Origin of the sequence: Arthrobacter zhaoguopingii, assembly GCF_009828595.1 — a bacterium.
GTDB lineage: Bacteria > Actinomycetota > Actinomycetes > Actinomycetales > Micrococcaceae > Arthrobacter_D > Arthrobacter_D zhaoguopingii.
The window spans coordinates 282,214-338,633 of the sequence record NZ_WPNY01000002.1; the positions used below are offsets into that span (position 1 = coordinate 282,214).

The window sequence follows — 56,420 nt, forward strand, 5'->3', positions numbered from 1 at the left end:
GGGTGGCCGCCATCCTCTACAAGAACCAGACAGTCGAGGAGACGGGCGTCGCCGCCGGCGTCCTGAACCATCCCGCAGCCGGGGTGCACTGGCTCGCCAATAAGATCGCCGCCCATGGGGAGGGCATGAGGGCCGGAGACACCATCCTCGCCGGCTCCTTTACCCGGCCGCTCTGGGTCGATCCCGGCGACACGATCCACGCCGACTACGGACCCCTGGGGAGCATCACATGCCGCTTCGAGTAGCACCCGACGCCACCTTCCGGGAGGCTCTGGCCGCCGCGGACCGCCCGCTGGCCGGCATGTGGGTCTGCTCCGGCAGCCCCCTGGTCGCCGAGATCTGCGCCGGGTCCGGCCTCGACTGGCTCCTGGTGGACGCCGAACACAGCCCCAACGGCCTCGAATCCATCCTCGCCCAGCTTCAGGCCGTCGACGGGTATCCGGTCACCACCCTGGTCCGCCCGCCGGTCAACGACACGGTGCTCATCAAGCAGTACCTTGACCTCGGCGTGCAGAACCTGCTCGTGCCGATGGTGAACACCGCCGCCGAGGCCGCCGCGGCCGTTGCCGCGACCCGCTACCCCCCGCACGGTGTGCGCGGGGTGGGCTCCGCCCTGGCCCGGGCCGCCCGGTGGAACCGGATCCCCGGCTACCTGGCGCGCGCGGGCGAAACCATCAGCGTCACCGTCCAGATCGAGTCCACGGCGGCGGTCGACGCCGTCGAGGACATCCTCGCCGTGGACGGGGTCGACGCCATCTTCCTCGGCCCCTCGGACCTCGCCGCGTCGATGGGGCACCTCGGGGAACAGGAACACCCGGACGTGCGCGGCGCCGTCGAGAAGTGCCTGCGCGCCGCCCGCGCCGCCGGCACGCCGGCCGGCGTCAACGCCTTCCGGCCGGAAACGGCCCGCGGCTACCTCGACGCCGGAGCCTCCTTTCTCCTCGTCGGGGCCGACGTCGCCCTCCTGGCCCGCGGTTCCGAGGCCCTGGCCGCCGAGTACACCGCGGGCGGCTCCACCGGCGGTGCGACCGCCGGCTACTGAGGCGGCGGCGGGGATCCTTCCACCCGCGCGCCCCGGTGCTACATTGGCTGCACGCAGCGGGTCACTGGGGATTCCCGCACGGTAAGGGGGAACCGGTGGGGGTAACGGGTGCCGCGCGCGCGGCTCAGGCAGGCGGACCGCCTCCGGGCCTGGTCCGCACCGAACCGCTGATCGGAATCCTTGTCCTGACGGTGGTGACCGGCTGGGAGACCCTCTGGACGCCGGCCCCGCTGACCGCCGGTGTCCTGGCCGCCATCTTCCTCGCGTTCGCGGCCCAGCTCCTCAATGCGACCCTCGACAACCTCCGCACCGCCGGGCCGTCGCGCTCGCGCCGGCCGCCGATGGCTCTCGGTGTGGCGGCTCTCCTCCTGCCCGCCCTGCTGGTCCTGCTCAGCAGCTACTCCCTGATCGTGAGGGACAACCTCTTCTCGCTCACCGGGCTCGCCGTCGGCGTCCTGCTGTGCTGGGCGGGCAGGATCTCCCTCGACGCCCTGCGGAGGGCGGGAAGCCCGGGGCGGACGCTGGTCGAACCGAACGGAGGCTCACGACAAACCTGACGGCGCCGCCCCAAAGAAGGGCTCCACCGGTCTCAGGCCGGGGCGGGGACCGCCTGCCGGGTGCGTTCAGCCAGCTGGAAGGCCGTGGCAACCAGGATTAGGAGAACTCCCACCGCGAGCCCGGGGAGCTCAACCGCCGGGCCCGTCAGTGCGATCCCTTCAACAGCGCCATCCGCGAGCGGCACGAGCAGCCCGAGGGAGTCCGCGACGGTGGTGGCGGCCATGGCCTCGAGGGTTCCGGGGATCAGCGCGGCGAGGATCAGGGCAACCCCGCCGGCGCCCAGGGAGGACGAGACGGCCTTGGCGAAGGGGCGGAATCGAAGGAGGTGGTGGCTGAGCAGTGCGGCCGCGCCACAGACCGCAACGGCCGCTGTACAACGGATTCCCGCCGCCAGCGTCAGCATGGTCAGCGCGCCGATCGGAGGATCCTGCACGGTGATCGACGCGCTTTCATACTCTCCGGCAATGACGAGCGGGGTCTCCTCGGCGAATTCCGGGAAACGACCGTTCACCAGCGGCACCGACCCGGTGAAGTCCCCCTGCCACAGCGAGGCCACCTGCACACCGGTGCCGATCACCACGCCGGCGGCAACCACCAGCGAGACGCAGAGTGCGCCCCAGAGCGTGCCTCGTTCGATCCGTGAAAACTTCCGCACCGCTGATTCCCCCATCGTGCTGGTCGTGGCCGCGCCCTGGCCTGAACGGCGCCTGAAGAGTCTACGTGCCGGCGGGGGCTTTCCCGGGGACCGACCGGCCGGGGGTTCCGGCCGGTCGGATGGCGCCTAGAGGGAGCCGGTGGTGAAGGTCCAGCTTGAGCCGGCCGACGGGTTTCCGGCCAGGTCCCGGATCCCCATGGTGCCTCCGGTGAGCGTGGCGGTGTACCGCGTGTTCGCCGCCAGGGTGACTCCGGGATTGAGGATCCACTGGTTCGTGGCGCCGTTCCGTGTCACGGTCGCCGAGACCGCTGCGCCCGTCGCCGTGTTCTTCAGCCGGAACGTAGTGGTCCCCGCACCCTGGATCGGCTCGCTGAAGGTGGCCCCGATGTTCGCGACGCGCTTGACCCCGACGGCGTTGATGCCCGGGATGCGGGCAGTGACGGTGGGGGCGGGCCCGGCGGTGAAAACCCACGTCGAGGCCGCAAACGGATTGCCGGCGGCGTCCCGGATGGCGGTGATGCCACCGGTGAGTGTCGCCGTGTACTTCCGGTCGGCCACCAGGTTCGAGACCGGATTCAGCACCGCCGTGCGGGTCGTGGCGTTGTAGGACACCGCTGCCGGAACCACGGCCCCCGCGGCGTCCCTCAGCACGAAGGTCCCGGCCGCAACGCCAAGGACGGCCTCACCGAAGGTCACCGAAAGGTTGTTCGCCACCGGAACGCTGACGGCGTTGATGCCCGGGGTGCGCGCGGTGACGGCGGGAGTGACGGCATCGGAGTACAGCAGCCGGTTGGGCGTGCCGGTGGTCGCACCGGTGATGCGCCCGGGGGTTGAACTGCTGATCAACGACGCCGATACCTGGGCGGGGGTGAGTGCGGGGTTCCGTGAAAGCAACAGGGCCGCGGCGCCGGCGGCAAGCGGGGCCGCCATCGAGGTGCCGCTTTTGAAGACGCCTGCGGTCGACGAGCTGTGCGAGGCGGAGAGGATGTCCACCCCCGGTGCGTACAGGTCGACGCAGCTGCCGTAGTTGGAGAAGTACGCCTGGGCGTCCGTACGGTCGCTCGCGGCGATGGTCAGGGCGGCCGGCACCCTCGCCGGCGAGGAGCGGCAGGCGTCCGCCGTAGAGTTCCCGGCGGCGACGACCGCGGTCACGCCGTCGTTGATGACTCCCTGCAGGGCCGCGTCAACGGTCGTGCTGACTCCGCCGCCGAGGCTGAGGTTGGCCACCGCTGGGGTGCCCGCCGGGTGGTGGGCGGCGACCCAGTCAAGCCCCGCCACCACGTCGGAGGTGTAGCCGGAACCGGCACAGTCGAGCACCCGCACCGGGATGATGGTCGCGGCCTTGGCGACACCGTAGGTGGTTCCCGCGACGGTTCCGGCAACATGAGTCCCGTGTCCGTTGCAGTCCCCGTCGCCCGGCCCGTCCGTCACGGCGCTCCAGCCGGGTGCGACGCGGGTGCCGAAGCCGGTGTGCGAACCCAGCACGCCTGTATCGATGACATAGGCGCTCACGCCCGCACCGGTTGCTGAAGCCGAGTACGTTCCGGACAGCGGAAGGGCCCGCTGGTCGATGCGGTCGAGGCCCCACGGGGCGGAGTACTGCGTGGCTGAGATTCCAACCGGTGCGTCCACCTCAACGGCGGCGACCCCGGCCTTCCGCTCGAGTGCGGCGGCCTGGCCCGGGGTCGCGGTCACGACCGCAGCCCGCACCGCGGCCGAGAAGGTCCGTCCGACGCCTATTCCCCGCGAGCGCAGCTCCCGCGCCTGCGCGGCGACATCGGAGCCGGGAGTGAACCGGACAAGGTACCGGGTCGTGGTGCCGTCCCGCTCGGCGCCGGCGGGACCGGGGGGAGCCGGGGCGGGGTCGGCCGGAGCGGCTGGCGGCGGGGGCGCCGGCAGTGCCTGGGCCGGCGCCGTCGATGACAGCAGGACCGGGACCACCAGGGCAGCGGTCAGCACGGACCGAAGGGGGGAAGTGATGAGCAAGGGGTCTCCATGGGGTACCGGTAAGCAGGGCTGGCTGCGCAGGTGTTGGGGTGCCGTTGTCCGGCCGGCTGCCGGGCCGCACCTCGGATGGGCACTGTTGGGTGTCGTTCGAGGCCGGCCTCGGTCGTGGCGGGAGTCGGTCCGGAACCGGCGTGTGGGTACCGGGTTGCAGTGCCACCCCTGTTCCGGGCCATGCTCCGGTGGCTCTGCCGATGTCTCAACTGGCTACAGATTGCTCATGCTTCACATCTGACCCACCTGAGGCTACGGAGCCCCAGACTGGTCTGTCTACTACTTTTTTGCCCCCGGAACCGGGCTGCACGCCCCGGCCGGCGCCCTCGCCTCCGCGGCGGCCGGAGCTCCCGCCGCCCGCCCCGGGCCAAAGTGGCAGACTTGAGGAATGCTCACCTACTCCACGGACCGCCTGACACTGCGGAACTGGACGGAGGAGGACGCCGGCTTTGTCCTCGACCTCTATTCGCGCCATGAGGTCCAGCGCTTCATCGGCCGGACACCGCGTCTCATGGCGGACCCGGCGGAAGCGCGCGATCGCATCGAGGCCTGGGGGCGCCGGGACGACGGGATGCATGGGATCTGGGCGGTGGAGGCGAAGGAAAGCCGGCGGCTGGCCGGGGTGCTCCTGCTCAAGCCGATCCCCCTGTCCGCCGGAGTACTGGACCCGGGCGGCGAGACCGAAATCGGGTGGCACTTCCACCCGGACTCCTGGGGCCGGGGCTACGCAGCCGAGGCGGCATCCACCGTACTGCAGCATGGGTTCGCGCAGGGTCTGCAGCGGGTTGTCGCGGTCACGCATCCCCAGAACCTTCGCTCACAGCGGGTGTGCGGGAGGATCGGAATGCGGCACCTCGGGGTGTCCACGAGATACTACGACACCGCCTGCGAACTCTTCGCTGCCTCCGCCTGACGGATAAGATTGAGGCTTTCATGCCAAAGCAGTCAATGGAAAAGGACCTCATGACAAACCTTGCCAACAGCGTTGAGCCGCTGGACATCCCGATCCCCGACGGAGCCGGTGCGGAAGTGGTGGCCGCCGTGACCGGGCTCTACACGGACGGGATCATCGCCCGGAAGGGCGCTTTCTCCCGGGAGTGGGCGCAGCGGATGGCCGAAGACATCGACGTCGCCTTTCAGGAGGCCCTCTCCCGGCCGGGCGGCGCCGTCGGCCGGGGACCGAACCGCCACTACGTGGAGATCCACCCCGAGCAGATGAAGGGCTGGCTCGAGCTTGTCGACCACCCCTGGGTGCGGATGGTCTGCGAGTCGGTGCTCGGCCCGGATTACCAGTTCGTCGAGCTCGGCTTCGACATCCCCGGCGCCGGCGCCGTCAACCAGCCGTGGCACCGGGACTTCCCCATGCCGGAGGAAACCCGGGTGGGCGGGCGCCTGACCTCGCTCGCCTTCAACCTTACGGCCGTTGACACCGAGCAGGACATGGGGCCTTTCGAGGTGGCCCCCACCACCCAGTGGGATCTGCCGGAGGGGTTCGACCACGAGATGTTCCCCCCGAAGTCGGCCTACGGCCGCTACGAAGCGCTGGCGCAGCGGAAGTACCCGAAGATGGGAGACGTGTCCGCCCGTTCGGCGCTGACCATCCACCGGGGCACCCAGAACTTCTCACAGAAGTCACGGCCGGTCCTGGTGCTCGGGGTCGATGCCCCCGGCGCAGGCAATGCAGAGCACCACGACATGGCCGTCACCCGGAAGTTCTACGACTCGCTCCCCGAGCGCGTCCGGAACCACCTGAGCTGCCCGATCGTGGACGAGCTGACGCCTATCACTCAGAAGCACTCGATCGAAGGCCTGATGATGGGTGATGCCTAGGCGCCGGAGCGCCTGAGCCCGAACCGGCGGCGCGCCGCCCGGGCAGTCGGACATAAGCCCGGCGGGATCGCGAAGCTGCGGATCCCGCCGGGCAGCAGAAGGAGGAGTGCCAGGTGAGAACGGGACGGGAACGGGTGGAGGCCGACGCGGCCGCACGGGGCATCTCCGTCGAATTCGTGGAGCGCACGCACGCCGCCGAGCTCGGGCTCGACCGGGCCGACTTCGTGAAATCGATGCTGGTCAAGCGCCACAACGGCACCTTCCTCTTCGCGCTGGTCCCCCTGGACCGGCAGATCGCCTGGCCGAAGCTTCGGGCGGTGGTGGGCGTCAACAAGCTCCTGCTCCCCGACGCCTCGGTGGCCCTTGCCGTGACCGGGTACGAACGTGGCACCATCACCCCGCTCGGCAGCACTCCGGCGTGGCCGGTGTTCGCCGACGAACGGATCACTGGCCGGCGGATCGGGATGGGCAGCGGCGAACACGGTGTCGGGGCAGTGGTGGACGCCGATCAGCTCATCGCGGGCCTGCAGGCCACGGTCGCCGACATCTCGGCCTGAGGCGGCGCCCCCGGCACACCGGACCCGCCCGCGGCTACAGCAGGTCCAGCGCGTCGCAGCGGATGGACACGGGCTCGGTGGTGCGCCGGGCCGAGAGCACCGCGCGGCGGGTGCGCAGCGCCCCGACCGCCGCGGCGGCTCCCCGGTAGCTGAAGAACAGGAGCAGCCGGCTCGCTCCGTCCCCGGCGAGGTGGCCCGGATCCCGTTCGGCGGCCCGCCAGGGCGGCGGCGGTGCCGGCACCGGTCCGACGGTGCGCAGGAACAGGTCCGGGTCGATTCCCTCCATGAAGGCCGCCAGTGCCTCCCGGCTTCCGGTCAGGGCCGCGTAGCGGACGGCCGGCGGAAGGCCCAGTTCGTGGCGCAGCACCGCCTCGCGGGCCGCCGCTCCCATCGGATCCCACCGCACGAGGTGCCCCGCGGTCGTGTCGTCGTCGGCGGAAACGACCACCAGGCCACCCTTGCCGGCCGGACGGGCCAGCACGGCGGCCGAGAACCAGCGCCGGAGGGTGTCCTCACCGGTCCGCATCGATTCCCTGCTGAGCATTGCCGTGCCGTCGAGCAGGATGACCGCGGCGTAGCCGCCCTCGGCGACCGGCTCGGCCCCGGGGGTGGCGATGACCACCGCCGGGGTGTCCGGCACGGTATCGACGATGTGCTCGCCGGCCGAGGAGACGACGGCGGTTCCGGGGAAGGCCCGGCCCAGCTCCTCGGCGGTGCGGGTGGCGCCGACCACGGTGGCCCGGATCGCGGTGCCCCCGCAGGTGGGGCAGTGCCAGTTCGGGTCGGGGCGCCCGCACCACCGGCAGCCCAGGATGCCTCCGCGGCTCTGCTGGGCCAGCGGGCCGGTGCAGTGCCGGCAGCGGGCAGGCTGACGGCAGGTGGCGCAGGCGGTCGCCGGGGAGAACCCGGTGCGGGCCACCTGGAGCAGCACCGGGCCCCGGGTGAGCCCGTCCTGGGCCGCCCGCCAGGCCGCCGACGGAATCCGTGCCTGCGCGGCGAGGGGGTCCCGTTCGAGCTGGAAGGCGTCGGTGGCGTGCTGGACGCGCGGGACGCGGCGGCGGATCTCGGAGCGTTCGGCGTGGATGGACCGCGCCCACCCCGTCTCGACGAGCCGGTGTGCCTCGGTGCTGCGCGAGACCGAGGCGATCAGCGCCGCCGTCCCCTCCTGTTCGGCACGCAGCAGCAGCACCTCGCGGGCGTGCTGGTAGGGCGCCCGCTGCTCGAAGTGAAGGTCGTCGCCGTCATCCCACAGCACCACCAGGCCGAGGTCCCGCACCGGCGCGTAGGCCGCCGAGCGGGTGCCGACGGCCACCCAGGCCTGCCCGTGCAGCAGGCGCAGGAAACTGCGGTAGCGCGGCGTCGGGCCGTCCTCCGCGGTCATACGGGCCACCGCCTCGTCGCCCAGCCGGCGCACCAGCGCCGCCTCCACGCGGGCAAGGTCTCGCTGGTCGGGAACGACGACGACGGCGCCCCGGCCGCTGGTGACCACCGCGGCCACCGCGTCGGCGATCTCCTCCGGCCAGGACTGCGGTCCGTACCCGCCGACCGTTGTGAGCACCGCACGCGGGGACTCCCCGGCCGCGAGGTGAAGCAGGAACGCCTCCCCGTGCACGTACCGGCTGTAGCTCCCCGAGCCGGCGGAGCGGGCGGAAACCACCGTAGGCAGCTGCACCGGTCCCGCGGCCGGAGCCGGCACGCCGTCGAACTCCTTCTCCACGCGCGCCGCCCGCGGAGGCACCGCCGCCCGCAGGACGTCGCTGACCGACCCGGCGAACCGCGCGGCCACCGCCCGGGCCAGCTCCAGGACGGCTGGGGTCAGGACCGGGTGGGAGGAGACCACCTTCGCCAGGGGAAGCAGCGTGGCCTTCGCCTCAGAGGACGGGATACGGCCGGCGATGTACCCGGTGTGCTCCCGCCCGGCGAACCGGACCTTCACCCGTGCGCCGGGCACCGCCTCGCCGTCGAGTTCCTCCGGAACATAGTAGTCGAAGACCCGGTCGAGGTGCGGCAGCGGGGATTCAAGGATCACCTGCGCCACCGGGTTAATCTTCGCCGCGCCGGGGCTGCCCGGGGGCAGGCGCGGCGCGCCGAAGCCATGGAGCAGTGACAGCTGCCCGCCGTCGGCGCCCGTGCTGGTGGTCATGGGAAAATTATGCCGCCGATCAGGCGTTGAAGTAGCTCCGCAGCTTGTCGACGCGGTCGGTCAGCTCCCAGTTGAACCCTTCGTCCTCGCGGCCGAAGTGCCCGTGGGCCGCGGTCTTCTGGTAGATGGGACGCTTCAGGTCGAGGGCGTTGATGATGCCGAGCGGGCGCAGGTCGAAGATCTCCCGGATCGCCTTGCCGATCGCCAGGGGGTCGACTGTCTCGGTGCCGAAGGTCTCCACGTAGATCCCGACCGGATGCGCCATGCCGATGGCGTAGGCAACCTGGATTTCGGCCCGGCGGGCCAGACCTGCGGCCACGACGTTCTTGGCGACCCAGCGCATGGCGTAGGCGGCAGAGCGGTCGACCTTCGAAGGGTCCTTGCCGCTGAACGCTCCCCCGCCGTGCCGGGCGCTTCCGCCGTAGGTGTCGACGATGATCTTACGGCCGGTCAGGCCGGCGTCCCCGACCGGACCGCCGATGACGAAGGCGCCACCCGGGTTGAGGATGTGCCGCACGGAGGAGGCGTCAAGGTCGGAGGTTTCGAGGACCGGATCGATGACATGGGTGACGAGGTCCGCGCGCAGCTCGTCGAGGGAGACCTCGGCGGCGTGCTGGGAGGAGATGACGACGGAGTCGACCGAGACCGGGGTGTCGCCGTCGTAGCCGATGGTGACCTGGGTCTTGCCGTCGGGCCGCAGGTAGGGAAGCGTGCCGTCCTTACGCACGGCCGTCAGCTGCTCCGAGAGCCGGTGAGCCAGCCAGATCGGTGCGGGCATGAGCACGGGGGTCTCATCGCTGGCGTAGCCGAACATGATCCCCTGATCGCCGGCGCCCTGGGCGTCATAGGGATCGAGGCCCTTGCCTTCGCGCACCTCGAGGGAGTGGAAGACCCCGGAGGCGATCTCCGGGGACTGCTGGCCGATGGAGACCGAGACGCCGCACCGGGCGCCGTCGAACCCGTTGGCCGAGGAGTCGTAGCCGATCCCGAGGATGGTGTTGCGCACGATCTCGGGGATCTCGACATACGCCTCGGTGGTGACCTCGCCGGCGACATGGACCAGGCCGGTGGTGACCAGTGTCTCCACGGCCACCCGGGCGTCAGGGTCCGCCTGGAGCATGGCATCGAGGATGGCGTCGCTGATCTGGTCGCAGATCTTGTCGGGGTGGCCCTCGGTGACCGATTCGGAGCTGAAAAGCCGCAGCGCGGCGGGATTGGGGCTGGCAGGATTCACGTGCTCACTCTACTTGGTTCGGGTTCGTAAGGTGCGGGCGGCGTCATCGGGAACCGCGCGGGTTCAGGCGTTCAGCACCGCCGCGGCGCGGGCGAGGACCGCCTCGGCGACCTCGCGTTTGCTGCCGGAGACCGGCTCCGGTTCGCTGCCGTCCGCCGCCAGGATGAGCGCGGCGCTGGTGTCGGAGCCAAAGACAAGGTCCCGGCCCACGACGTTGAGAACCAGCAGGTCACAGCCCTTGCGTTTGAGCTTCAGCTGGGCGTGCGTCAGCGGGTCCGTGTCCGGGTCGCCCGTCTCGGCGGCGAATCCCACGATCACCGCAGGGCTCCCCGAGTCGGCGCGCCGCAGCACGCTTTCGGCGAGGATGTCGGGATTGCGCACCAGCTGGAGCACGGGCTCGGCGGCGTCGTCGGTCTTCTTGATCTTCGACTCCGCCACCTCCGCCGGGCGGAAGTCGGCGACGGCGGCCGCCATGATGAGCACGTCGGAGTCGGCGAGGGAGGCAAGCACGGCGCCGCGCAGCTCAAGGGCGGTCTCGACGCGCGTCAGGAGCACCCCGGCCGGGGCCGGCACCTCGACGGCGGCGGCGATCAGGTTCACCGACGCGCCGGCGGCCAGCGCCGCCTCGGCCAGGGCCATCCCCTGTTTGCCGGAGGACCGGTTGCCGAGGAAGCGGACCGGGTCGAGCGGCTCGCGGGTTCCGCCCGCGGTGATGGTGACGGTGCGTCCGGCCAGCGGGCCGGCGGCGGCACCCGTGCGGCTGCGGTGGAAGGCGAGGGCGGCGGCGAAGATGTCGGCCGGCTCGGGAAGCCGTCCGGGCCCGGAGTCGGACCCGGTCAGGCGCCCGGTGGCCGGCTCCATCACGTGGACTCCGCGGGAGCGCAGGAGGGCAACGTTCGCGGTGGTCGCGGGGTGCCGCCACATCTCGGTATGCATGGCCGGGGCCATAAACACCGGCCCGGAGGCCATCAGCAGTGTGCCCGTGAGGAGGTCGTTGGCAAGGCCGGCGGCGGCGCGGGCGAGGATGTCCGCGGTGGCCGGGGCGACCACGACCAGGTCGGCCTCGTGCCCGAGCCGGACGTGGTTCACCTTCTCCACGTCGTCGAAGACGCTGTTGCTCACGGAGCGCCCGGAAAGGGCCTCCCAGGTCGCGGCGCCGACGAACTTCGTGGCGTTGTCCGTCGGGATGACTGTGACTTCGTGGCCTGCCTCGGTAAAGAGGCGGAGGAGGGATGCGGCCTTGTACGCCGCGATCCCTCCTCCAACGCCGAGGACTACCCTCACGTTCGGATCCTGCCCGTCGGGGCCGTTACTCGGCCTGCTCCATGGGGGCGGCGACGAGCATTCCCTCGTCGATCTCGCGCAGGGCGATGGACAGCGGCTTCTCGTTCAGCCGGGTGTCGACCAGGGGGCCGACGTACTCGAAGAGGCCCTCGTGGAGCTGGGAGTAGTAGGCGTTGATCTGGCGGGCGCGCTTGGCACCGTAGATAACCAGGGCGTACTTCGAGTCCGATGCCTCAAGGAGCGAATCGATCGGCGGGTTGATGATGCCTTCGGGCTGTGTTGACACGGAATATCTCCAAAAGATAGGCGTTACTTGAGCTGTTACTTATTTCTGGCCTGCGCTTTAGCGCTGCAGGGGGCGCAGTCCCATCAGCGAAACAAGCTCGTCAGCCGCGTGTTCGACACTGTCATTGACCACGGTGTGGTCAAACTCCGGTTCGGCGGCAAGCTCCAGTTTAGCTGTTTCCAGCCGATGCTGCTGTTCCTCGGTGCTTTCGGTGCCCCGGCCGATCAGCCGGCGGACCAATTCCTCCCAGGTGGGTGGGGCCAGGAACACGAAATTTGCCTCGGGCATCGTCTCCTTGACCTGCCGGGCGCCCTGCAGGTCGATCTCCAGGAGCACGCATCGGCCCTCGTCCATGGCCTCCTGCACGGTGCTGCGCAGGGTGCCGTACCGGTTGCGTCCGTGCACCACGGCCCACTCGAGCAGCTGGCCGTCGGCGACCAGGGCGTCGAACTCCTCCGGGGAGACGAAGAAGTAGTGGATCCCGTGGACCTCGCCGGGGCGCGGGGGCCGGGTGGTGGCCGACACCGACAGCCACACGTCGGGATAGTTGTCCCGGATGTAGGTGGAGACGGTTCCCTTGCCCACGGCCGTAGGCCCGGCCAGTACTGTCAGCCGCGGCTTCGACACGTAGTTCCTCACTTCCTGGCGGAGCCAGGGTTCGAATCGTTCAAATGGTCAATGAGCGCTTTGCGCTGGTGGACTCCCAGCCCGCGCACGCGGCGGGTAGGGGCTATGCCGACGGCGCTCATGATGGCCGCCGCCCGTACGTCGCCCACGCCCGGGAGGGCCTTGAGCAGGTCGAGGACCTTCAGCCGCCCCACCGCCTCATCATCGGTGCTGCTCTCGATGACTTCCGCTACTGAGACTTTACCTGCTTTGAGGCTTGACTTTATTTCCGCGCGGGCCGCCCGCGCGGCGGTGGCCTTCTTCCGTGCCTGAGTTCGTTCGACGTCCGTCAAAGGCTTCAGGCTCACAAGTGCTCCCTGCATTGGACGGCCCCGGTGAAATGCCGGTCACCGCTGGTCTTGGAGAATGGGCTGGATCTGAACCTATCTTCTCAATCGGCCCAAAATCAATCCGCTGCAGGGAGCGGATCAAGTTCCCGGCGGGCGGACCGCGCGGCCTCCCGCAGCCGTGCCGGATCCGGCCCCGCCGCGAGGACGGCCCGGCTCGAGGTCGGCAGCACCAGAGGGCGGGCGGCGCCGAAGCTGGCCTCGAGTTCACGGGCGCCCGCGCCCTGGGCCCCGACGCCGGGGGCCAGGATGGGCCCGTTCAGCGCACCGAGGTCAAGGCCCAGGGACGTCACCGCGGCCCCGACGGTCGCCCCGATGACCAGGCCGACGGACCCGGGCGCTCCGACCTCCGCCGCCGCCCGGTTCTCCGCAGCGGCGGCCCGCACGATCCTCAGCGCGACCGATTCCGCGCCGCCGGCGTGCTGCACCGAGGCACCCTCGGGGTTGGAGGTGAGGGCGAGGATGAACACGCCCCGGCCGGTGCCTTCGGCCAGGTCGAGGGCCGGTCGCAGCGATTCGAAACCGAGGTACGGGTTGAGGGTGACGGCGTCCGCGGCGAACGGCGCGCCCTCGGCCAGCCAGGCCTCCGCGTAGGCGGTCATCGTTGAGCCGATGTCGCCCCGTTTGGCATCGGCGATCGTCAGCACGTCCGCCTCCACCGCCCGGGCCAGCAGCGTCTCGAGCACGGCCAGCCCCTTGGAGCCGTGCCGCTCGTACAGGGCCACCTGCGGCTTCAGGGCCGCCGCCTCGGGCCCGAGGACCTCCAGCGCCGCCAGGGAAAACCGCTCAAGGCCCGCCGGGCTGTCCGGCAGGTCCCAGGCCGCCAGCAGGGCCGGGTGCGGGTCGATCCCGATGCACAGGCCGCCGCGGCGCCGCCGCGCGGCCGCCAGGCGCACCCCGAACGGTTCGCGGGGCGCGCCGGCGGGGCGGGTGCCGCTGCTAGGAGGCATGCTGGGCCTCCGTGGAGGCGCGCAGGTTCGCTGCGTGTTCCTGAAGGCTCGTCACCGACCATTCGAAAGAGCGCATGGCCTCGATCGCCTGCACGGCGGCCCCGACCTCGGGGATGGTGGTGACGACGGGAAGCCCGTAGGAGGTCGCCGCCGCCCGGATCTCGTACCCGTCGCCGCGGGCCTGCCCGCCGGAGGGGGTGTTGATGATCATGTCGATGCCGCCGCTGGTGATCAGGTCGACGACGGTGCCGGTGCCGTCGGCCCCGGCGCCCTCGGCGACCTTCCGCACCGTCGTGGCGCTGATGCCGTTGCGCCGGAGCACATCGGCGGTGCCGCCGGTCGAGACGATCTGGAAGCCCAGGTCGACGAGGCGCTTGACCGGCAGGATGATTGAGCGCTTGTCCCGGTTGGCCACGGAGACGAAGACCTTGCCCGAGATCGGCAGGGCCGCGTTCGCCGCGGCCTGGCTCTTGGCGAACGCGGTGTCGAAGTACCGGTCGATGCCCATGACCTCGCCGGTGGAGCGCATCTCCGGGCCGAGCAGCGAGTCGACGACGACGCCCTCGGGGGTCCGGAACCGGCTGAAGGGCAGCACGGCCTCCTTCACCGACACCGGGGCGTCGAAGGGCAGGGACCCGCCGTCGCCCTGCTGCGGCAGCAGGTGGTGAACGCCCCGCAGTTCGGCGATGCTGACGCCGACCCCGATCAGGGCGGCCGCCTTGGCGAGCTGCACGCCGGTGGCCTTGGAGACGAACGGCACGGTGCGGGACGCGCGCGGGTTCGCCTCCAGCACGTAGAGGATGTCGGAGGCCAGGGCGAACTGGATGTTGATCAGCCCGCGCACCCCCACCCCCTCGGCGATGGCCAGCGTCGCCGTCCGGACCCGCTCCAGGACGTCGGCGCCGAGGGTGATCGGCGGCAGCACGCAGGCGGAGTCGCCGGAGTGGATGCCGGCCTCCTCGATGTGCTCCATGATTCCGCCCAGGTACATGTCGGTGCCGTCGTAGAGGGCGTCGACGTCGATCTCGATGGCGTCTTCGAGGAACCGGTCGATCAGCACCGGGTGGTCGGCGGTGATCTCGGTGGCGTTGGCGATGTAGCGCGAGAGGTTCGGCTCGTCGTACACGATCTCCATGCCGCGCCCGCCCAGGACGTAGGAGGGACGCACCAGGACGGGGTAGCCGATCTCGTCGGCGATCTTCTTGGAGTCCTCGAAGGAGACGGCGGTGCCGTTCTTCGGGGCGATCAGCCCGCCGGCGTCGAGCACCCGGCTGAAGGCCCCGCGGTGCTCGGCCAGGTCGATGGCCTCCGGGGAGGTCCCCAGGATGGGGATGCCGGCGTCGGCCAGTTCCTGCGCCAGTTTCAGCGGCGTCTGCCCGCCCAGCTGGACGAAGACCCCCATCACTCCCCCGGTCCGCTGCTCCGCGGCGATCACCTCGAGGACGTCCTCGAGGGTGAGCGGCTCGAAGTAGAGGCGGGTGGAGATGTCGTAGTCCGTCGAGACCGTCTCGGGGTTGCAGTTGATCATCACCGTCTCGTACCCGGCCTGGCGCAGCGCCATGGAGGCGTGCACGCAGGAGTAGTCGAACTCGATGCCCTGGCCGATCCGGTTCGGCCCTGAGCCGAGGATGATCACCGAGGGCCGGGCGTGGTCGGCCACCTCGTCCTCCTCGTCGTAGGAGGAGTAGTGGTACGGGGTGTAGGCGGCGAATTCGGCCGCGCAGGTGTCGACGGTCTTGAAGACCGGGCGCACGCCCAGGGCGTGGCGGACCCCGCGCACCACGGCGTCCGGGATGTGCCGCAGGGCGCCGATCTGTTCGTCGGAGAAGCCGTGGCGCTTGGCGAGGCGGAGGATGTCCTCGCTCAGGTTCGCGGCCGTCCGCACCTGCTCGGCGGTCTCGTTGAGCAGGACCAGCTGGTCAAGGAACCAGGGGTCGATGCCGGTGGCCTCGTGCAGGTCTTCGATGCTCGCCCCGCCCAGCAGGGCGCGCTGGACCTGGGAGAGCCGTTCCGTCGTGGGGCGCTTCGCCGCCTCGATGAGGCCGGGGACCTCCTCGGCGGGCACGGGCGCGAAGGACAGCTGGGAGCCCTTCTGCTCAAGGGAGCGCAGGGCCTTCTGCAGCGCCTCGGTGAAGTTGCGGCCCATGGCCATGGCCTCGCCGACCGACTTCATGGTGGTCGTCAGGGTGGTGTCCGCGGCCGGGAACTTCTCGAAGGCGAAGCGCGGAACCTTCACCACGACGTAGTCGAGCGTCGGCTCGAAGGAGGCCGGCGTCTTCTGCGTGATGTCGTTGGGGATCTCGTCGAGGGTGTAGCCCAGGGAGAGCTTCGTGGCGATCTTCGCGATGGCGAAACCGGTGGCCTTGGAGGCCAGCGCGGAGGAGCGCGAGACGCGGGGGTTCATCTCGATCACGACGACGCGTCCGGTCGAGGGCTCGATGGCGAACTGGATGTTGCACCCGCCGGTGTCCACTCCAACCTCGCGGATGACGGCGATGGAGATGTCGCGCAGCCGCTGGTACTCGCGGTCGGTCAGGGTGAGGGCGGGGGCGACGGTGATGGAGTCGCCGGTGTGGACCCCGACCGGGTCGAAGTTCTCGATGGAGCAGACCACAACGACGTTGTCGTTTCTGTCCCGCATCATCTCGAGCTCGTACTCCTTCCAGCCCAGGATGCTCTCCTCGAGCAGCACCTCGCTGGTGGGGCTGTACTGAAGGCCCTGCCCGACGATCCGGCGCAGGTCGGCCTCGGTGTAGGCGAGGCCGGAGCCGAGGCCGCCCATGGTGAAGGAGGGCCGCACCACCATGGGGTAGCCGAGGTCCCCGGCGGCCGCCAGGGCCTCATCCAGGGTGTGGACGATCACCGAGCGCGCCGATTCGGCGCCGCAGCGTTCGACGACGCCCTTGAACTTCTCCCGGTCCTCGCCGAGCTCGATGGCGGCGATATTGGCGCCGATGAGCTCGACGCCGAATTTCTCCAGGATGCCGTTCTTGTCCAGGGCGATCGCGGTGTTGAGCGCGGTCTGCCCGCCGAGGGTGGGAAGGAGCGCGTCGGGGCGTTCCTTCTCGATGATCTTGGCGACCACCTCGGGGGTGATGGGTTCGACGTAGGTGGCGTCGGCGAACTCGGGGTCGGTCATGATGGTGGCCGGGTTCGAGTTGACGAGGATGACCCGCAGGCCCTCCTCCTTGAGCACGCGCAGCGCCTGGGTGCCCGAGTAGTCGAATTCGGCGGCCTGCCCAATCACGATGGGGCCGGAGCCGATGACCAGGACGCTGCGAAGGTCGGTTCTGCGGGGCATCAGTTCTCTTCCTGGGGGGTGCTCGGGGCGGTGCTGTCGGGGCTGATCTGCTGCGCGCCTTGAGCGGCAGCCATCAGGTCGATGAAGCGGTCGAACAGGTAGGCCGAGTCGTGGGGGCCGGCTGCCGCTTCGGGGTGGTACTGGACGGAGAAGGCGGGAAGGTCGAGGCACGCGAGCCCCTCGACGACCGAGTCGTTGAGGCTGATGTGGCTGACCTCGACGCGGCCGAAGGCGCCGTGCGGTGCCTCGACGGGGCCCTCGAGCGGGGCGTCGACGGCGAACCCGTGGTTCTGGGAGGTGATTTCGACCCGGCCGGTCCGCCGGTCCAGGACGGGCTGGTTGATGCCGCGGTGGCCGTAGCGCAGCTTGTAGGTGCCGAAGCCCAGGGCACGGCCCAGGATCTGGTTGCCGAAGCAGATGCCGAAGAACGGGATCCGCCGCTCCAGGACCCGCCGCAGCAGCTCCACCTGCACGTCGGCCGTCGCCGGGTCCCCGGGACCGTTGGACATGAACACGCCGTCAGGGCCGGCCTCCGTGAGTTCCTCGAAGGAGGTGTCGGCAGGGAAGACGACGGTGCGCACCCCGCGCTGGGCGAAGTGCCGAGGGGTCATGGTCTTGATCCCGAGGTCCAGGGCGGCGACGGTGAACCGGGGCTCGCCGTCCCACCCGTGGTCGGCCGGTTCGACGGTGTACACCGCCGCGGCGCTCACCTCCTCCGCAAGGCGCGCCCCGGCCATCGACTGCTGCGCCTGGACCAGTTCCAGCAGCTGCGCGGCGGGCAGGGCGGCGGCGGCGCCGGAGAAGATGCCGGCCTTCATCGCGCCGCGCTCACGCAGGTGGCGGGTGACGGCGCGGGTGTCCACGCCCTCGATCCCGACGACGCCCTGGTCGCGGAGCTGGGCGTCGAGGCTGAGTTCGGAGCGCCAGTTGGACGGGCGGCGGGCCGCGTCGCGCACGATGTAGCCGGCCACCCAGATGCGCCGAGACTCGGCGTCGTCCGCGTTCACCCCGGTATTGCCGATGTGGGGGGCGGTCTGCACCACGAGCTGGCGGGCGTAGGAGGGGTCGGTGATGGTTTCCTGATAGCCGGTCATGCCGGTGGCGAACACCGCCTCACCGAGGGCGGTGCCCTCGGCGCCGTAGCTGCGGCCGCGGAAGGACCTGCCGTCCTCAAGGACGAGCACCGCCGCTGCCGGGGACGTGGGGGGTTGGTTCACTGGGGGTTCCTGCCTTCGGGATCAATCGGGGAATCGTTCGTGGGGTCGTTCGGGGGTGGGCTGCCTGGGGTGAGGGCTGCGACCGCCGCGAGGAGCTGGGTTTTATCGGTGGCGTGGCGGGTCCGGAACCCGGTGTCGACGCCTTCGCCGTTGAGCCGCCAGGAGAGCACGATCAGGCCGTTCTTTTCAACGAACTTGCCGGTCATGCCCGATTCGAGGCGGACCCCGGTGAGGTCGCTGCGCGGCACATACACGTCCGGGGCGCCCCGGCGGGCCAGCAGGACGCCTTCGGGGTGCACCGTGACGACGGCCTCGGAGCGCACTCCCAGGCCGTGGACGGCGATGCGGTCGAGCCAATCCCCCGCCGTCGTCGTGGCCACGTACTGGCCTTCAGTCCGGTAAAGCTCCCGGCCGGGGTCGGCCGGGACGGCAGGCGGAGCGGGCACCGCGGCCTGCCGGCGCAGCCGGTTGCGCCAGCCCACGGCCATCAGGGCGAAGACGGCGACGACGATCAGGAGGGTGAGGCTGAGCGGGCCTAGCCAGTCCACGCGGTTTCCTTAGCAGCAGGGGTGAGCGGCGCATTGAGGGCGCCGTCGAGGACGGTGGGGTGGCCGCGGTAGAACGTGGCCTGGACCCGGCCGGGGAGCCGGAGCCCGGCGAAGGGGCTGTTGCGCCCCATGGTCGCCATCCGATGCGGGTCGACCGTCCAGCGCGCCGCGGGGTCCACCAGGATGAGGTTGGCCGGTTCACCCTCGGCCAGCGGCCTGCCCTGGTGGGCCAGCCGCCCGATCTCCGCGGGCCGGGTGGAGGTGACGCGGGCGAAGCCCTCCCAGTCCAGCAGGCCGGTCTCCACCATGGCCTGCTGCACCACGGACAGGGCGGTCTCCAGACCGGTCATGCCCATGGCCGCCTGAGCCCACTCGCATTCCTTGTGCTCGCTGGGGTGCGGGGCGTGGTCGGTCCCCACGGCGTCGATGGTGCCGTCGGCGAGGGCCTCACGCAGGGCCTGCACGTCCTCGGCGGTGCGCAGGGGCGGGTTCACCTTGTAGACGGGGTTGTAGCTGCGCACGAGGTCGTCGGTGAGCAGCAGGTGGTGCGGGGTGACCTCGGCAGTGACGCGGATGCCGCGGGCCTTGGCCCAGCGCAGGATCTCGACGGACCCGGCGGTGGAGACATGGCAGACGTGCAGCCGGGAATTCACGTGCTGGGCCAGGAGGACGTCGCGGGCGATGATGCTCTCCTCGGCGACGGCCGGCCAGCCGGTCAGGCCGAGAACGGCGGAGACCTCCCCCTCGTTCATCTGCGCCCCCTCGGTGAGCCGGGGCTCCTGGGCGTGCTGGGCGATCACACCGTCGAAGGCCTTCACGTACTCAAGGGCGCGGCGCATCAGGACGGGGTCGGAGACGCAGATGCCGTCGTCGGAGAAGACCCGCACCCGGGCGCGGGATTCGGCCATGGCGCCGAGTTCGGCCATCCGTTCCCCCGCAAGGCCGACAGTGACGGCGCCGACCGGGCGGACCTCGACCCAGCCCGCGCGCTCCCCCAGGCTGTACACCTGTTCGACGACGCCGGCGGTGTCGGCCACCGGCGAGCTGTTGGCCATGGCGTGAACCGCGGTGAACCCGCCCAGTGCGGCGGCGCGGGATCCGGTTTCAACGGTTTCGGCGTCCTCGCGGCCGGGCTCGCGCAGGTGGGTGTGGAGGTCGACCATGCCGGGAAGGGCGATCAACCCGTCGGCGTCGATCACCTGCGTTCCGGGGTCCGGGGTGGCGCCGGGGCCGACCCGCGCGATGCGTCCGTCCCGGATCAGCAGGTCCCGGCGGGGTCCGCCCAGCGGGGAGGCGCCCCGGATCAGGTACCCGTTTCCGGGTGTCGGTGCTGCACCGGTCATACTGCGGGCTCCTTCGTGGGGGTAAGTGCGGGGTTCTCGCGGACGGTCGGCGCGGCCGGGTCGCCATGGGTGCCGCCGGCAAGCAGCAGGTACAGCGCGGCCATGCGCACCGAGACGCCGTTGCGCACCTGGGCCAGCACGGTGGAGCGGACCGAGTCCGCCGCGGCGGCCGAAATCTCCAGCCCGCGGTTCATGGGTCCGGGGTGCATAATGACCGTGTCGCCGAGGCCCAGGGTGTCGAGCGCCGCGAGGCGGGCGTCGTCGAACCCCCAGCGCCGGGAGTACTCCCGGGTGGAGGGGAAGAAGGCGGCGTTCATCCGTTCGGCCTGCAGCCGGAGCATCATGACAGCGTCGGGCCGGTCGGCGAGCGCCTCGTCCAGGTTGTACCGCACGGTGCAGGGCCAGGTGTCGACCCCCACGGGGAGCAGGGTGGGCGGGCCCACCAGGGTGACGTCCGCGCCGAGGGTCTTCAGGAGCCACACATTGGAGCGGGCGACGCGCGAGTGGAGGATGTCCCCCACGATCAGGACCCGCATGCCGGTGAGGTCGCTGCCGGGAGAGCCGGTGCCGGCCAGCTTCGCCCAGTGGCGGCGGAGCGTGAAGGCGTCGAGCAGCGCCTGGGTGGGGTGCTCGTGGGTCCCGTCGCCGGCGTTGAGGACCGCCGCGTCGATCCAGCCGGACGCGGCCAGGCGGGCAGGGGCGCCGGAGGCGGGGTGGCGGATGACGACGGCGTCGGCGCTCATCGCCTCGAGCGTCTGGGCGGTGTCCTTGAGCGATTCGCCCTTGGAGACCGAGGAGCCCTTGGCGGCGAAGTTGATGACGTCCGCGGAGAGCCGCTTGGCGGCGGCCTCGAAGGAGATCCGGGTCCTCGTCGAGTCCTCGTAGAACAGGTTCACCACGGTGCGCCCGCGCAGGGCGGGCAGCTTCTTGATTTCGCGCTCGCCCACGGCCGCCATCTCCTCGGCGGTGTCGAGCAGGCGCAGCGCGTCGGGCAGGGCCAGGTCATGGGTGGAGAGGAGGTGCTTCATGCGCCGCCCTCGATGACGACTTCGTTCACGGGACGCCCACCGGCAGTGTCGATCTCCTCGAGGTGCACCCGGACCCGCTCAGCCGAGGAGGTCGGAAGGTTCTTGCCGACATGGTCGGCTCGGATCGGAAGCTCCCGGTGCCCGCGGTCCACCAGGACGGCGAGCCGCACGATGCGGGGCCGGCCGAGGTCGGCCAGCGCGTCAAGGGCGGCCCGGATCGTCCGCCCGGAGTACAGGACGTCATCGACGAGCACCACGACCTTCTCGTCGATCCCGGTCGGCGGGAGCTCGGTGGCCCGCGGCGGCCGGGTGGGATTGCGCTGGAGGTCGTCCCGGTACATGGTGACATCGAGCTGGCCGGTGATGGCCCGGGGGTCGACGGAGGGATCGACGGCGCCGATGCGGCGGGCGAGGCGCTGGGCGAGCGGGTAGCCCCGGCGGGGGATGCCGAGGAGCACAAGGTCGGAGGAGCCTTTGTTGGCTTCGAGGATCTCGTGGGCGATGCGGGTGAGCGCGCGGTCTATATCGGCTTCGGCGAGAACAACGCGCGGTGCGGCTCCGGCATGCGGTGCGGGCACGGTCATATCACGCTTCCTCCTTCCCCGCCTCACAGGACGGCATTTAAAGGTTGGCTGCGTTCTCAAAAGTATCACAGGACTCACGGCGAATAGTCTGGGCGTATGTCGCTTTACGATCCGTCCGGCTCGGCCCGCCCCGGCCCCCGGGGGCTTTCCTGGTGGGACGCCTCGACCCAGCACTCGACCCCGCCGGCGCCCCAATGGAACCGGCCCGCTCCCCCGCCTCCGGTGTGGAACCGGCCCGTGAGGCGCGGAGCCGGCGCCCTGAACGTCGTGCTGCTGCTCATCACCGCGCTGGTGCTCGCCGCGCTCGCCTGGTTCCTGTCGCAGTCCCTTGGCACGACCGCGCTGGTGCTGTGTGCGGTGCTGGCACTGGTGCCGCTGGCCATCTGCGCCCTGGGCATCGGCTGGATCGACCGGTGGGATCCGGAGCCCCGCGGGGCGTTGCTGTTCGCCTTCCTGTGGGGTGCGGGGATCTCGGTGGTCGTAACGCTGCTGCTGGGAAACTACGTCCTTGGCCTGCTCAGCGTGGCACTGGCCTCAACCTCGACCGACGTCATCGGCCCGGTCCTGCAGGCCCCGGTCGTCGAGGAATCCGCCAAGGGACTCGGGGTGCTGATCCTTGTCTACTCCCGGCGCAGCCACTTCGATGGGCCGGTGGACGGCATCGTCTATGCCGGCACGATCGCCGCGGGGTTCGCCTTCACCGAAAACATCCTCTACTTCAGTTCGGCCATCCTTGAGTCGGGAACCCTGGGCGCGGTGGTCGGCGTGTTCGTGCTGCGCGGGCTCTTCTCGCCGTTTGCCCACGTGATGTTCACCGCCGCCCTGGGCTTCGTGGTGGGGCGGGCGGTCAGCCGGGGCGGCGGACCGGCCCGGGTGCTGCCGGCCTTCCTCCTGGGCCTGATTCCCGCCATCGCCGGGCACATGCTCTGGAACGGCGGGACGGTGCTGCTGTTCGACGATTTCTTCTCCTTCTACCTGCTCGTCCAGGTCCCGCTGTTCTGCGTGGCGATCGTCGCGGTGGTGCTGATCCGGCGGGCGGAGCGCCGGCTGACCGAATCCCGGCTCGGTGACTATGTCGACGCCGGCTGGTTCACCCCCCAGGAGGTGTCGATGCTCGCCACCGGTCCGGGGCGGGCCCAGGCCCTCACCTGGGCGGGGTCGTTCGGCGCCCGCAGCGAGATGAAGGCGTTCATCCGGGCCGCCACCCGGCTCGCCTTCACCCGTCAGCGGATGGTCAACGGCCGGCCGGGGGCCGCTCATGCCGCCGAGGAACGGGCACTCCTTGACTCGGCGACCCACCACCGGTCGCGGCTCTTCACGCTGGCCTCGCCACGCCCGTAAGCCCTGCCGGGACCGGCCCCGGACAGGACCGGTCCTTTCGGCCCTAGTGCGGTGCTGTGCGGGTGGTTAGCATGCTGAACATGCGTTCAGCCGGCGCTTTCGTTCAAGCTGACCGCCCGGAGGACCGGACGGCCAGGGCACGTCTCCGGGACGCCGCGGTCCGGCTGTTCGGGCGCGACGGCTTCCGGGTGGGACTGCGCGCCATCGCCCGGGAGACCGGGGTGAGCCCGGCCCTGGTCCTTCACCACTTCGGCTCCAAGGACGGGCTCCGGGAAGCCTGCGACGGCTACGTCCTCGAGCAGATCCGTTCCTACAAGAGCCAGGCGACGGGCGGGCCGGCGGCGGTTGAGGGCCTGCTGGGCCTGGCCAGCGTCGAGGAATCCGCCCACCTCCTCGCCTACGCCATCCGCTGCCTCCAGGAGGGCGGATCCGCCGCCGGGTCCTTCCTCGACCATTTCGCCGAGGAGGTGGAGGGGTGGCTTGCCGAAGGAGTCGCAGCCGGCACCATCCGCCCCTCCCGGGACGAAAAGGCCCGTGCCCGCTGCCTGGCCCTGCAGGGGTTCGGTTCGGTGCTGCTCGATCTCAGCGTGCACCCGCCGCAGGACCCCCACGACTTTCCCTCGATCCTGCGCGGCTACCTCGAACGCCACGCACTGCCGACCCTCGAACTCTTTTCCCAGGGGCTCACCACCGACCGGTCGATGCTCGACACCTACCTCATGTACGTTCCGGACCCTCCGCAGGAAGAATCCCCCCGCTAACCCCAGCCCTTCTTCCACCAGGAGCATCCCGTGAACCCTGTCATTGACGTGCAGAAACTGAGCAAGAACTTCGGTGCCGTCCGGGCACTCGACGAACTGGACCTGCGGCTTGAGGCCGGCGAGGTCCACGGCTTCCTCGGCCCCAACGGAGCCGGCAAGTCCACCACCATCCGGGTCCTCCTCGGTGCAGCGAAGGCCGATTCCGGGACCGTGAGGCTCTTCGGGGAGGACCCGTGGACGGAGGCGGTGCGGCTCCACCGCAGGCTCTCCTACGTTCCCGGGGATGTGAACCTGTGGCCCAAGATCACCGGCGGCGAAGCGATCGACCTCCTCGTGAGCCTGCGCGGCGGCGCCGACGGCAGGCGCCGCGCCGAACTCCTCGAGCGTTTCGATCTCGACCCAAGCAAGAAGACCCGGACCTACTCCAAGGGAAACCGGCAGAAGGTCGCACTCGTCGCGGCGCTTGCGAGCGACGTCGAACTGCTCGTGCTCGACGAACCCACCTCCGGCCTCGATCCCCTGATGGAGCGGGTCTTCCAGGACTGCGTCCGGGAGGCCAAGGCAGCCGGACGCACCGTGCTGCTCTCAAGCCACCTCCTTGCCGAGGTCGAAACCCTCTGCGACCGGGTGACAATCATCCGGCAGGGGCGGACCGTTCGGTCGGGCGCGCTCAGTGAGCTGCGGCACCTGGCCCGTGCGGCGGTGTCCGTGGTGTGCGGGAAGGATCCGTCGGGTGTCGCCCTGCTGCCCGGGGTCCACGACGTCCGCCGGGACGGCGAGCGCCTGCTCTTCAGTGTCGAGGACGGCGCGATGCCCGCCGTGCTGGAATATCTCCTGCCCCTGGACATCCGCAGCCTCACCTCGACGCCGCCCACCCTTGAGGAACTGTTCGTCCACCAGTACAGCCCGGACGCGCAGGGGGCGCGCTCATGAGCATCACGGCCCCTCCCCGGGGACGGCGGGGCGGGCTCCGGGGTGCCCGCGCCGCCGGCGCACTCACCGGAACGGGGAGGCTGTTCCGCTTCGCCCTGCTGCGGGACCGCCTCCGGATCCCGCTCTGGGCCCTGTCGCTGGGCGGGCTCGTCGGCTACTTCGGCGCGGTCCTTCCGCTGGCCTATCCGGATCAGGCGGCCCTGCAGACCCGCGCGGCGATTATGAAGGACCCCTCCGGAGCCCTGCTTTCCGGCCCGGGGTACGGGCTGGGGAACTATACGCTGGGCGCTCTGCTGGCCAATGAGGTGCTGGGCATGCTGGCGGTCGCGGCGGCGCTGATGTCAATTTTCCTGGTAGTCCTGCACACCCGGGCCGAGGAGGAATCCGGGCGGGCCGAACTGGTGCGCGCCGGCGTCGTGGGGCGGTACGCCCCGCTCACGGCTGCCCTCGGAGCGCTGCTGGTGGCCAATGGCGCCGTCGCCGTCGCCCTGGCCGCCGCGCTGCTCGGCAACGGACTTGCCGGCGCCGACTCGCTCGCCCTTGCCGCCGGGGTCGCGGCCGTCGGCCTTGTCTTTGGCGCAGTAGCAGCGGTGACGGCCCAGCTCAGCCAGTCGGCCCGCGGCGCCACGGGCATGGCGGGAGGGGCCCTCGGGCTTGCCTACCTGCTCCGCGGGATCGGCGACGCGCAGCGCGTCGGCGGGAGTGCGTTGTCCTGGCTCTCCCCCATCGGGTGGAGCCAGCAGACCCGGGCCTTCGTCGACCTGCGCTGGTGGCCGCTGCTGCCCTCGGTTGTGCTCGCCGCGCTGCTCTGCCTGAGCGCGTACCTGCTGGCCTCCCGGCGGGATCTCGGGGCGGGCCTGCTCTCCGCCCGCCCGGGCCGCAGCCGCGCGACGCGGGCGCTGGCCTCGCCCGCGGGACTGGCGCTTCGGCTCGAGCGCGGCAGCATCCTCAGCTGGTGCTTCGGCCTTTTCGTCTTCGCCCTGCTCACCGGGTCGATGGGCCAGACCATCGTAGAGAGCTTCGAGACCCGGCCCGAGCTCGCCGTGGTGATCGGGGGTTCGACGGGCGGGGATGCCCTGCGGGCGACCCTTTCAGCGTTCCTTCGGTACTTCGCGATGGCGGTCGCCGTCCATGCGGTGGTCTCAGTGAACCGGCTTCGCCGGGAGGAGGACTCGGGGCGCGCCGCGCTGCTGCTGGCCGCCGGCGCCGGGCGGACTCGACTGCTGCTCCACTGGCTCGCGGTCACCCTCGCGGCGGACGCGGTGCTGCTGCTGGCCGCCGGCTTCGGGCTGGGGGCCGGCGCAGCTTCCGCCGTCGGACCGGGCGCGGGGAACCTGACGCTCGGGTTCACCGCGGCGTCCCTGGCCTACCTGCCCCTGGTCTCCTGCTTTGCGGCCCTGGCGGCGCTGGCCTACGGCCTGCGGACGGGTTCGTGGTGGGTGTGGCTGATCCTGATCGCCTCGCTGCTGATCGGCCTCTACGGACCGATCCTCCGGCTTCCCCAGGCCCTTCTGGATGCCGAACCGTTCGGCCTGGTGCCAGCGGTACCGGCGGCTTCGTTGGACGGCGGCCCGCTGCTGCTGATGGGCTTCACCGCCCTGACGCTGCTGGCGGCGGCGGTCCCGGCGTTCCGCCGCCGGGATCTCTCCGTGTAGATTCGTCTCCGCCCCGATCCGCGGGCACCGGCCGGGGTGCAGCGCTTCAGCCAGCGCTCCGGCCGGCGCTCCGGCCGGCGCTCCGGCCGGCGCTCTGGCCGGCCGTTTAGGTGGCCGTTTGGGTGGCTCGCCGGAATCAGGACGGCGTCAGGAAGTCCCGGACCGCCGCCGTGACCTCGCCGCGGGTGCCCCCGAGCCAGAAGAGGTGGCTGGGTGCCGAGAGCTCCACCAGTCGGGCGGCAGGGATGGTGTCCCGGTAGTCCTCGGCATGGGCATAGGCGACGCCGCGGTCGTGGCGGGAAGCCGTGATCAGGGTGGGGCAGTCGACGCTGGCCTGGGTCCGGCGGCGGTAGGAGGACCGGGCGCGGCGGGCCTGGCGCAGGTCGTTGGCGAACCCGGACCCGGATGCCATTCCCTGGAACAGCTCCCGGGCCCGCTGCCGGTCCTCGGCCGGGAAGGTGTCCCACCACGCGCCGGTCGGAAGGTCCGAAAGTGTTCCGGCCATGCGCCGCAGCCCGGCGTCGGTGGCCACGCTGCGTGCAATCGCCCGCCAGGTGAGGCCGGAAAGCGCCGGCCCGAAAACCACCGGAGCGATCCGGGCCTGCAGGGGCGAGTCCGGGTACGGGTGGGTGGACGGGGCACAGCTGTGGAGCACCAGCCGGGGTGCGAGGTGTGGCAGCGACACGGCCGTGGCGACAGCCTGCATGCCCCCGAAGGAGACCCCGACCGCCGCGGTGGCCCTCTCGATGCCGAGGCATCGGGCGCTCTCGGCCACAGCGGGAAGAAACTCAGCGGCGGTCAGCGGACCCACATCGGTGCGCCCGTACCCGGGCCGGGAGAACGCGAGCACCCCGTAGCCCAGCGAGGTGTAGAGGCTCCACCCGCAGTCGCTGCCGGCCCGGCAGTGGCCCCCGGGGAAGAACAGCACGGGCGGTTTTACCCCGGGTACGAACAGGATCTCGACGTCCCCCAGGGTCGTCTGCACCACCTGGACCTCACCCATTGCCCCAGTGTAGGTTCCTGCCCGGGCCCAGCGCCCGGGTCCCGCTCCGGCTGGACAGGAGGGCCGGCCGGAGCGCAGTGCCCCGGCCGGACGGGAGGCCCCAGCCAGGAAGGCTGCCTACCCGGCGGTTCCTGCCCCGGGCGCGGCCGGTGCTGCCGGGGATGCGGGCCTGCTGTAGGAGTCGGCCTCCTCGAACGTCCCGCGCGGGGTCTGCAGCCCGCGCAGCCCGGCGGTGTCGCGTCCCAGCCAGAGGTTGTTCCACCACCCCCACAGCACCCGCCACTTCCGCTCCCAGGTCGGGATGGCCAGCACATGGTAGCCGCGGTGCATCACCCAGGCGGGGAATCCCTTGACCACGATCGGGCCCGACTGGAACACCCCGGAGCCAAGGCCCAGGGTGGCCACCGCGCCCAGGTTGCGGTGGAAGTACCTCTTCGCCTCGCCGCCGCGGAGGGTGTCCCGCAGGTTCCGGGCGAGCAGTTTGCCCTGCCGGATGGCGTTCTGGGCGTTGGGGACGGTGAAGCCGCCGACGCCGCCTCCGGAGAGGTCGGGGATGGCTGCAATGTCTCCGGCCGTCCAGGCATCGGCAACCGGGGTGTCGTCGGTGCCCACCCGCAGGTCGGCCCGCGCCCTCAGGCGTCCGCGCTCGTCGATAGGGAGGTCGGTGTGCCGTGCGAGGCCGGGGTTCGCGAGGACTCCGGCGGTCCACACCAGCAGGCCCGTTTCGAATTCCTCGCCGGTGGAGAGCCGAATCGTACCCTCGACGGCGGAGTCCAGCTGGGTGTTCAGGTGGACCTGCGCCCCGCGGGCGGCAAGATGCCTGAGCACCCACCGGCTGGTCTCCTCGGAGACCTCGGGCAGGATCCGGCCGGTCGCCTCGATCAGGTGAAAGTGAGTCTCGGCGGGGCTCAGTTCCGGATAGCGCTTCAGCGTGGCCGTGGCCAGCGCCCGCAGCTCGCCGAAGGCCTCGATCCCGGCGTATCCGCCGCCCACGAACACGACGGTCAGCAGTTTCTCCCGGGCCGGGCCTGGGGGAAGCGACGCGGCCATGTCGATATTGCGCAGCAGGGTGTCACGGATGAACACGGCCTCCTCGATGTTCTTCAGCCCGACGGCCTGGGCGGCCACCCCCGGGATGGGGAAGGTGCGGGTCACCGCACCGCCGGTGACGACCACGATGTCGTAGCTCTCCGTGTCCTCGTGCCCATCGGGGAACTGCAGCGTGGCGGTCTTTGCCGCATGGTCGAGGTAGCTGACCTTTGCGGTCAGCAGGCGTGTCTTTCGAAGGTGCCTGCGGTGCAGGATCACACTGTGCCGGGCCTCGATCGACCCGGCCAACACCTCCGGGAGGAACGGCTGGTAGGTCATGTAGGGCAGCGGGTCGACCATCGTGACCTGTGCCTCGCCGGGGCGGAGGTACTTCTCCAACCGCCAGGCGACGTAGAAACCGGCGTAACCGCCGCCGATAATGAGGATTCTGCGCATTATCCTGCGCCTCCAATTTCATTCTGGTACTGCTGGAATGGGCACCTTGAGCGCCGGTGCCCGGGCGGAAGACCCGTCCCCCTGGCCGGTGGGACGGAGCTCCGGCCTTGCGGGTCGGAGGAGAGAACCGGGGTGAGCCCCGGTCCGTGGCGGCCGGCGTCGGCGCGGTGGCGCTCCCGCCGTGGACGGTCAGGGGTTGACCTCATAGGCGCTGCTGAGGGCGATGCGGTTGTAGCTGTTGATGACCAGGGCCACCCATGACACCGCGGACATCTGCCCCGGAGAAAGGTGTGCGGCGGCGGACCCGTAGAGACCCGTGTTGGAGTGGGAGTCGCGGATGTCCGTGATGTACTCGGCCAGCGCCAGGGCCGAGCGTTCCTTCTCGTCGAAGTACCCGCTTTCCCGCCATGCGGGCAGCAGGCTCAGCCGTTCGGCGCCCGCGCCCTTCGCGAGGGCGTCCAGAGTGTGGATGCGGAGGCAGAACGCGCACCCGTTGATCTGGGAGACCCGGATCTTGACCAGTTCGATCAGCACCGGTGTGAGCCCCTCGGCGAGCGCGGCCTCCTCCGCACGCTTCGCCACCTCGGCGAGAGCCCTGTAAGTCTCCGGGTGCTCCGATCCGATGTTCGTCCGCCGGGGCTGTGCCTTGATCGTCATAGTGTGGTTCCTTCAACGGCTGGGAGTTTCGGCGCTTGTTGGTGCGCCGGTGCCACTTTCGCGCGGCGGGACCCGGACAGTCGAAGGAACGGGACGAAGGGGCGCCGATCGTTCCACCGCTCAGTTCCGTGACCTGTAGGCCTCCCGGTAGGGCGCGGTCGCGGTCCCCTCGACGGCGAAGCGGGCCAGTGCCCGCAGGAACGGCCCGTCGACGTCCTGCCCGGTGGCGATGAGCCGGTGGTGCAGGGCCCCGTAGACCGCGTCGATAACCATCACCAGGTCAACATCGTCGCGGACCTGGCCGCGCAGCTGGCCCCGGCGCAGGATCACCAGGAACCCGTGCCGGCGTTCGCGCAGCAGCGTCTGGCGGAACTGGGCGGCGAACTCCTCGCTCCGGATCGCCTCCGCCAGGAGGTTCGCCACGGTCGACGCCGCCCCGCCGACCTTGAGGCAGTAGGTCAGCGACACCAGGTAGGAGTGAAGGTCACGGCCCATGTCGCCGGTGTCCTCGACCGTGGTGAGCAGGTTCGTCTTGTAGGTGAAAGCCTCGAGGACGAGCAGCTGGCGGGACGGCCAGTGCCGGTACAGGGTCGATTTGCTCACCCCGGAGGCCCTGGCGACGGCATCGATGGTGACGGCGTCGTAGGTCAGCCGGTCCACCAGGGCGCTGGCGGCCTTCAGGACGCGTGCGCGTACCTCCGCCTCGTGTGAGGCGATCAACGGATGCGCGGGATCGGCCACGCTGCGCTGGGCCACCCGGGCGATGGGTGCACGGGCTATGGGTGCACGGCCGACGGCTCCGGGGTCAGGCCGCATGCCAGGCGCCCAACCGCCCGCGCAGGTGCGTGAGCCCCCTGCGGATATGGCTCTTGACGGTCCCCAGCGGAAGATTGAGCAGCACTGCGATCTGCTGGTGCGTCAGGTCCTCGTAGAAAGCGAGCCGCAGGATGGAGCTGCGGGGCTCCCCCAGCAGTTGCAGCTCCCTGTCGAGGGCCACCCGGTCCGTCACGGCGTCCACTTCCCGCGCGCGGTTGCGATAATTCCGGAGATCCGTGTGCATCCCCCACCGTGCCACCAGGTGGTTGTGCCGGCTCCGGGCGGAAAGACTGTCATTGACCACATTCCGGCAGATTCCGAAGATCCACCTCGGCACCGTGCCGGACCGCGGATCGAAGCTGTCCCGGAAGCGCCAGGCCCGCACGAACACGTCCTGCGTGATGTCGGCGGCCACTGCGCGGTCGTCGACGGACCGCAGGGCAACCGTATAGACCAAGGGGGCGAACCGCCGATAGGCAGCGATGAGGGTTTCCTCGTCCCCGGCGAAGAACTGTGCGTCAAGCTGCGGTGTCCACTCGAAGCCTGGAGAGGTCACGCTTCACTCCTCTAGCGCAGTGCGGGCCCGGCACCGCGCCAAAAGACGGCCTGCTGTCCTTCGCTGCCACCTCCCGGCGTGTGGGAGGTCTGGGGTTCAACTGATCGGCGGAGGGACTGCACTGATGCCGCGTTCAGAGGGGCAAGGCTGTAAGGACAACATTATCCTCGTAATCTTCCTTCTCGGGCAGCCATTTTCCACCGCACGTGATGATCTTGAGCTGGGCGGGGCCGTCGCGTCGGAACACCTCGGATCCGTTGAGGGTGGCCTTTGGCACGTTCCTCACCTCTGTTACCTCATACCGCAGTGACCGTCCGTCGGCGAGGCCGACCGTGATGACGGTGCCCGGCTCCACGGCCCTGAGCTGGGCGAAGGGCAGCACTTCGGTCTGGCTGTCGACGTGGGCGGCGATGACGGCGTTTCCGGCCTTCGAGCCGGGCGCGGGTCCGTAGCGGTACCAGCCCGCTTCCCAGAAGCTGTCCGGAATCTCCATGGCATCGTTCTTGTCAACCCCCACATCGACCACGTTGACGGAAATGCTGGTGTTGGGGATGTCAAGGGACACGGGGGGCACGGGGGGAGGCTCGGCGTCGGCCTTGGCCGGCCGGACCGGAATCTTTTCGGGGGGCGGCAGCACGGGCGCAGGGGGCGGCGGCGCGCCCGTCGGCTTCCGTGTGGGGTTTGCTTCGGGCAGCACGGGCGGCGACGCCGGGCCCACGGCCTCCCGCGGGGATGCCACCTCGGCTGCGGCAGTCATGCCCTGCTGCGGCGCCGGGTCGGACCAGAGGCTCACCGAGCAGCAGATGGTGAGCACGCCAGCCGCGACCGACGCCGCAGTCAGTGCGAAGGACTTTCGTTGATGGTGCACAGGATGGGTTCCTCGGTCGTGCGCTGGGCGGGGTGTGCGTCCAGCTGCGACGCACACCCCGCAACGTGTCAGGCCCGGGCGGTGCGCCTCCGGCCTGCCACTGCGGCGCCCCCCAGAAGTGCGAGAAGCAGTGCGCCGAGGCCGAGGCCGAGCGCCGCGCCGTCATTGCCCTCCGCATTCTGCGCTGCCAGACCGGACTGGCCGCCGGGGACAGCCCCGGGGGTGGACTGAAGGCCCTCGATGACCTGGGTGGCCAGCGCGAGGTTTCCGCCTTCGAGGCTTCCCCACGCGTAGACGATCGTCGAGGTGCCTTCGGCGAGGTTGAGGTCGGCCGGGCCGATCACGGGCTCAGTGGTGCCTGCGGCCGCGACCGCCGCCGACACCGTCCCGGGAGCGGTGCTCAATGACGCCTCACCCGGGTTGCTCAGGTTCGGGACGATCGGTGCACCGCCGGCGAGGACGTCGACCGCCGGAGCTGCGGCAACATGCCGCACCGTCAGCCGGGCCTTGCCCGCCTCTACGGGGGAAACATCATTGGTGTAGAAGTTGGCCGTCGGATTCCCCGCGGCGTCGAGGTTGGCAGTGGCGGTGTAGTTGCCGCCGGCCTCAAGGGTCACGTCAACGGGACCGATGACCGGAGCGGAGGCATCCGGCGCGTCTGCCGCCGTCACCGCCAGCTGGTAGTCTCCGGCGGGCAGCGGGAGCGGACCGGCAAGCTGGCCCGGGGTGAAATCGTCAAGGGTGAGAGCCCCGTTGACGTAGACGTCGACCGTCAGGTCGGGGACCGCGTGCAACACGGACAGCGATGCCTGGGATTGGGTCTCGGCTGCCGAGGCCGGACCGGCCATGGCCGCGGCGCCCATCACCAGCACGGTTCCAACGGTGTACAAGCTTCTTCGCATGACAACTCCTTTGTGTCGCCCGACCGGGCGCGTTTCTGCTGACACCGGTACTACCCGGAAGCGGCACCGGAGGGATGCACAACGGGCAATTTTTTCGGCAAATAGAGTACCGTCCTCCTGCCGGGAATCGGCAGGAGGGCGGCCGGCCTAACCTGCCGGACGCAGCGCCGGCTGGACCAGGATCAGGTCTGGGCCGAACCGTTCGTCGAGGGAGCGCTGGATATCGCCTGCGTCGTAAATGACGCTGACCACCAGGAAGCCCTGGGTGGTCCATGAGCCCAGGATGGCGGGATCACCGGAGGCGTGGAGCTCCTGCTGGATGCGCTGGAGCTGCGGCTCGTCGCCGGCACCGGTCCCGCCTCCGGCCAACCGCGGGTCCTCGAACGGCATCGCGTCATACAGCGACAACGGAATGGGCGCCCGCGTCGAGGTGAACTCGGTGCCGTTCCAAGTCCCGAAGACTGCGTACGTCCCCCAGGTCACGCCCGAAGCGCTCTGGGACTGCTCCACCGCGGACCAGTCCCAGCCGTTGATGACCGGTCCCGAGCACTGGGGCGGGTAGGACTCCGCCACCGGCCCCAGGCACAGCTCGGCCGGACCGCCGTCCTTCTGCAGGACGGTTCCCTGCCCTACCAGCTCGGCGGAGGCGGAGACGTTCGAGACGGCATCCGCTGGTGCCGCCTGCCGGCGCGGGGCATCGGTTCCGCAGCCCGAAAGGACGACCACCACAGCCGCGGCGGCACCAACGGACATCAACGTCCTGAAGCTCATGCGGACATGATCCCCCGATCCCCCGGGGCGTGGGAACGTGTCCGGCGGAATCGGCCCCGGATCGTGACCCGGGCCGCAGCGGGACGCCTACCCCCGGGCCCACCTGCGGGGACACGTGAACAAAATCATCCGCACCAGGGCCGCCGTTCCCACGGTGATGATGATGCTTCGAAGCGCCTCCGGGGCAAGGCTGCGCCCGGAACGCGCACCGATGAAGCCACCCGCAAGCGAGCCGCAGGCGATCAGCAGCACCGCCGTCCAGTCGATGAGCTCCCACGCGGCGTTCCGGTCCCCACCGCCGCGTCGATCATCCCCGCCGCAAAGCCGGCGAGCAGGATGGCAGGCGACTCAGTCAATCCCCGGGTCAGTCCCTTAGGGCGCTCCGGGACCTGCGGCGGTTAAGCCCGACAAGGATCTTCACGGCAGCCCGCGGGAGCGGCCTCTCCAGCCGGGCGTAGGTTTCGGCGATGGCGGCGTTCCACAGGGCGTCGTTGTAGGTCGGGTAGGGGTGGGTGACCGCTGTCAGCGCCCGGGTCGTCATCTTCTGGTGCACGGCGAGGGTGAGTTCGGCCAGGGACTCCCCGGCCCGGGGGCCGACGATGGTTCCGCCCAGAATCCTTCCGCGCCGATCGATGACGATCCGCGTGAACCCGCTTGTCTCCTGCTGGGTGATCGCCCGGTCCGAGCCGGCGTGTTCGATGGTCCTCGTGGTGGAGCCCCTGGCGGACGGCGAGGTGAGGCCGACGGCCGCGACCTCGGGTGAGGTGAAGGTCACGCGGGGAATGGTGGTGTCGACGGTGCGGCGGCCGCCGAGGACGGCGTTGAGCGCAGCCGTGCTCGCGTGGACTCCGGCGAGGTGCGTGAAGTCGGGGTGAGGAGTGACGTCGCCGGCGGCCCAGACCGCCGGATTGGACGTACGCATCGAGGTATCCACCCGCACGTATCCCGCGTCGTCGCATTCCACTCCAGCCGAATCGAGCCCGAGCCCGGCCGTCCGGGGGCCCCGGCCGACGGCAACGAGGATGACATCGGCGCCGAAGCTCCGTCCGCCGGAGGCATGGACCGTGCTGCCGGTTTCCCCGGCGCCGACCCTCTCAACGGAGGCACCCTCGACCACGTCCACCCCGTCGGCCGTCAGGCGGGAGCGGACGAGGGCCGCTGCGTCGCGGTCCTCCCGGGGAAGAATGCCGGACCGCGACAGCAGTGTGACCGTGGAGCCCAGCCGCGCGAAGGCCTGTCCGAGCTCGCAGGCGACGGGCCCACCGCCGATGACGACCAGCCGGCCGGGGAGCTCCTCCAGGTTCCACACCGTTTCCGAGGTGACCGGCCGGGCCGCTTCCAGCCCCGGGATCGGCGGCAGGATCGGCGCGCCGCCGGTGGCGATGAGGGCCCGCCGGAAGCGGATTTTCGTGCCGTTGACCTCAGCCTCACGGGGGCCGGTGAACCGGGCGCTTCCAGAGACCACCGTGGCGCCCAACGCCTCGAGCGCCTCCGGGGAGTCCTCCGGCTCGATGGCCGCGATGGCGTCGGCGACCCGCCGGCGCACGGCGGCGAAGTCGGAGGAGGTGCCGGCCCCGGGCCGGCGCGCGTGCGGTCCCTCAGCGGCCGACAGGAGCGCCTTGGAGGGAACGCAGCCGGTCCAGAGGCAGTCTCCCCCGGTCCGGGCCCGTTCGACGAGCACCGTGCGGGCGCCAAGCCGGGCGGCCGTCCGCGCACCCACCAATCCGGCCGTCCCCCCGCCGATCACCAGCAGGTCGACAGGCTCACCGCTTCCGTCCATTGAATTCCTCCATCGTCGTCGGGCCCAGAATTTCCCTCCAGCCTATGCTGTACCCACGGCCGCCCCGGCCGCCGGGCCCGAGGAGGAGGAACCCATCGCCGACAGGTACAGCGTCCTTGCCCCGTTCTACGACCTGCTCTCGGGGGAATTTCCCGTCTACGGCCCGGGCAGGAAGAAAGCAGTGGACCTGCTCGACCTGCGGCGCGGCGCCCAGGTGCTCGACGTCGGCTGCGGCACCGGACTCAACTTCGCCCTGCTCCAGGAGCGGATCGGGCCGGCCGGAATGATCCTTGGCATCGACCGCAGCCCGGGTATGCTCCGGCGTGCGCGCCGGCGTGCGGAGCGTTCCGGCTGGGCTAACGTCCTTCTCGTCCGGGCGGATGCGACGACCCTCCGGCCTGCAGCCGTCGGCGCCTGCGCGGTCGCCCACGGCGGGCGCGCCCTGTCCGATGCCGCCCTGGCCACGTACTCCCTCTCGCTCATGCCCTCCTGGGAGGACGCGTGGGAGCGCATGCTGGCGCTCAGCGCCCCGGGCGCCTCCGTCGCGGTGGTGGACATGCAGGAGCCCACCGGGCGCTTCGCCGCAGCCGCGCCCCTGGCACGGCTCGCCTGCCGGCTGGGTGGTTCCGACATTGCCGCCCACCCGTGGACCGCCGTCGAGCGCGGGCTGCCGGACCTCCGGAGCGCCTCGGTGCGCGGCGGCCATATCCAGATCAGGACGGGCCGGCACTCCACCGGCGGAGGGACGCCGACGGGGACGTAACCGGCCTGGGCGGTTCGAGTCCTGCCGGTGCGGTTCGAGTCCTGCCGGCGCGGTTCGAGTCCTGCCGGTGCAGCGTAACACTCGTGCGCCGCTGCGCCGGGACGGTGCCGCCCGTCCGGACCCGGCCTGTTCCACCGGCTTAATCTAGAAGGCGGAGGGCCGGGCCGGTGTACGCTTCCGGCATGGATTCTTCCCTGCCGGCGGGCTGGTTCGAGGGCTTTTCCTCCCGGGAGTTCGCGGTGGACGGGGCTTCGATCTTCGCCCGGTACGGCGGAAACGAGGCTGGTCCAACGCTCCTGCTGGTCCACGGCTCGCCGGAGACCCATGTCATGTGGCGCCGGACCGTTGAGGAACTGCGGGAGTATTTCTTTGTCATCCTCCCGGACCTGCGCGGCTACGGCGACTCCTCCAAGGCCCCGGGAATGTCCGATCACGGCAATTACAGCAAGCGCACCATGGCGCAGGACCTCGTGGCGGTGGTGGACGCGCTGGGCCGTCAACGCTTCTTTCTGTGCGGCCATGACCGGGGCGGACGGGTCGGTCACCGCCTGGCACTCGATTTCCCCGACCGGCTGGAGAAGCTGTGCGTCATCGACATCGCGCCGACGCTGGACATGTATGAGGCCACGGATCAAGCGTTTGCCACGGCCTACTACCACTGGTTCCACCTGATCCAGCCAAACCCGCTGCCCGAGAGCATGATCGGCGGCAGCCCGATGACCTACCTGCGCGCCACCCTGGGCGGACTCGGAAGCGGCGGTCTCGGATTCCTTGAGGATCAGGCCCTGGAGGAGTACGAACGGTGCTTCACCCCCGGAACCATCCACGCCATCTGCGAGGACTACCGGGCGAGCGCCGGCATCGACCTCGACCACGACCGCCGGGACAGGGAACGCGGCCATCGGATCCGGTGCGACACCCACGTGCTCTGGGGCGAGCGCGCCGTGGTGAACCGGCTGTTCCGGCCGCTGGAACTCTGGCAGGCGCAGTGCGACGGAAGGGTCACCGGGGAAGCGCTGCCGTCGGGCCACTTCATCCCCGAGGAGCTGCCGGTGGAGACGGCCGGCGCCCTGAGGGAGTTCTTCGGCCGCTGATGCGGGCCCAACGGATGAGAGCGCGGCCCCGCCGCCCCGAAGGGCGTCCGGGCCGCGCTCTCAGCTGTGTGCCGCTTTCGGCTTCCGGCCTAGGCCAGCAAGGTCGGCTTGAGCTGCTGGAGCCGGCCGAGCAGCCCGTTGATGAACACCGGGGACTCGTCGGTGGAGAGAATCTTCGCCAGTTCCACGGCCTCACTGACCGCGACGCCGTCGGGAACATCCTCGTTGTACAGCAGTTCCCAGCTGCCGATGCGCAGGATCATCCGGTCAACGGCGGGCATCCGCTCAAGCGTCCAGCCCTGCGAGTAGGTGCTGAGGAACTCGTCAATCTGATCGCGGTGCGCCAGGACACCTTCGACGATCTCGACGGTGTAGTCGGCGATGACCATGTCGGTCTTCTCCCGGCGGGCCTTCATCACCTCAAGCGGGGTCACCGAGCGCTGCTCGGCCTCGAAGAGGACGTCCAGTGCCCTGCGGCGGGCCTTGCTGCGTGCACTCACTCGTTGACGCGTCCCAGGTAATCGCCGGTGCGGGTGTCGACCTTGACCTTGGTTCCGGTGGTCAGGAACAGCGGAACCTGGATCTCGTGGCCGGTCTCAACGGTGGCGGGCTTCGTTCCGCCGGTGGAGCGGTCGCCCTGCAGGCCGGGCTCCGTGTAGGTGATCTCGAGGACAACCGAGGGCGGCAGCTCGATGTACAGGGCCGAGCCTTCGTGCATGGCGATGGTGACCATCTGGCTCTCGAGCATGAAGTTCTCGGCGTCACCGACGGTCTTGCCGGGCACGGTAATCTGGTCGTAGTCGGTGGTGTCCATGAAGACGAAGTCTTCGCCGTCCTTGTACAGGTACTGGTAGTCGCGGCGGTCGACGGTCGCCGTTTCGATCTTCAGGCCCGCGTTGAACGTCTTGTCCACCACCTTGCCCGAGAGGATGTTGCGCATCTTGGTGCGCACGAAGGCACCCCCTTTGCCCGGCTTGACGTGCTGGAACTCGAGCACGTTCCAGAGGTTGCCTTCAAGCTTCAGCACGGTGCCGTTCTTGATGTCATTCGTGGTGGCCACAGGTTCACTTTCGTCGATCGGGGAAATGGATGGCTGCGCCCGGGCGCAGGGCACGGCGCAGCGCGGTAAAAGTCCAGAGGCAAGTCTACCCTCTGGGGTCAAAGCGGCGCAGGGAAGTCCCTAGGAGGCGATTTCCTGGTAGGCGGCAAAGAGGAGGGACGTGTCGGGCACCTCGAGCATGCCGGGACGTCCGATACCGTCGAGGACGACGAAACGCAGCAGGTCACCGCGCGCCTTCTTGTCGCGGCGCATCCCGTCGAGCAGGGCCTGCCACCGGTCCCTGCGGTAGGTGACCGGAAGCCCCAGCGATTCGAGGATGCTGCGGTGCCGGTCGGCGTCGGCGTCGTTGAGCCGGCCGACCATGCGGGAGAGTTCGGCCGCGAAGACCAGGCCCACGGAGACCGCGGCGCCGTGACGCCAGGAGTACCGCTCGGCCAGCTCGATCGCGTGCCCCAGGGTGTGGCCGTAGTTGAGGTGCTCACGCCGGCCGGATTCGCGGAGGTCCTCGGAGACGATGGCGGCCTTGACGGAAATGGTGCGTTCGATCAGTTCCCGCACCGTGTCGGAGCGGGCGTCGGAGACCGCGGCCGGGTCCGCCTCGATGAGGTCGAGGATGGCCGGGTCGGCGATGAAGCCGGATTTCACCACTTCGGCCATGCCGGTGACGAGTTCGTTCTTCGGCAGGGTGTCGAGGGCGTCAAGGTCGGCCAGGACGGCGGCCGGCGGGTGGAAGACACCCACGAGGTTCTTGCCCTCGGCGGTGTTGATGCCGGTCTTGCCTCCGACCGCGGCGTCGACCATGGCGAGCAGGCTGGTGGGCAGGTGGACGACCTTGACCCCGCGCAGCCAGGTGGCCGCGACGAAGCCACCCACATCGGTGACCGCTCCCCCGCCCACGGTGACGATGGCGTCCGAGCGGGTGAAGTCGTTCTGTCCGAGCACCTGCCAGCAGAACGCGGCCACCTGGATGTGCTTGCCTTCCTCGGCGTCGGGGATCTCCGCGGTCACGGCGGTGAATCCGGCGTCGGCGAGTTCGTCGCGCACCGTGTCGCCGGTGGTGCGCAGTGCCCGGGGATGGATGACCAGGACCCGGCGCACGCGTTCGCCGAGGATGCCTGGGAGCCGGCCGAGGAGCCCGCGGCCCACGACGACGTCGTAGGCGGCTTCGGGGGTGGTCCCCGTGACGGGGATGATCGTGGGCTCAGTGGCCATGTCCGGTGGTCCTTCGTTCGGTAGGTTTCTGGGGTCCGAGTATCCGCTCGACGTCGTCGACGACCTGGCGGACCGTGCGCCCGCGGGTGTCGACGACGACGTCCGCGACCTCGAGGTACAGCGGCCGGCGCTGTTCGTACAGGGTGGCCCACCGTTCGCCGGCGTCCCCGGCGAGCATCGGCCGTGACGCTCCGGCGTTCAGCCGCGGCAGAACCGTGGCCAGGTCAGCGTCGAGGAACACGACCCGTGCGGCCTTGAGCAGCGCGCGGGTTCCGGCGTCGAGCACGGCGCCTCCGCCGAGGGAGACCACGACGCCGGGCCCTCCCCCGGCCAGGACCTCCCGCACCACGTCCGCCTCGAGCCGCCGGAAGCCGTCCTCGCCCACAGCCTCGAAGATCGCCGGGATCGGGCCGTGCCGCTGCGTGATGCGGCGGTCCGTGTCGACGAACGTCAGCCCGCGGCGGGCGGCGAAGGAGCGCCCCACGGCCGTCTTGCCGGTCGCCATGGGGCCGGTGAAGACCACCGGTGAAGGGTTGCCGGGCATCAGTGCGCGGCTGAGCCCAGGGACTCCGGGATGGCGTCGAGGTAGCTGCGCAGGTTCCGCGCTGTTTCGGCGACGGAGTCGCCGCCGAACTTCTCGGTGACCGCCTCGGCGAGCACCAGCGCCGTCATGGCCTCGGCCACCACGCCGGCCGCCGGGACGGCAACCACGTCGGAGCGCTGGTGGTGGGCGGTGGCGGCTTCGCCGGTGCTGACGTCGATGGTGCGCAGGGCACGCGGCACGGTGGCGATCGGCTTCATGGCGGCGCGCACGCGCAGGGTGTCTCCGATGCTCATTCCGCCCTCGATACCGCCGGCGCGGTTGGTGTCGCGCACGATGCGTCCCGAGCCGTTCCGGAGGATTTCGTCGTGGGCCGCGGTGCCGCGGCGTGACGCGGTGAGGAAGCCGTCGCCGACCTCGACGCCCTTGATGGCCTGGATGCCCATGAGGGCGGCGGCAAGGCGGGAGTCGAGGCGCCGGTCCCAGTGGACGTAACTGCCCAGTCCCGGCGGCAGCCCGTAGGCGATGACCTCAACGACGCCGCCGAGGGTCTCGCCGTCCTTGTGGGCGGCATCCACCTCGGCGACCATGGCGTCGGAGGTGGCGCGGTCGAAGCACCGCAGGGGGTCCTGGTCGAGGGCGAGAACGTCGCCGGGGCCGGGAAGCCGGGCCCCGGTGGGCACGGACACAGAGGCGATGGAGACCGTGTGGCTGACCAGCTGCACGCCCAGTGCCGCGAGAAACCGTGCGGCGACGGTCCCGAGTGCCACGCGGGTGGCCGTTTCGCGGGCGCTGGCGCGTTCGAGCACGGGGCGGGCCTCGTCGAAGCCGTACTTCTGCATGCCGGTGAAGTCCGCGTGGCCGGGGCGCGGCCGGGTGAGCGGGGCGTTGCGGGCCAGGCTGGCCAGCTCCTCGGGGTCCACCGGATCCGGGGACATGACGCGCTCCCACTTGGGCCATTCGGTGTTGCCGACCTCAATGGCGATGGGTCCGCCCTGGGTGAGCCCGTGGCGGATGCCGCCGAGGATGCGCACCTCGTCCTGTTCGAACTTCATGCGTGCCCCGCGGCCGTAGCCGAGCCGGCGCCGGGCCAGGGCGGCCTGGATATCGGAGCTCGTCACCTCGACTCCGGCGGGCATGCCTTCAAGGATTCCGACTCCAGCGGGGCCGTGGGATTCTCCGGCCGTCAACCAACGCAACATGCCTTCAATACTGCCACGGCCCGGAGGGTGCTTCAGCGCAGGGGAACGCCGATCGCCTCACACATCCGGTTTATGACGGCCGGCGGGAGCGGCCCGGCGTCCGGGGAGAAGAGGCTCACCTGCTCGATCGCCTGGTACAGGAGCATCTCCAGGCCGTGCACGACGACGCCGCCGGCGCGCGCCCAGGCGGCGGACAGGACGCTGGGCCAGGGATCGTAGGCTGCGTCCAGGAGGACCCCGACCGGGCCGTCCGCCGGAAGCGCAGTTGCCAGGGAATCCGCGGCGCGGGGCGGCAGGGTTGAGACGACGACGTCGGCGGCGCGCACGCTGGCCCGCGCGCCGTCCCAGGGAAGCACTTCCACCGCCATGCCGAGCGCCGCACCGGCGGTGGCGAGACCGGCCGCCCGTTCCGGCTGCCGGACGTACACCCGGACCCGGTCCGCGCCGAGACCGGCCAGTCCGGCGACGGCCGCCGCCGCGGTGCCGCCCCCGCCGAGAACCACGCAGTTCCGGGGCGTCGACGCGCCGGCGTGGGCGAGGGCACCGGTGATCCCGGCGACGTCGGTGTTGTGCCCGGTGAGGACGCGGCGGCCGGGGCCGCCGCTGAAGGTGACCGTATTGAGGACACCGAGGGTCTCAACGAGGACCGTGTTGGCGTCGGTGAGGGCCGCCATCGCGGCCTTGTGCGGCATGGTGACCGACAGGCCCCGCCACCGGTCGTCGGCGCGCAGGGAACGGACGAAAGCGGCGAGGTCCTCCGGCGCGACATCCTGTGCCGTGTAGGACCAGTCGAGGCCGAGCCCGGAGTAGGCCGCGGCGTGGAGCAGCGGCGACTTCGAGTGCGCGATCGGGTGTCCGATCACGGCGGCCCGCCCGGCGCCGCCCGCCGGGCCGGCGCCCACCCCGGCTGCGGCTACTCGCACCGGCCGGGGTTGTCGGCGCACCACGCCTGATACTCGGCGACGTACCGGCCGTGCTCGGCGAGCGTCTCGGAGAACTTGGTCTCACCGGAGTCGAGGTCGACCGTCACCCAGTAGTAGAACGGGACGTCGGCGGGCGAGACGGCCGCGTCGATGGCTTCTTCGCTGGGCGATCCGATCGGGCCGACCGGAAGCCCCGGATTGGCGTAGGTGTTGTACGGGTTGGAGGTGTCTGCCTTCTCCTCCGGGGTGATGTCGTAGCTCTTCCGCCCGAGACCGTAGGTGACCGTGGCGTCGGACTGGATCAGACCCGAAGTCTCGGTGTTGTCCGGCTTGAGCCGGTTCATGATCGAACCGGCGACGGAGGCGTAGTCGGCCTCCCCGGCCTCGGCCTGGATGATGCTTGCGATGGTCAGGATCCGGTACTGCTCAGCGGGATCCTTGATGCCGTCCTCTTCGAGCTGGGCGAAGGTGTTGTCGACCATCTCCTGAACGATTTCCGGTGCTGTCGCGTCGACGCTGAAGCGGTATTCGCCCGGATGCAGGTAGCCCTCGAGGCTGCGGGCCTGCTCGGGCAGGCCGAAGCGGGCCGGTTCCTTGGCGAGTGCCTGGAATTCGGTGACCGGGATCCCGGTTGACTCGGCGAGGATGTTGAACACCTCGCTCTGGCGCAGGTCCCGTGCCACGGCGGCGTAGGAAACCTTCGCTGACTCATCGCTGACCAGGATGGCCGCGGCGTCGTCGGAGGCCATCTGGTAGCGCATTTCGTACTCGCCGGGCTGGACTTCCCGCCCGTCGAGGACCCCCTCGAGCGCGGAGATGAACTCCCCGGAGTCCGCGACGATGTCCTCGGACTCAAGGGCATCGGCGATGGCCAGCGGCCCGGCGCCCTCGGCGACGGTGAAAACCACCTCGCCGGTGCCGGGGCCGGGATAGTCCTTGATGTCATTGAGGCCCAGGAGGTCCCTCAGCATCATGGCGACGCCGAAGACCACGCCGGCGAAAACCAGCAGGACGACAAGCAGGATGACCGTCCGGCGCTGACGGCGGCGCTGGCGTGCCTTGGACGGTCGACGTGCGCGGCTGCGGCGGTTCACGTCCTGACTTGCGAAAAACTGTTCGACGGGTTCGGGATGCACAGGGTCGGCTCCGTTGCGGGCGTAGGGGGCGTCCGGGTCGTGCCAGCCTTCCGGCTCCTGGGACGCGGGTGACTGCGGGTAACGGGAACTCACAGTTCCTGGTCCTTCCCACTCAAACTGCTCTCCGAAATGACCGGCTCCTCGATAGCGGCCGTCGATGCGTTCCCGGAACTTCTCCGAAGACGTGCGCTGACCTGTTCCCCCACGTCCCGTCCAAGCGAACGCTGCATGTCGATGGCATGCTGGAGGATCTCCACGGCTGCCACCTGATCCACTACCTTACGATGATCACGGGTGCTCAATCCAGCCTGCCGCAGTGACCGGTGCGCCGAAACGGTGCTGAGCCGTTCATCGATCAGCCGCACCGGAAGCTCAAGCCCTACCGCTTTCAGCGCATCGGCCAGCAGCTGCGCGTACCCGCGCGCCATGTCCGCCGACTCCGACTCCCGGCCGCTGAGGTTCTTCGGCAGCCCGACGAAGACCTCCACCGCGCCGCGGTCCCGCGCTTCCTGCACGAGGACGCGGACGTCGGAGTTCTTCTTCGCATCGCGGGACAGCGTGCGGACCGGCGTGGCCAGCAGCCCGTCGCGGTCGCTGGCGGCCAGGCCGACGCGGACGCGGCCGACGTCGACCCCCAGTTTCGCCCCCGCAGGGTACCCGCCCGTCACCTCGGCCAGCACCCTAGCGTGCGGCCACGGCGGCGCGCACCGCTTCGAGGGCCGCGGCCACCTTGTCCGGGTCCGCGCCGCCGCCCTGGGCGACGTCCTCCTTGCCGCCTCCGCCGCCGCCGAGCACGCCCGCGGCGGTGCGCACCAGCGCACCGGCCTTGACGCCCTGGGCCCGGGCCGCTTCGTTGGTGGCGATGAGGATGAGCGGGCGCCCGTTGGCGACGCCGGCCACGGCCACGGCTGCCGCGGAGGAGCCGAGGCGTCCGCGCAGGTCGAGCGCGAGCGTGCGCAGCGCGTCGGCGCCGGCGACGGACCCGGCGTCATGGGCGATGAGCCGCACCCCGTCGACGTCCTGCGCCGTGCCGACGAGGGAGGCCGCGGCCGCGGCGAGCTGCTCGTTGCGCAGCCGCTCAAGCTCCTTCTCCGCCGTCTTGAGCTTCTGCAGGGTCAGCGACAGCCGCTCGGGCAGCTGGTTGGAGGGCACCTTGAGCATGTCCGACAGCTCGCTCACCAGGGCCCGTTCGGCGGCGAGGTGGCGGAAGGCGTCCATGCCCACGAGCGCTTCAACGCGCCGGTTTCCCGAACCGACCGACTGCTCCCCGAGCAGGGTCAGCGACCCGATGAGGGAGGTCGATTCGACGTGCGTGCCGCCGCACAGTTCACGGGACCAGTCGCCGTCGATCTCGACGACGCGCACCCGGTTGCCGTAGGCCTCCCCGAACAGCGCCATGGCACCGAGGGCCTTGGCCTCCGCGAGCGGCATGATCTTGGTCTCGACCGCGTGGTTGCTGCGGATGGCGAGGTTCGCCACCTCCTCGATTTCGCTGCGGGCGGCGGGGCTGATGCCCTCACCCCACGCGAAGTCGAACCGAAGGTAGCCGGCCTTGTTGAAGGACCCCCGCTGGGTGGCTTCGGGGCCGAGGATCTGGTGCAGCGCGGCGTGGACGATGTGCGTTCCCGAGTGGGCCTGCTCCCCGGCATGGCGGCGCTGGCGGTCGACGGCGGAGGTGACCAGGGCGCCGGAGGTGATCTCGCCTTCGCGGACGACGGCGCGGTGGACGTGGAGGCCCTTGACGGGGCGCTGGACGTCGAGGACCTCGACCACGAAGCCGTTGCCGGTGATCAGCCCGACATCGGCGGCCTGTCCGCCGGATTCGGCGTAGAACGGCGTCTGGTCCAGGACCAGTTCGATCTCCTCGCCCGTGGAGGCGACCGGAATCGACTGTCCGTCGCGCAGCAGGCCGGTGACGACACCCTCGGTGGTCAGCTCGTCGTAGCCGGTGAAGATCGTCTCGCCCGTGGCGAGGATCTCGTTGAAGACGGAGAGGTCGGCGTGTCCTGCCTTCTTGCCGCGGGCATCGGCCTGCGCGCGCTGGCGCTGTTCAAGCATCAGCGTCCGGAAGCCCTCGGCGTCGACGGCCAGCCCGGCCTCTTCGGCCATCTCGAGGGTCAGGTCGATGGGGAAGCCGTAGGTGTCGTGAAGGGCGAAGGCGTCCGATCCGGACAGCGGCCGGTTGGCGGCCTTCGACTCCTTGACGGCCTCTTCGAGCCGGGCGGTGCCGGAGGCGATGGTGCGCAGGAACGCCTTCTCCTCGGCGTAGGCGATCCGGGCGATCCGCTCGAAGTCCTTCTCGACCTCCGGGTAGGTGCCCTTCATCGCATCGCGGGAGGCGGGCAGCAGTTCCGGCAGGCAGGGCCTTTCCACCCCGAGCAGGCGCATCGCCCGGACGGCCCGGCGGATGAGGCGGCGCAGCACGTAACCGCGCCCCTCGTTCGAGGGGGTCACGCCGTCGGCGATCAGCATCAGCGAGGAGCGGATGTGGTCGGCGACGACGCGCATCCGGACGTCGTCGGTGTGGTGCGGGTCGTCGGGGGTTTCGGCGCTGGTGTACTCGCGTCCGCTGAGTTCTGCCGCCTTGTCGAGCACGGGGCGCACCTGGTCCGTCTCGTACATGTTCTCGACGTCCTGCAGCACCATGGCCAGGCGTTCGAGTCCCAGACCGGTGTCGATGTTCTTCTTGGGCAGTTCACCGAGGATCTCGAAGTCGTCCTTGCCGGTTCCCTCGCCGCGCTGGTACTGCATGAACACGAGGTTCCAGATCTCGACGTAGCGCGAGTCGTCGGCCTCGGGCCCGCCCTCGACGCCGTAGGCCGGGCCGCGGTCGTAGAAGATTTCCGAGCAGGGGCCCGCGGGGCCGGGCTGTCCGGTGGACCAGTAGTTGTCCTTCTTGCCCATCTTCTGGATGCGCTCGGCGGGGACACCTACCTCGTCCCGCCAGATGGCCAGGGCCTCGTCGTCCTCGTGGTAGACGGTGATCCACAGCTTCTCCGGGGGCAGGCCGTATCCGCCCTGATCGACGCCGGAGGTCAGCAGCTCCCAGGCCATCCGGATGGCATCCTGCTTGAAGTAGTCCCCGAAGGAGAAGTTCCCGGCCATCTGGAAGAACGTGCCGTGGCGTGCGGTCTTGCCGACCTCCTCGATGTCACCGGTGCGGATGCACTTCTGCACGCTCGTCGCCCGGTTGTAGGGGGCCTGCTCGCGGGCGGTGAGGTACGGGATGAAGGGGACCATGCCCGCGACCGTGAAGAGAAGCGAGGGATCGCTGGAGACCAGCGACGCCGACGGCACGACGGTGTGCCCGTTCTTCTCGAAGTAGCTCAGCCAGCGGCTTGCGATCTCATGGGACTTCACGGGGGGATCCTTCGGGTTCGACAGGTGGATTCGGACCGGCAGGGGCGGTGCTGCCCGCGGCGAGCCGGTGCGGTTCAGGTTCGGGGCGCTCCGGCCCCGTCAGCGGTGCGTTGCTGCGGGGGCCGGGGGAACCGGCTGCTCGACGCCGAGCGCGGAGCGGAGGTCCGACTCGCGCTCACGCATCCCGGAGCGGAAGGCGTCGGCGAATCCGGCGATATTGTCAGAGGCCGAGCCGACGGCGCGGTTGAGGCCGGCCGGCCCCAGCGCTGCCTTCGCGGCGGAGACCTTGCGTACTGCGAGAACACCGATGGCCACTCCCGCTGCCATCCATAGGGCTCTTCTGATCATGGGATCCTCCTCGTCGAGTGCTGACGGCGGTGTCTGGTGATCCGGGACCGCGGGCCCGGAGGGGATGGCTCAGCGGCTGCGGCGCCGCCCGGCCGACGTCTTCCGGCCGGCGAAGGCGCTGCGGACGCCGTAGGAGAACGCCGCGACCTTGATCAGCGGGGCTCCAAGCGTCGCGGCGACCAGGGAGGACAGCGCGGAAAGGTTCGCGGAGGCGTCGGACACGTTGGAGGTGATGCCGTCGACGTTCTTCAGCTGCTGGTGCGTGGTGCTGACGGTGCTGGTCACCTCGGTGATCAGCGGCGTCGTCTCGTCCGTCACGGTGCGGATGGCGGTGCGCAGCTCGTCGAACACCCTGCCGAGCTTCAGCACAGGTACAGCCAGCAATGCGACCAGGACGGCAAACACGCCGGCTGCAATGAGGCCGGCAATATCTCCACCGGACATGGACGGTCTCCTTCGTACGCAGGTAACCGCCCTCGGGCGGCAAAGTTTTTTAGATGCCTTACCCAATAGCCCGCGGCCGGAGCCGCGGGCTATTGGGATGGCTGCTGTTCGATTCCGGCGGGCAAGCCGCCGGAGCCTCGACTAGCGGGCGTAGTACTCCACCACGAGCTGCTCTTCGCAGGTCACGGGGACCTCCGAGCGCTTGGGGCGGCGGACCAGGCGGGCCTGGAGCTTGTCGAGCTGGACGTCGAGGTAGCCCGGGACGGCCGGCAGGACGTCGCGGTGGGCGCCGGCTGCTGCAACCTGGAGCGGGACCATGGTCTCGCTGCGGCTGTGAACGTGGATCAGCTGCCCCTCCGCAACGCGGAACGACGGGCGGTCCACGCGGGCGCCGTCGACCATGATGTGGCGGTGGACGACCAGCTGGCGGGCCTGGGCGATGGTGCGGGCGAAGCCGGCACGGAGCACGAGGGCGTCAAGACGCATTTCGAGCAGCTCGATGAGGTTCTCACCGGTCAGGCCCGAGGTGCGGCGTGCTTCTTCGAAGACGCGGGTCATCTGCGCTTCGCGGATACCGTACTGGGCGCGCAGACGCTGCTTTTCGCGCAGGCGTACGGCGTAGTCGCTGTCCTGCTTGCGGCGGGCGCGTCCGTGCTGGCCGGGAGCGTACGGGCGACGCTCGAGGTACTTCTCGGCCTTCGGGGTCAAAGCAATGCCGAGGGCACGCGAAATGCGGACCTTCCGGCGGGCACGTGTGTTGTTAGCCACGTTTACCTTTCATCTGTTTCTGCGGCAAAGAGCCTGGCGCATCGGATGAATGCACGGCACTTTCTCTGTGTTGCTGGCCTCCTTGTGCGGAGAGCCGGGATTGGCCGCTTCCCGGTACTACAGTCAGCTCCGCGCACGCTCCTCCCCTTCAAAATTCGAGGGAAAGGGCACGGGCACGGCGCTACTTGCCAGTCAACCCACAATCCTAGCAGTCCGAGGGCCCCGGGATGGTCAGCGGCCGCTTCCCCCGCCGGCCCGGCGCCCGATGGTTCCCCGGCCCCCGGGCGGCTAGGGTACCGGCATGGTGTACGAGATCCGTCCGGCGACTAGGGACCGATTCGGGGACGTCGCGGTCGTGCTGGGCCCCCGCAACCCCGACTCTTCGGTGTGCTGGTGCCTGACCTACCGGCTGCCGTCCCGCGAGAACCGGGAGCTGACCGGGCGCGGACGCGCCGAACGCGTCGAGGAGCTCTGCGGCCGGGCCATTCCGCCGGGGATCCTGGCCTACGACAGCGGGGAGGTGGTGGGCTGGTGCGGCGTGGCACCCCGGGCCGAGCTCAACTCCTTCGCACGCAGCACGAAGATCCCGCACCTCGATGGCCTTCCCGTGTGGAGCATCTGGTGCTTTCGGGTCCGGGGCGGGCACCGCGGCAAGGGCGTTGCCGCGGCGCTGCTGCAGGGCGCCGTGGAGCATGCCCGGGACTCCGGGGCGCCCGCCGTCGAGGGCTACCCGGTGGACAACGGCGGGCAGAAGGTCGACACGACGATGGCCTATGTCGGCACCCGGGCGCTGTTCGAGCGGGCAGGCTTCGCCAAGGCCGCCGACACCACCTCGGTCTCCAACGGCTTCCCGCGCGTGCTGATGCGCCGCACCCTCCCCTGAGCGCGGCCCCGGCGGACCCGCCACCGACCTCCGCCGGGGGCTACCGGCCCCGCAGGATCCTGCGCAGCCGGCCGAGGCGCGTTCCGATGTCCCGTTCGGCCCCCCGGTCGGTGGGGAGGTAGTAGTCCCGGCCGACCAGGTCGTCGGGCGCGTACTGCTGGGCGGCGATGCCGTGCGGTTCGTCGTGGGAGTAGACGTATCCCTTGCCGTGGCCGAGCTGGGACGCCCCGGGATAGTGGGCATCGCGCAGGTGGGCGGGGATGCCTTGGCCCCGTCCGGTCCGCACGTCGGCGATCGCGGCATTGATGCCGTTGTACGCCGCGTTGGACTTCGGGGCCGTGGCGATGTGGACGACGGCCTCGGCGAGGATGATCCTCGCCTCGGGCATCCCGACGAGCTGCACCGCCTGCGCCGCCGCCACCGCTGTCTGCAGCGCCGTCGGATCGGCCATGCCCACATCCTCGGAGGCCGAGATCATGATCCTGCGGGCGACGAAGCGCGGGTCCTCCCCCGCCTCGAGCATCCGGGCGAGGTAGTGGAGGGACGCGTCGACATCCGACCCCCGAAGGGACTTGATGAAGGCGCTGGCGACGTCGTAGTGCTGATCGCCCGCCCGGTCGTACCGCAGCGCCGCGACGTCGAGGGCCTTCTCTGCGTGCTGGAGTTCCACCACGGCCGGCCCCGGCCCGTCGCCGGCGGACTGGGCGACGCCGGCCGCCGCCTCGAGGGCGGTAAGCCCACGGCGGGCGTCGCCGGCGGCGAGGCGCACCAGGTGCTCGAGGGCCTCCTCGCTCAGGCGGACGGTCCCCCCGAGGCCCCGTTCGTCCTCGACCGCCCGCTGCAGCAGCCCGGCGATGTCGGCCTCGGTGAGCGGGCGGAGGGTCTGCAGCAGCGACCGCGAGAGCAGCGGCGCGACGACGGAGAACGAGGGGTTCTCGGTGGTGGCCGCGATCAGGACGACCCACCGGTTCTCGACGCCGGGCAGCAGCGCGTCCTGCTGGGCCTTGTTGAACCGGTGGATCTCATCGAGGAACAGAATGGTGGTCCGGCGGTGGAGGTCGCGCGCGGTCAGGGCCTCTTCCATCACCCGGCGGACGTCCTTCACGCCGGCGGTGATCGCCGAAAGCTCGACGAACTGCCGCCCCTGCCCGCGTGCCACCACGTGCGCGAGGGTTGTCTTTCCGGTTCCGGGCGGCCCCCACAGCACGACCGAGGACGGGCCGGCGGGCCCTCCGGAGGCGGTGTCGCCGGCAAGTGTACGCAGCGGCGACCCGGGGCCGAGGAGATGCTGCTGGCCGACAACCTCATCGAGGGAGCGCGGACGCATCCGCACGGCCAGGGGGCTCCGCGGCCGCTGGGAACCGGCACCGGCAAGGGTCGGCGGTGCGGCGCCGGGGAAGCCGTCGTCCTCATCCGCGGCGCTGAATAGATCATTCACACTGCCAAGGCTACTGTGTAGCACTGACGCCGGCGGATGGCCGGGGCGGAGCGGAGGACACGATGGCAGAGCCGAGAACCGTCCTCGTTTCGGGCGAGCGCCTGGCTGGCTGGCTGGAGCGGTTCGCGCAGCGCAACGGTGGATACACGATCGATGAAGGCTCCCCCGGCGGAGCCCTGACGCTGAGCGCCTCCAACGGGTGCCGTGCCGTCCTGGTTCCACCCCTTCCACCGGAGGCCACCGGGGCGCCGTCGGTGGAGGCCCTGACCGCCGCCGCGGGGGAACCGCGCGCGGTTGCGCTGATCCTGGTCCGCCGGGGTGGCTATTCGGTGGGGGTGGCCCGCAACGGCAGGCTGCTCGCCTCCAAGACCGGCACGCGGTACGTCCAGTCCCGCACGGCCGCGGGCGGCTGGTCCCAGCAGCGGTTCGCGCGGCGCCGGGCCAATCAGGCCTCTTCGCTCGTCCAGGCCGCGGCGGAACACGCCTCGGCGGTCTTCTCGGCCCACCCCATTGACTGCGTCCAGCTGGGCGGCGACCGCACCCTGGCCCTCGAAGTGCTCGCCCACCCGGCGCTTGCCCAGTATGGGCACCTCCCCCGGCTGCCGTTCACCGCGGTACCCGATCCGCGCCTGGCCGTGCTGCAGCGGGCGGCGGCGGAGGCCATGTCGGTCCGGATCACCATTACGGACCCGCCGGCGGCGGCCGCGGGTTAGGCTCGTCCGCCCGGCGCCGCACGTCTTCCGACAGCGGCGGCACCAGTCCTGAGGGGCACGGGCCAGCGGACGGCGGCGCCGGCGGCCGCCGGGCGGGACCAGGGGCAGGGCGATCCGGCCTAGGCGCCCGGGCCGGACGGCGTCGGTTACCGGCCGGCAGCCGCGGCAACGGCCGCGCGGCGGAGTCGGTCGATCGCCTGGCCGGGATCGTCCGCCCCGTAGACGGAGGAGCCCGCGACGAAGACCGTGGCCCCGGCCTCCGCTGCGCGCAGGATGGTCTCTTCGGTGATGCCGCCGTCGACCTGGATCGCCAGCGGCAGCGACCCCCCGCGGACCGCCTCGGCGGCCCGCCGGATTTTGGGCAGGGTCAGGTCGAGGAAGGACTGCCCACCGAACCCGGGCTCAACCGTCATGATCAGGAGCATGTCGAGCTCCCCCAGCATGTCAAGGTAGGGCTCAACCGGCGTGGCCGGCCGCAGCGCCATGCCCGCCTGGGCGCCTCCCGCCCGAAGCTCGCGGGCCAGGCGGACCGGGGCGGCCGCGGCTTCGGCGTGGAAGGTCACCGACGCCGCACCTAGTTCGGCGTACGCGGGGGCCCAACGGTCGGCGTCCTCGATCATGAGGTGGACATCGAGCGGGAGCCCGCTGACCTCCTGGATCCGCTTCACCACCGGCCGGCCCAGCGTGAGGTTGGGCACGAAATGGTTGTCCATCACGTCCACGTGCACGGCGTCGGCCGCGCCGATGCGCTCGAGTTCACGCTCGAGGTTCACGAAGTCGGCTGAAAGGATGCTCGGATTGATGCGGCAGGCTCCCACAGGTGTCCTTTGCGGTTGGAGGTGGCGGGAGCGCGCTGCGTCCCGGAACGGAAGTCAGAGGGGTTTGCGGATCAGGGCCAGGAACATGGCGTCGGTTCCGTGAAGGTGCGGCCACAGCTGCGCCGTGGATCCCGTTCCGGACGCGGCCGGCCGGGCGGCGTTCAACGGTCCGCCGATGCTGACCGCGTCGAGGGCCGCACCGGAGTCGAGCAGCTCCATCTCCGGCCGGCGGCGCAGGGCGTCCTCGACGACGGCGAGGGTTTCCGCATGGTGCGGCGAGCAGGTCACATAAGCGACGACGCCGCCGGGGCGCACGGCCTCGAGCGCGGACTCAAGCAGGCCGCGCTGCAGCGGGGCAAGCTCCACGAGGTCCGCGGGCTTGCGCCGCCATCGGGCCTCGGGGCGGCGCCGCAGGGCGCCGAGCCCGGTGCAGGGCGCGTCGACCAGGACGCGGTCGTAGCTTTCGGGTTCCTCCTGCCCGACCTCCCTGCCGTCACCGACGCGCACAGTCCAGGTCCCGCCGTCCACCGGACGCAGGGCCTGACGGACGAGCTGTGCGCGGTGCGGCACCGGCTCGTTGGCGACGAGGGTCGCGGGCACCGGGCGGCCCAGCGCAGCGAGTAGCGCAGATTTGCCTCCGGGCCCGGCGCACAGGTCGAGCCAGCGCTCGGATCCGGGGGCGGGCGCCGGACCGGAGCCGCCCCCGGCTCGGGTCTCGGGTCCGACGGGAAGCAGGTCGACGGCGGCGAGGGCGCGGGCGACCAGCTGCGAGCCCGCGTCCTGCACGCGGAGCGTGCCTTCCCGCACCCCGGCCAGCCGTCCGACGTCGCCTCCTGCGAAGTAGGCGGACCCTTCGGCCAGGCGGCCCGGTTCGGCGCCCTCGGCCAGGGCTTCGTCGAGGGAGCCCAGGCCGGGAAGCGCCACAAGGTTCACCACGGGCGCGGCATTGTCGGCCTCGAGCAGCTCGTCGATCTCCTCGACGGTGCGACCGTGGGCGACCAGTGACTGCCGCATAGCCCGCACGATCCACTCCGGATGGCTGTGCGTCAGGGAGGCGATCCTGACGCCGTCGGTCTGGCCGGCGGTCAGCTCGGCGATCCAGGAGGCGAGGTCGCGGGCGGCCACCTTGCGCAGCACGGCGTTGACGAGGGAAGCGGGCCCCGCACCGATCACGGCACGGACCAGGCCGACGGTCTGATCGAGCGCGGCATGGGCGGGCACGCGCATCCCGAGGAGCTGATGGGCACCGATGCGCAGCGCGTCGAGCACCGCCGGATCGAGCTGCACCAGGGGACGGTCGACGCAGCGGGCCAGCACCGCATCGTAGGTCCCCTGCCCGCGCAGGGCGCCGTAGGCCAGTTCCGTGGCGAACCCGGCGTCGCGGCGGTCGAGTCGGTGCCTGCGGATGCTCACCGGCAGGACGAGGTTCGCATAGGCGTCTTCCGCAGCCACCGCCCGAAGCACCTCGAACGCGACAAGGCGCGCCGGGTCGGCCTTCCGGGTCCGCTGAGAGGGCGCGGCCTGGGAGAACCTGCGCTCCCCCGAACGGTTCCGTTCCCTGCCCTTATCATTACGGCGCGGGCGCTGGCCCGGCCGCTGACCAGCTCCTGGGGTATCAGACATCAAAAACCAACTCTCCGCGCGCCAGGGCGCCCCTCGCCCAGTCACGGGCGTCCATCATTGTCTTGCCGGCGGGCTGCAGGCGGCCGAGCACCACCGGCTCCGATCCGGTGCCGACCTGCACGCCGCCGTCCCGGAGCTCCACCCGACCGGGGGCAAGGTCCACCGGATCGCCGGACCCGGTGTCCGGCCGCGCCGGCCGGAGTTCCGACGCCGGGCGCACCGGCGCGATCTTCACGCGCTGACCCGCAAGGAGTGTCCAGGCGCCCGGCTCGGGGGTCACGGCATTGATCCGCCGCCGGACGGCGACGGCCGGCTGCGTCCAGTCAATCCGGGCATCATCGATCGACAGCTTGGGGGCGAGGCTGACCTCCCCCTGCTGCGGAACCGCCTCGACCGCGCCCTGCCCGAGCGCTGTCAACGTCTGCGCCAGCAGGGTGGCGCCGCTGTCCGCAAGCCGGTCCAGGACCTCGCCGCTGGTGTCGGACGGTGCCAGCGCTTCGGTCACGGTTCCAAACACGGGGCCGGTATCGAGTCCGCGTTCGAGGCGGAAGGTCGACGCCCCGGTGATGTCGTCGCCGTGAAGCACGGCGTGCTGCACCGGTGCGGCGCCGCGCCAAGCCGGCAGCAGCGAGAAGTGAAGGTTGATCCAGCCATGCCGTGGAAGCTCGAGCGCCCGCGCCGGCACGAGCCCTCCGTAGGCGACGATCGCCGCTGCGTCGAGGTCAAGCGCTGCCAGCTGCCCGACCACCTCGTCAGTGAACCGGTTGGCCTTGATCAGGGGCAGCCCCAGCTGCTCCGCCCGGGCGGCCACGGGGCTCGGGGCCAGGGTCCACTTCCGCCCGACCGGGGCATCGACGCGTGTGAGCACCGCAGCGATCTCAAAGCCCGCGTCCGACAGCGTGTTAAGGGAGGGGACGGCCACGGCCGGAGTACCGGCGAACAGGATCCTCACCGCCGGCGTCCCGCATTTTCCGCACGCGCCGGTGCGCCCGCAGGACCGGCGGCCGATGCGCTGATGAAGCTCGACCCGAGGGTCTTGGCCCGCTGTGCCGCCGTCTGGCCGGCCACGGTGTTGTACTCGGCGCTGCGGATGGCGCGCATCGCCGCTTTTTTCTCCTCGCCCCGGAGCCTGTCGATGTAGAGCGTTCCGCGCAGGTGGTCCGTCTCGTGCTGCAGGCACCTCGCCAGCATGCCGGTGCCTTCGACCTCGACCGGCTCCCCGTGCACATTCTGCCCCCGGACCCGCGCCCATTCGGCGCGCTCAAGGAAGTTCCCCAGCCCCGGGACGGAGAGGCAGCCTTCGACAGCGCCGTCCTGCTGCAGGGTCTCCCCCACCTCGAGCACCGGGTTGACGACGTGGCCCTCGAAACCGTCGATGCTGTAGGTGAAGACCGAAAGGCCCACCCCGATCTGGGGCGCGGCGAGACCGACGCCCTGCACATCGAGCATTGTCTCGGCCATGTCCGCCACCAGCTTCTCGAGCTCGGGGCCGAAGTTTGTCACCGTCGCGGCAGGGGTGCGCAGGATCGGGTCGCCGATGATCCTGATACTCAGTACAGCCATGCGGTTCGGATTCCTTCACCTGGTTGGGCGCGTCGGGCGGATGCCCGGGTGGGCACTGCGGGGGTCTGCGGCGTGCGCGGAGGGCTCGGACCCATCAGCGAAAGCCCTCGAGCCATTCTAGAACGCCGCGCCGCTTCGCCGTCCCCGGCGCCGCTGGGCTGTGGAAAGTGCCGGGCGCGTCCGGGCAGGGCCGGTGCCCTGCCCGCTGCCTACCCGAGGCCTGCCCTCGACCAAGACGGGGCCGGCCCGGGCTCCTCGGCGACCGTCAGCCGGCTGCGACGGAGGACGGCGCTTCCGGAGCGGGTGCGGCCGGGCCCGGGGCGTCCGCACCGGTGGCCGGCGCCGGACCAGCCGGAGCCGCCGCCGGCGCCCCGGCCGCAGCGCGGGCGGGCGGCGGGCCGATCGGGAGCAGCGCCCGCCCTGCCGTTTCGGCGTTTCGGCCGGCCTCCCAGGCACGGCGCAGTGCACAGAATCGAAACCAGTGCTCCTTCAGCACCTCGGGATTGGCCCGCAGGGCCCGGACCTCCGTCTGGCCGACTGCCACGCCGAGGAGGAGGGGCTGCTCGCCGTACTTCCACGGTTCCCATTCGCCCTGATGGGGATCAACGAGGCTTTCCTGGGCCTTCATCCCGGCAACCAGCTGCATGACCACCTTGTCATCGAGCCCCTTGACGAAGCCGTCACGGTCGGTGTTCTTGGTCTTGTAGTCGATGAGGCACAGCCGGCCTCCGATGGTGGCCACCAGGTCGAGGGTTCCGGCGTACCCGAGTTCCTGATTCCAGACGGTCAGTTCCGGGGCGATCGGCCGGACATCGTAGAGTTCCCACCATTCGTCGAAACGGGCCGCGAATCCCTCCTCCCCGTTCTCCACGAGGGCGAGGCGTGCGGCGTCGAGGGTGGAGGGCCTGCCAAGGGCGCGCAGCGCCACCTGTTCGCAGTAGTTGTGCACCCGGGTGCCCCGGAGGGCCGCGTCGTCGCGGTACCGCTCGGCAGCCTGCGCGGCGTCCCGGACGGCCTGCTTCAGCTCGGCAGGTTTGCCCAGCGATCCTGGCAGGCGCGGATCGGCAGCCAGGGCGTTCGCCGCCATGTGCCCGAACCAGCCGCCGAGGGACGACGGCGCCTGGGCGATGACGGTCGTGATCGACGGGACGGTGGGCTGGTCCGACGTCGACCTCGCATACATCCGTCCGTAGGGAGTGGAGTGGGCGAGCAGCGGTTCAGTCATGGCTTAAGTCTGTCACTCTCCGGTGACACTCCCTCGCCGCGCCGTTGACCTGAAGACGCGCCCGATTGGACGAACCTCGAATAGTCCTATAGAGTTTTTTCTCGTTGGAAAACAGAAAAACACGAGGAACTCAAGGGTTTCGTGTTCAAAATTTTCTTTCTGCGGACGTAGCTCAGCTGGCTAGAGCACCACCTTGCCAAGGTGGAT

General features: G+C 70.6%; 56 protein-coding genes and 1 tRNA gene (2 of these 57 only partly in view). 15 read left to right on the forward strand and 42 right to left on the reverse strand.

Going from position 1 to position 56,420, the window contains the following annotated elements; all coding sequences use genetic code 11:
- From hpaH to GVV86_RS03740, 3 genes are all read left to right on the forward strand, one after another.
- Nucleotides 1–245, forward strand: the 3' end of a protein-coding gene (hpaH, locus tag GVV86_RS03730; RefSeq protein WP_159616753.1) for a 2-oxo-hept-4-ene-1,7-dioate hydratase. 541 nt of this gene lie to the left of the window's left edge; the window shows 245 of its 786 coding nt (coding positions 542–786); the start codon falls outside the window, past its left edge; it ends in the stop codon at nt 243–245.
- Nucleotides 230–1,042 (forward strand): HpcH/HpaI aldolase family protein, encoded by an 813-nt coding sequence (locus GVV86_RS03735; protein ID WP_201291344.1) that lies wholly within the window; start codon nt 230–232, stop codon nt 1,040–1,042. The genes hpaH and GVV86_RS03735 overlap by 16 nt, the downstream gene beginning before the upstream one ends.
- 95 nt (nt 1,043–1,137) lie before the next feature.
- Entirely contained in the window at nt 1,138–1,599 is a 462-nt protein-coding gene (locus GVV86_RS03740; RefSeq protein WP_159801469.1) for a hypothetical protein, read from the forward strand.
- 32 nt (nt 1,600–1,631) lie between these two features.
- Here the strand turns inward: GVV86_RS03740 and GVV86_RS03745 are convergent, their stop codons facing one another.
- Complete coding sequence (locus tag GVV86_RS03745) at nt 1,632–2,255, reverse strand: hypothetical protein (RefSeq protein WP_159801471.1); 624 nt, start codon at nt 2,253–2,255, stop codon at nt 1,632–1,634.
- A 126-nt stretch (nt 2,256–2,381) separates the two neighbouring features.
- Nucleotides 2,382–4,241 (reverse strand): S8 family serine peptidase, encoded by a 1,860-nt coding sequence (locus tag GVV86_RS03750; protein ID WP_246669865.1) that lies wholly within the window; start codon nt 4,239–4,241, stop codon nt 2,382–2,384.
- Between the two features lie 400 nt (nt 4,242–4,641).
- On the opposite strand from GVV86_RS03750, the gene GVV86_RS03755 reads away from it, so the two are divergent.
- The 3 genes from GVV86_RS03755 to GVV86_RS03765 all read left to right on the forward strand — a co-directional run bounded on the left by GVV86_RS03755 (nt 4,642) and on the right by GVV86_RS03765 (nt 6,640).
- Nucleotides 4,642–5,166 carry a GNAT family N-acetyltransferase gene (locus tag GVV86_RS03755; RefSeq protein ID WP_159801473.1) on the forward strand — a complete coding sequence of 175 codons (525 nt, stop codon included), beginning with the start codon at nt 4,642–4,644 and terminating at the stop codon, nt 5,164–5,166.
- 20 nt (nt 5,167–5,186) lie between these two features.
- Nucleotides 5,187–6,083 (forward strand): phytanoyl-CoA dioxygenase family protein, encoded by an 897-nt coding sequence (locus GVV86_RS03760; protein WP_201291345.1) that lies wholly within the window; start codon nt 5,187–5,189, stop codon nt 6,081–6,083.
- 113 nt (nt 6,084–6,196) lie between these two features.
- Nucleotides 6,197–6,640: an aminoacyl-tRNA deacylase gene (locus tag GVV86_RS03765; RefSeq protein ID WP_159801475.1), complete on the forward strand. Its 444-nt coding sequence runs from the start codon at nt 6,197–6,199 to the stop codon at nt 6,638–6,640.
- Nucleotides 6,641–6,674: 34 nt separating this feature from the next.
- Here GVV86_RS03765 and GVV86_RS03770 read toward each other — a convergent pair whose 3' ends face one another.
- From GVV86_RS03770 to pyrR, 13 genes are all read right to left on the reverse strand, one after another.
- Nucleotides 6,675–8,783 (reverse strand): primosomal protein N', encoded by a 2,109-nt coding sequence (locus tag GVV86_RS03770; protein WP_159801477.1) that lies wholly within the window; start codon nt 8,781–8,783, stop codon nt 6,675–6,677.
- Nucleotides 8,784–8,802: 19 nt separating this feature from the next.
- On the reverse strand, nt 8,803–10,017 hold the full coding sequence (metK, locus tag GVV86_RS03775) for a methionine adenosyltransferase (RefSeq protein ID WP_159616765.1): 1,215 nt from the start codon (nt 10,015–10,017) through the stop codon (nt 8,803–8,805).
- A 63-nt stretch (nt 10,018–10,080) separates the two neighbouring features.
- Entirely contained in the window at nt 10,081–11,301 is a 1,221-nt protein-coding gene (gene coaBC / locus GVV86_RS03780) for a bifunctional phosphopantothenoylcysteine decarboxylase/phosphopantothenate--cysteine ligase CoaBC (protein WP_159801479.1), read from the reverse strand.
- A 25-nt stretch (nt 11,302–11,326) separates the two neighbouring features.
- Entirely contained in the window at nt 11,327–11,587 is a 261-nt protein-coding gene (rpoZ, locus tag GVV86_RS03785; RefSeq protein WP_120165450.1) for a DNA-directed RNA polymerase subunit omega, read from the reverse strand.
- 57 nt (nt 11,588–11,644) lie between these two features.
- Nucleotides 11,645–12,214 carry a guanylate kinase gene (gene gmk, locus GVV86_RS03790; protein WP_133402293.1) on the reverse strand — a complete coding sequence of 190 codons (570 nt, stop codon included), beginning with the start codon at nt 12,212–12,214 and terminating at the stop codon, nt 11,645–11,647.
- Nucleotides 12,215–12,222: 8 nt separating this feature from the next.
- Nucleotides 12,223–12,561, reverse strand: coding sequence for an integration host factor, actinobacterial type (gene mihF / locus GVV86_RS03795; protein WP_159616769.1), 339 nt, complete (start codon nt 12,559–12,561; stop codon nt 12,223–12,225).
- A 98-nt stretch (nt 12,562–12,659) separates the two neighbouring features.
- Entirely contained in the window at nt 12,660–13,550 is an 891-nt protein-coding gene (gene pyrF, locus GVV86_RS03800; RefSeq protein WP_159616771.1) for an orotidine-5'-phosphate decarboxylase, read from the reverse strand.
- Nucleotides 13,540–16,851, reverse strand: a complete 3,312-nt coding sequence (gene carB, locus GVV86_RS03805; RefSeq protein ID WP_159801481.1) for a carbamoyl-phosphate synthase large subunit — start codon at nt 16,849–16,851, stop codon at nt 13,540–13,542. The genes pyrF and carB overlap by 11 nt, the downstream gene beginning before the upstream one ends.
- Nucleotides 16,851–18,068: a glutamine-hydrolyzing carbamoyl-phosphate synthase small subunit gene (carA, locus tag GVV86_RS03810; RefSeq protein ID WP_159801483.1), complete on the reverse strand. Its 1,218-nt coding sequence runs from the start codon at nt 18,066–18,068 to the stop codon at nt 16,851–16,853. The genes carB and carA overlap by 1 nt, the downstream gene beginning before the upstream one ends.
- Nucleotides 18,065–18,616: a PH-like domain-containing protein gene (locus GVV86_RS03815; RefSeq protein ID WP_425513915.1), complete on the reverse strand. Its 552-nt coding sequence runs from the start codon at nt 18,614–18,616 to the stop codon at nt 18,065–18,067. Before GVV86_RS03815 ends, carA begins: the two co-directional genes overlap by 4 nt.
- Nucleotides 18,604–19,959, reverse strand: coding sequence for a dihydroorotase (locus GVV86_RS03820; protein ID WP_159801485.1), 1,356 nt, complete (start codon nt 19,957–19,959; stop codon nt 18,604–18,606). Before GVV86_RS03820 ends, GVV86_RS03815 begins: the two co-directional genes overlap by 13 nt.
- Nucleotides 19,956–20,987: an aspartate carbamoyltransferase catalytic subunit gene (locus tag GVV86_RS03825; RefSeq protein WP_159801487.1), complete on the reverse strand. Its 1,032-nt coding sequence runs from the start codon at nt 20,985–20,987 to the stop codon at nt 19,956–19,958. The genes GVV86_RS03820 and GVV86_RS03825 overlap by 4 nt, the downstream gene beginning before the upstream one ends.
- Nucleotides 20,984–21,571, reverse strand: a complete 588-nt coding sequence (gene pyrR, locus GVV86_RS03830; RefSeq protein ID WP_159616781.1) for a bifunctional pyr operon transcriptional regulator/uracil phosphoribosyltransferase PyrR — start codon at nt 21,569–21,571, stop codon at nt 20,984–20,986. Before pyrR ends, GVV86_RS03825 begins: the two co-directional genes overlap by 4 nt.
- Nucleotides 21,572–21,667: 96 nt before the next feature.
- On the opposite strand from pyrR, the gene GVV86_RS03835 reads away from it, so the two are divergent.
- The 4 genes from GVV86_RS03835 to GVV86_RS03850 all read left to right on the forward strand — a co-directional run bounded on the left by GVV86_RS03835 (nt 21,668) and on the right by GVV86_RS03850 (nt 26,261).
- Nucleotides 21,668–22,912: a PrsW family intramembrane metalloprotease gene (locus GVV86_RS03835; protein ID WP_159616783.1), complete on the forward strand. Its 1,245-nt coding sequence runs from the start codon at nt 21,668–21,670 to the stop codon at nt 22,910–22,912.
- A gap of 80 nt (nt 22,913–22,992) precedes the next feature.
- A complete protein-coding gene (locus GVV86_RS03840; protein WP_159801489.1) occupies nt 22,993–23,673 on the forward strand; it encodes a TetR/AcrR family transcriptional regulator in 681 nt (226 codons plus the stop codon).
- Nucleotides 23,674–23,703: 30 nt separating this feature from the next.
- Nucleotides 23,704–24,606 carry an ABC transporter ATP-binding protein gene (locus GVV86_RS03845; protein WP_159801491.1) on the forward strand — a complete coding sequence of 301 codons (903 nt, stop codon included), beginning with the start codon at nt 23,704–23,706 and terminating at the stop codon, nt 24,604–24,606.
- On the forward strand, nt 24,603–26,261 hold the full coding sequence (locus tag GVV86_RS03850) for an ABC transporter permease (RefSeq protein ID WP_159801493.1): 1,659 nt from the start codon (nt 24,603–24,605) through the stop codon (nt 26,259–26,261). The genes GVV86_RS03845 and GVV86_RS03850 overlap by 4 nt, the downstream gene beginning before the upstream one ends.
- A gap of 136 nt (nt 26,262–26,397) precedes the next feature.
- On the opposite strand, the gene GVV86_RS03855 is transcribed toward GVV86_RS03850, so the two are convergent.
- The 9 genes from GVV86_RS03855 to GVV86_RS03895 all read right to left on the reverse strand — a co-directional run bounded on the left by GVV86_RS03855 (nt 26,398) and on the right by GVV86_RS03895 (nt 35,099).
- Entirely contained in the window at nt 26,398–27,264 is an 867-nt protein-coding gene (locus GVV86_RS03855; RefSeq protein ID WP_159801495.1) for an alpha/beta fold hydrolase, read from the reverse strand.
- A 117-nt stretch (nt 27,265–27,381) separates the two neighbouring features.
- Nucleotides 27,382–28,749, reverse strand: a complete 1,368-nt coding sequence (locus GVV86_RS03860; RefSeq protein ID WP_159801497.1) for an NAD(P)/FAD-dependent oxidoreductase — start codon at nt 28,747–28,749, stop codon at nt 27,382–27,384.
- A gap of 189 nt (nt 28,750–28,938) precedes the next feature.
- Nucleotides 28,939–29,406, reverse strand: a complete 468-nt coding sequence (locus GVV86_RS03865; RefSeq protein WP_159801499.1) for a carboxymuconolactone decarboxylase family protein — start codon at nt 29,404–29,406, stop codon at nt 28,939–28,941.
- Nucleotides 29,407–29,526: 120 nt separating this feature from the next.
- On the reverse strand, nt 29,527–30,222 hold the full coding sequence (locus tag GVV86_RS03870) for a TetR/AcrR family transcriptional regulator (protein ID WP_159801501.1): 696 nt from the start codon (nt 30,220–30,222) through the stop codon (nt 29,527–29,529).
- On the reverse strand, nt 30,212–30,778 hold the full coding sequence (locus GVV86_RS03875) for an RNA polymerase sigma factor (RefSeq protein ID WP_159616799.1): 567 nt from the start codon (nt 30,776–30,778) through the stop codon (nt 30,212–30,214). Before GVV86_RS03875 ends, GVV86_RS03870 begins: the two co-directional genes overlap by 11 nt.
- Before the next feature lie 133 nt (nt 30,779–30,911).
- Nucleotides 30,912–31,646: a class F sortase gene (locus GVV86_RS03880; RefSeq protein WP_246669866.1), complete on the reverse strand. Its 735-nt coding sequence runs from the start codon at nt 31,644–31,646 to the stop codon at nt 30,912–30,914.
- A 68-nt stretch (nt 31,647–31,714) separates the two neighbouring features.
- Entirely contained in the window at nt 31,715–32,548 is an 834-nt protein-coding gene (locus GVV86_RS03885; RefSeq protein WP_159801503.1) for a DUF4397 domain-containing protein, read from the reverse strand.
- Between the two features lie 147 nt (nt 32,549–32,695).
- Nucleotides 32,696–33,319, reverse strand: coding sequence for a hypothetical protein (locus tag GVV86_RS03890; RefSeq protein ID WP_159616803.1), 624 nt, complete (start codon nt 33,317–33,319; stop codon nt 32,696–32,698).
- Between the two features lie 364 nt (nt 33,320–33,683).
- Nucleotides 33,684–35,099 (reverse strand): dihydrolipoyl dehydrogenase family protein, encoded by a 1,416-nt coding sequence (locus GVV86_RS03895; RefSeq protein WP_159616805.1) that lies wholly within the window; start codon nt 35,097–35,099, stop codon nt 33,684–33,686.
- A gap of 181 nt (nt 35,100–35,280) precedes the next feature.
- Between GVV86_RS03895 and GVV86_RS03900 the strand changes: the two genes are divergently transcribed.
- Both GVV86_RS03900 and GVV86_RS03905 read left to right on the forward strand, forming a co-directional pair.
- Entirely contained in the window at nt 35,281–35,862 is a 582-nt protein-coding gene (locus GVV86_RS03900; RefSeq protein WP_201291347.1) for a class I SAM-dependent methyltransferase, read from the forward strand.
- Between the two features lie 182 nt (nt 35,863–36,044).
- On the forward strand, nt 36,045–36,956 hold the full coding sequence (locus GVV86_RS03905; RefSeq protein ID WP_159616807.1) for an alpha/beta fold hydrolase: 912 nt from the start codon (nt 36,045–36,047) through the stop codon (nt 36,954–36,956).
- 89 nt (nt 36,957–37,045) lie between these two features.
- Here the strand turns inward: GVV86_RS03905 and nusB are convergent, their stop codons facing one another.
- The 12 genes from nusB to rpsD all read right to left on the reverse strand — a co-directional run bounded on the left by nusB (nt 37,046) and on the right by rpsD (nt 47,950).
- A complete protein-coding gene (gene nusB / locus GVV86_RS03910; protein WP_159801505.1) occupies nt 37,046–37,456 on the reverse strand; it encodes a transcription antitermination factor NusB in 411 nt (136 codons plus the stop codon).
- Nucleotides 37,453–38,016 (reverse strand): elongation factor P, encoded by a 564-nt coding sequence (gene efp / locus GVV86_RS03915; protein WP_120165428.1) that lies wholly within the window; start codon nt 38,014–38,016, stop codon nt 37,453–37,455. Before efp ends, nusB begins: the two co-directional genes overlap by 4 nt.
- 120 nt (nt 38,017–38,136) lie before the next feature.
- Nucleotides 38,137–39,228: a 3-dehydroquinate synthase gene (aroB, locus tag GVV86_RS03920; protein ID WP_159616811.1), complete on the reverse strand. Its 1,092-nt coding sequence runs from the start codon at nt 39,226–39,228 to the stop codon at nt 38,137–38,139.
- A complete protein-coding gene (locus tag GVV86_RS03925) occupies nt 39,218–39,751 on the reverse strand; it encodes a shikimate kinase (protein WP_246669867.1) in 534 nt (177 codons plus the stop codon). The genes aroB and GVV86_RS03925 overlap by 11 nt, the downstream gene beginning before the upstream one ends.
- A 20-nt stretch (nt 39,752–39,771) precedes the next feature.
- Nucleotides 39,772–40,971, reverse strand: coding sequence for a chorismate synthase (gene aroC / locus GVV86_RS03930; protein WP_159801509.1), 1,200 nt, complete (start codon nt 40,969–40,971; stop codon nt 39,772–39,774).
- Nucleotides 40,972–41,003: 32 nt separating this feature from the next.
- On the reverse strand, nt 41,004–41,894 hold the full coding sequence (locus tag GVV86_RS03935; protein ID WP_246669868.1) for a shikimate dehydrogenase: 891 nt from the start codon (nt 41,892–41,894) through the stop codon (nt 41,004–41,006).
- Nucleotides 41,885–43,123 (reverse strand): endolytic transglycosylase MltG, encoded by a 1,239-nt coding sequence (gene mltG / locus GVV86_RS03940; protein WP_159801511.1) that lies wholly within the window; start codon nt 43,121–43,123, stop codon nt 41,885–41,887. Before mltG ends, GVV86_RS03935 begins: the two co-directional genes overlap by 10 nt.
- The gene (gene ruvX / locus GVV86_RS03945; protein WP_159616819.1) at nt 43,120–43,698 is read right to left on the reverse strand and encodes a Holliday junction resolvase RuvX; all 579 of its coding nucleotides are present in this window, start codon (nt 43,696–43,698) and stop codon (nt 43,120–43,122) included. The genes mltG and ruvX overlap by 4 nt, the downstream gene beginning before the upstream one ends.
- 13 nt (nt 43,699–43,711) lie before the next feature.
- On the reverse strand, nt 43,712–46,390 hold the full coding sequence (alaS, locus tag GVV86_RS03950) for an alanine--tRNA ligase (RefSeq protein WP_159801513.1): 2,679 nt from the start codon (nt 46,388–46,390) through the stop codon (nt 43,712–43,714).
- A 99-nt stretch (nt 46,391–46,489) separates the two neighbouring features.
- The gene (locus GVV86_RS03955) at nt 46,490–46,738 is read right to left on the reverse strand and encodes a DUF6167 family protein (RefSeq protein WP_246669869.1); all 249 of its coding nucleotides are present in this window, start codon (nt 46,736–46,738) and stop codon (nt 46,490–46,492) included.
- 69 nt (nt 46,739–46,807) lie between these two features.
- Nucleotides 46,808–47,182, reverse strand: a complete 375-nt coding sequence (locus tag GVV86_RS03960) for a DUF948 domain-containing protein (protein WP_159616823.1) — start codon at nt 47,180–47,182, stop codon at nt 46,808–46,810.
- Between the two features lie 141 nt (nt 47,183–47,323).
- Complete coding sequence (gene rpsD / locus GVV86_RS03965; RefSeq protein WP_159616825.1) at nt 47,324–47,950, reverse strand: 30S ribosomal protein S4; 627 nt, start codon at nt 47,948–47,950, stop codon at nt 47,324–47,326.
- A 301-nt stretch (nt 47,951–48,251) separates the two neighbouring features.
- Here rpsD and GVV86_RS03970 point away from each other — a divergent pair, with 301 nt between their 5' ends.
- A complete protein-coding gene (locus GVV86_RS03970; RefSeq protein WP_159616827.1) occupies nt 48,252–48,833 on the forward strand; it encodes a GNAT family N-acetyltransferase in 582 nt (193 codons plus the stop codon).
- Between the two features lie 40 nt (nt 48,834–48,873).
- Here the strand turns inward: GVV86_RS03970 and GVV86_RS03975 are convergent, their stop codons facing one another.
- The gene (locus GVV86_RS03975) at nt 48,874–50,271 is read right to left on the reverse strand and encodes a replication-associated recombination protein A (protein WP_246199644.1); all 1,398 of its coding nucleotides are present in this window, start codon (nt 50,269–50,271) and stop codon (nt 48,874–48,876) included.
- A 62-nt stretch (nt 50,272–50,333) separates the two neighbouring features.
- Here GVV86_RS03975 and GVV86_RS03980 point away from each other — a divergent pair, with 62 nt between their 5' ends.
- Nucleotides 50,334–50,984, forward strand: a complete 651-nt coding sequence (locus GVV86_RS03980) for an acVLRF1 family peptidyl-tRNA hydrolase (RefSeq protein WP_159616829.1) — start codon at nt 50,334–50,336, stop codon at nt 50,982–50,984.
- A gap of 146 nt (nt 50,985–51,130) precedes the next feature.
- Here the strand turns inward: GVV86_RS03980 and rpe are convergent, their stop codons facing one another.
- The 5 genes from rpe to GVV86_RS04005 form a co-directional block, all read right to left on the reverse strand.
- Nucleotides 51,131–51,802: a ribulose-phosphate 3-epimerase gene (gene rpe, locus GVV86_RS03985; RefSeq protein ID WP_159801515.1), complete on the reverse strand. Its 672-nt coding sequence runs from the start codon at nt 51,800–51,802 to the stop codon at nt 51,131–51,133.
- Between the two features lie 54 nt (nt 51,803–51,856).
- Nucleotides 51,857–53,425 carry an RsmB/NOP family class I SAM-dependent RNA methyltransferase gene (locus GVV86_RS03990; protein WP_159616833.1) on the reverse strand — a complete coding sequence of 523 codons (1,569 nt, stop codon included), beginning with the start codon at nt 53,423–53,425 and terminating at the stop codon, nt 51,857–51,859.
- On the reverse strand, nt 53,418–54,377 hold the full coding sequence (locus GVV86_RS03995; protein ID WP_159801517.1) for a methionyl-tRNA formyltransferase: 960 nt from the start codon (nt 54,375–54,377) through the stop codon (nt 53,418–53,420). Before GVV86_RS03995 ends, GVV86_RS03990 begins: the two co-directional genes overlap by 8 nt.
- Nucleotides 54,374–54,988, reverse strand: coding sequence for a peptide deformylase (gene def, locus GVV86_RS04000; RefSeq protein WP_159616837.1), 615 nt, complete (start codon nt 54,986–54,988; stop codon nt 54,374–54,376). The genes GVV86_RS03995 and def overlap by 4 nt, the downstream gene beginning before the upstream one ends.
- 265 nt (nt 54,989–55,253) lie before the next feature.
- Nucleotides 55,254–56,213 (reverse strand): cytochrome, encoded by a 960-nt coding sequence (locus GVV86_RS04005; RefSeq protein ID WP_159801518.1) that lies wholly within the window; start codon nt 56,211–56,213, stop codon nt 55,254–55,256.
- A gap of 161 nt (nt 56,214–56,374) precedes the next feature.
- On the opposite strand from GVV86_RS04005, the gene GVV86_RS04010 reads away from it, so the two are divergent.
- Nucleotides 56,375–56,420 (forward strand) — tRNA-Gly (locus GVV86_RS04010) (it continues 28 nt past the right edge of the window).

Bases quoted from the DNA above. Each gene is read 5' to 3' on its own strand.
- GVV86_RS03735 (WP_201291344.1), top strand. From the start codon at position 230: ATGCCGCTTCGAGTAGCACCCGACGCCACCTTCCGGGAGGCTCTGGCC.
- GVV86_RS03755 (WP_159801473.1), top strand. From the start codon at position 4,642: ATGCTCACCTACTCCACGGACCGCCTGACACTGCGGAACTGGACGGAG.
- GVV86_RS03760 (WP_201291345.1), top strand. From the start codon at position 5,187: ATGCCAAAGCAGTCAATGGAAAAGGACCTCATGACAAACCTTGCCAAC.
- GVV86_RS03770 (WP_159801477.1), bottom strand. From the start codon at position 8,783: ATGACCACCAGCACGGGCGCCGACGGCGGGCAGCTGTCACTGCTCCAT.
- pyrF (WP_159616771.1), bottom strand. From the start codon at position 13,550: ATGCCTCCTAGCAGCGGCACCCGCCCCGCCGGCGCGCCCCGCGAACCG.
- carB (WP_159801481.1), bottom strand. From the start codon at position 16,851: ATGCCCCGCAGAACCGACCTTCGCAGCGTCCTGGTCATCGGCTCCGGC.
- GVV86_RS03820 (WP_159801485.1), bottom strand. From the start codon at position 19,959: ATGACCGGTGCAGCACCGACACCCGGAAACGGGTACCTGATCCGGGGC.
- GVV86_RS03825 (WP_159801487.1), bottom strand. From the start codon at position 20,987: ATGAAGCACCTCCTCTCCACCCATGACCTGGCCCTGCCCGACGCGCTG.
- pyrR (WP_159616781.1), bottom strand. From the start codon at position 21,571: ATGACCGTGCCCGCACCGCATGCCGGAGCCGCACCGCGCGTTGTTCTC.
- GVV86_RS03835 (WP_159616783.1), top strand. From the start codon at position 21,668: ATGTCGCTTTACGATCCGTCCGGCTCGGCCCGCCCCGGCCCCCGGGGG.
- GVV86_RS03840 (WP_159801489.1), top strand. From the start codon at position 22,993: ATGCGTTCAGCCGGCGCTTTCGTTCAAGCTGACCGCCCGGAGGACCGG.
- GVV86_RS03850 (WP_159801493.1), top strand. From the start codon at position 24,603: ATGAGCATCACGGCCCCTCCCCGGGGACGGCGGGGCGGGCTCCGGGGT.
- GVV86_RS03855 (WP_159801495.1), bottom strand. From the start codon at position 27,264: ATGGGTGAGGTCCAGGTGGTGCAGACGACCCTGGGGGACGTCGAGATC.
- GVV86_RS03860 (WP_159801497.1), bottom strand. From the start codon at position 28,749: ATGCGCAGAATCCTCATTATCGGCGGCGGTTACGCCGGTTTCTACGTC.
- GVV86_RS03865 (WP_159801499.1), bottom strand. From the start codon at position 29,406: ATGACGATCAAGGCACAGCCCCGGCGGACGAACATCGGATCGGAGCAC.
- GVV86_RS03870 (WP_159801501.1), bottom strand. From the start codon at position 30,222: ATGCGGCCTGACCCCGGAGCCGTCGGCCGTGCACCCATAGCCCGTGCA.
- GVV86_RS03885 (WP_159801503.1), bottom strand. From the start codon at position 32,548: ATGCGAAGAAGCTTGTACACCGTTGGAACCGTGCTGGTGATGGGCGCC.
- GVV86_RS03890 (WP_159616803.1), bottom strand. From the start codon at position 33,319: ATGAGCTTCAGGACGTTGATGTCCGTTGGTGCCGCCGCGGCTGTGGTG.
- GVV86_RS03895 (WP_159616805.1), bottom strand. From the start codon at position 35,099: ATGGACGGAAGCGGTGAGCCTGTCGACCTGCTGGTGATCGGCGGGGGG.
- GVV86_RS03905 (WP_159616807.1), top strand. From the start codon at position 36,045: ATGGATTCTTCCCTGCCGGCGGGCTGGTTCGAGGGCTTTTCCTCCCGG.
- aroB (WP_159616811.1), bottom strand. From the start codon at position 39,228: ATGGCCACTGAGCCCACGATCATCCCCGTCACGGGGACCACCCCCGAA.
- aroC (WP_159801509.1), bottom strand. From the start codon at position 40,971: ATGTTGCGTTGGTTGACGGCCGGAGAATCCCACGGCCCCGCTGGAGTC.
- GVV86_RS03955 (WP_246669869.1), bottom strand. From the start codon at position 46,738: ATGATCAGAAGAGCCCTATGGATGGCAGCGGGAGTGGCCATCGGTGTT.
- GVV86_RS03960 (WP_159616823.1), bottom strand. From the start codon at position 47,182: ATGTCCGGTGGAGATATTGCCGGCCTCATTGCAGCCGGCGTGTTTGCC.
- GVV86_RS03970 (WP_159616827.1), top strand. From the start codon at position 48,252: ATGGTGTACGAGATCCGTCCGGCGACTAGGGACCGATTCGGGGACGTC.
- GVV86_RS03980 (WP_159616829.1), top strand. From the start codon at position 50,334: ATGGCAGAGCCGAGAACCGTCCTCGTTTCGGGCGAGCGCCTGGCTGGC.
- GVV86_RS03990 (WP_159616833.1), bottom strand. From the start codon at position 53,425: ATGTCTGATACCCCAGGAGCTGGTCAGCGGCCGGGCCAGCGCCCGCGC.
- def (WP_159616837.1), bottom strand. From the start codon at position 54,988: ATGGCTGTACTGAGTATCAGGATCATCGGCGACCCGATCCTGCGCACC.
- GVV86_RS04005 (WP_159801518.1), bottom strand. From the start codon at position 56,213: ATGACTGAACCGCTGCTCGCCCACTCCACTCCCTACGGACGGATGTAT.